The 57671-nt window shown below is 54.1% G+C and carries 54 protein-coding genes (2 of these 54 cut by a window edge); 18 read left to right on the top strand and 36 right to left on the bottom strand.

Annotated elements, in window-relative coordinates; translation table 11 throughout:
- Together IPM59_10735 and IPM59_10730 are read left to right on the top strand one after the other, a co-directional pair.
- Positions 1-611 carry the 3' portion of a tetratricopeptide repeat protein gene (locus IPM59_10735; protein ID MBK9216056.1) on the top strand. Its footprint begins 130 nt before the window's first position, so only the last 611 of its 741 coding nucleotides appear in the window; its start codon lies beyond the left edge, outside the window; the stop codon is at positions 609-611.
- Positions 612-881 (top strand): hypothetical protein, encoded by a 270-nt coding sequence (locus IPM59_10730; protein ID MBK9216055.1) that lies wholly within the window; start codon positions 612-614, stop codon positions 879-881.
- Here IPM59_10730 and IPM59_10725 read toward each other — a convergent pair.
- Positions 878-1708: a prepilin peptidase gene (locus tag IPM59_10725; protein MBK9216054.1), complete on the bottom strand. Its 831-nt coding sequence runs from the start codon at positions 1706-1708 to the stop codon at positions 878-880. The two genes, IPM59_10730 and IPM59_10725, sit on opposite strands and share 4 nt — an antisense overlap.
- Before the next feature lie 134 nt (positions 1709-1842).
- Between IPM59_10725 and IPM59_10720 the strand changes: the two genes are divergently transcribed.
- The 6 genes from IPM59_10720 to IPM59_10695 all read left to right on the top strand — a co-directional run bounded on the left by IPM59_10720 (position 1843) and on the right by IPM59_10695 (position 6697).
- Positions 1843-3690, top strand: a complete 1848-nt coding sequence (locus tag IPM59_10720; GenBank protein ID MBK9216053.1) for an FAD-dependent oxidoreductase — start codon at positions 1843-1845, stop codon at positions 3688-3690.
- Positions 3687-4136: a PIN domain-containing protein gene (locus tag IPM59_10715; GenBank protein MBK9216052.1), complete on the top strand. Its 450-nt coding sequence runs from the start codon at positions 3687-3689 to the stop codon at positions 4134-4136. Before IPM59_10720 ends, IPM59_10715 begins: the two co-directional genes overlap by 4 nt.
- A complete protein-coding gene (locus IPM59_10710) occupies positions 4133-4300 on the top strand; it encodes a hypothetical protein (GenBank protein MBK9216051.1) in 168 nt (55 codons plus the stop codon). Before IPM59_10715 ends, IPM59_10710 begins: the two co-directional genes overlap by 4 nt.
- Positions 4301-4538: 238 nt before the next feature.
- Entirely contained in the window at positions 4539-5513 is a 975-nt protein-coding gene (locus IPM59_10705; GenBank protein ID MBK9216050.1) for a sel1 repeat family protein, read from the top strand.
- 24 nt (positions 5514-5537) lie between these two features.
- Positions 5538-5906 (top strand): DUF2200 domain-containing protein, encoded by a 369-nt coding sequence (locus IPM59_10700; protein ID MBK9216049.1) that lies wholly within the window; start codon positions 5538-5540, stop codon positions 5904-5906.
- The gene (locus IPM59_10695) at positions 5903-6697 is read left to right on the top strand and encodes a cupin domain-containing protein (GenBank protein MBK9216048.1); all 795 of its coding nucleotides are present in this window, start codon (positions 5903-5905) and stop codon (positions 6695-6697) included. Before IPM59_10700 ends, IPM59_10695 begins: the two co-directional genes overlap by 4 nt.
- A gap of 27 nt (positions 6698-6724) precedes the next feature.
- On the opposite strand, the gene IPM59_10690 is transcribed toward IPM59_10695, so the two are convergent.
- A complete protein-coding gene (locus IPM59_10690) occupies positions 6725-6907 on the bottom strand; it encodes a hypothetical protein (GenBank protein MBK9216047.1) in 183 nt (60 codons plus the stop codon).
- A 74-nt stretch (positions 6908-6981) separates the two neighbouring features.
- Between IPM59_10690 and IPM59_10685 the strand changes: the two genes are divergently transcribed.
- Positions 6982-7338 (top strand): hypothetical protein, encoded by a 357-nt coding sequence (locus tag IPM59_10685; GenBank protein ID MBK9216046.1) that lies wholly within the window; start codon positions 6982-6984, stop codon positions 7336-7338.
- Between the two features lie 59 nt (positions 7339-7397).
- Here IPM59_10685 and IPM59_10680 read toward each other — a convergent pair whose 3' ends face one another.
- Both IPM59_10680 and IPM59_10675 read right to left on the bottom strand, forming a co-directional pair.
- Positions 7398-8678 (bottom strand): adenosylhomocysteinase, encoded by a 1281-nt coding sequence (locus tag IPM59_10680; GenBank protein ID MBK9216045.1) that lies wholly within the window; start codon positions 8676-8678, stop codon positions 7398-7400.
- Between the two features lie 11 nt (positions 8679-8689).
- Positions 8690-9853, bottom strand: coding sequence for a methionine adenosyltransferase (locus IPM59_10675; protein MBK9216044.1), 1164 nt, complete (start codon positions 9851-9853; stop codon positions 8690-8692).
- Between the two features lie 188 nt (positions 9854-10041).
- Here IPM59_10675 and IPM59_10670 point away from each other — a divergent pair, with 188 nt between their 5' ends.
- Positions 10042-12435: a hypothetical protein gene (locus IPM59_10670; protein MBK9216043.1), complete on the top strand. Its 2394-nt coding sequence runs from the start codon at positions 10042-10044 to the stop codon at positions 12433-12435.
- A 78-nt stretch (positions 12436-12513) separates the two neighbouring features.
- Here IPM59_10670 and IPM59_10665 read toward each other — a convergent pair whose 3' ends face one another.
- Together IPM59_10665 and miaB are read right to left on the bottom strand one after the other, a co-directional pair.
- Positions 12514-12993 carry a bifunctional nuclease family protein gene (locus IPM59_10665; GenBank protein MBK9216042.1) on the bottom strand — a complete coding sequence of 160 codons (480 nt, stop codon included), beginning with the start codon at positions 12991-12993 and terminating at the stop codon, positions 12514-12516.
- Positions 12994-12995: 2 nt separating this feature from the next.
- Entirely contained in the window at positions 12996-14375 is a 1380-nt protein-coding gene (gene miaB / locus IPM59_10660) for a tRNA (N6-isopentenyl adenosine(37)-C2)-methylthiotransferase MiaB (GenBank protein MBK9216041.1), read from the bottom strand.
- 18 nt (positions 14376-14393) lie between these two features.
- Here miaB and dnaE point away from each other — a divergent pair, with 18 nt between their 5' ends.
- The 5 genes from dnaE (at position 14394) to IPM59_10635 (ending at position 24660) form a co-directional block, all read left to right on the top strand.
- Positions 14394-17843: a DNA polymerase III subunit alpha gene (gene dnaE / locus IPM59_10655; GenBank protein ID MBK9216040.1), complete on the top strand. Its 3450-nt coding sequence runs from the start codon at positions 14394-14396 to the stop codon at positions 17841-17843.
- A gap of 115 nt (positions 17844-17958) precedes the next feature.
- Positions 17959-20343, top strand: coding sequence for a VCBS repeat-containing protein (locus IPM59_10650; GenBank protein ID MBK9216039.1), 2385 nt, complete (start codon positions 17959-17961; stop codon positions 20341-20343).
- 101 nt (positions 20344-20444) lie between these two features.
- On the top strand, positions 20445-20999 hold the full coding sequence (locus IPM59_10645; GenBank protein MBK9216038.1) for a sigma-70 family RNA polymerase sigma factor: 555 nt from the start codon (positions 20445-20447) through the stop codon (positions 20997-20999).
- 137 nt (positions 21000-21136) lie between these two features.
- A complete protein-coding gene (locus IPM59_10640; protein ID MBK9216037.1) occupies positions 21137-23734 on the top strand; it encodes a tetratricopeptide repeat protein in 2598 nt (865 codons plus the stop codon).
- Between the two features lie 104 nt (positions 23735-23838).
- Entirely contained in the window at positions 23839-24660 is an 822-nt protein-coding gene (locus IPM59_10635; GenBank protein ID MBK9216036.1) for an acetyl-CoA carboxylase carboxyltransferase subunit alpha, read from the top strand.
- Here the strand turns inward: IPM59_10635 and IPM59_10630 are convergent.
- Positions 24657-25136 carry a single-stranded DNA-binding protein gene (locus tag IPM59_10630; GenBank protein ID MBK9216035.1) on the bottom strand — a complete coding sequence of 160 codons (480 nt, stop codon included), beginning with the start codon at positions 25134-25136 and terminating at the stop codon, positions 24657-24659. The genes IPM59_10635 and IPM59_10630 overlap by 4 nt on opposite strands.
- Positions 25137-25256: 120 nt before the next feature.
- On the opposite strand from IPM59_10630, the gene IPM59_10625 reads away from it, so the two are divergent.
- On the top strand, positions 25257-26348 hold the full coding sequence (locus tag IPM59_10625; GenBank protein MBK9216034.1) for a PQQ-binding-like beta-propeller repeat protein: 1092 nt from the start codon (positions 25257-25259) through the stop codon (positions 26346-26348).
- Positions 26349-26416: 68 nt separating this feature from the next.
- On the opposite strand, the gene IPM59_10620 is transcribed toward IPM59_10625, so the two are convergent.
- The 13 genes from IPM59_10620 to IPM59_10560 form a co-directional block, all read right to left on the bottom strand.
- Entirely contained in the window at positions 26417-26647 is a 231-nt protein-coding gene (locus IPM59_10620; protein MBK9216033.1) for a YdcH family protein, read from the bottom strand.
- Positions 26648-26766: 119 nt separating this feature from the next.
- A complete protein-coding gene (rimI, locus tag IPM59_10615) occupies positions 26767-27279 on the bottom strand; it encodes a ribosomal protein S18-alanine N-acetyltransferase (protein ID MBK9216032.1) in 513 nt (170 codons plus the stop codon).
- The gene (tsaB, locus tag IPM59_10610; protein ID MBK9216031.1) at positions 27279-27878 is read right to left on the bottom strand and encodes a tRNA (adenosine(37)-N6)-threonylcarbamoyltransferase complex dimerization subunit type 1 TsaB; all 600 of its coding nucleotides are present in this window, start codon (positions 27876-27878) and stop codon (positions 27279-27281) included. The genes rimI and tsaB overlap by 1 nt, the downstream gene beginning before the upstream one ends.
- Entirely contained in the window at positions 27875-28738 is an 864-nt protein-coding gene (locus tag IPM59_10605; protein ID MBK9216030.1) for a nucleotidyltransferase family protein, read from the bottom strand. Before IPM59_10605 ends, tsaB begins: the two co-directional genes overlap by 4 nt.
- Before the next feature lie 62 nt (positions 28739-28800).
- Positions 28801-29271 (bottom strand): PqqD family protein, encoded by a 471-nt coding sequence (locus IPM59_10600; GenBank protein ID MBK9216029.1) that lies wholly within the window; start codon positions 29269-29271, stop codon positions 28801-28803.
- An 87-nt stretch (positions 29272-29358) separates the two neighbouring features.
- The gene (locus IPM59_10595; GenBank protein MBK9216028.1) at positions 29359-29847 is read right to left on the bottom strand and encodes a PqqD family protein; all 489 of its coding nucleotides are present in this window, start codon (positions 29845-29847) and stop codon (positions 29359-29361) included.
- Between the two features lie 112 nt (positions 29848-29959).
- Positions 29960-30778: a hypothetical protein gene (locus tag IPM59_10590; GenBank protein ID MBK9216027.1), complete on the bottom strand. Its 819-nt coding sequence runs from the start codon at positions 30776-30778 to the stop codon at positions 29960-29962.
- 136 nt (positions 30779-30914) lie between these two features.
- On the bottom strand, positions 30915-31931 hold the full coding sequence (locus IPM59_10585) for a glycosyltransferase family 4 protein (GenBank protein ID MBK9216026.1): 1017 nt from the start codon (positions 31929-31931) through the stop codon (positions 30915-30917).
- 314 nt (positions 31932-32245) lie between these two features.
- Positions 32246-33475 (bottom strand): glycosyltransferase family 4 protein, encoded by a 1230-nt coding sequence (locus IPM59_10580; protein ID MBK9216025.1) that lies wholly within the window; start codon positions 33473-33475, stop codon positions 32246-32248.
- Between the two features lie 4 nt (positions 33476-33479).
- The gene (wecB, locus tag IPM59_10575; protein MBK9216024.1) at positions 33480-34580 is read right to left on the bottom strand and encodes a UDP-N-acetylglucosamine 2-epimerase (non-hydrolyzing); all 1101 of its coding nucleotides are present in this window, start codon (positions 34578-34580) and stop codon (positions 33480-33482) included.
- Positions 34581-34584: 4 nt separating this feature from the next.
- A complete protein-coding gene (locus IPM59_10570; GenBank protein MBK9216023.1) occupies positions 34585-35631 on the bottom strand; it encodes a polysaccharide biosynthesis protein in 1047 nt (348 codons plus the stop codon).
- 62 nt (positions 35632-35693) lie between these two features.
- On the bottom strand, positions 35694-36863 hold the full coding sequence (locus IPM59_10565) for a glycosyltransferase (protein MBK9216022.1): 1170 nt from the start codon (positions 36861-36863) through the stop codon (positions 35694-35696).
- Positions 36863-37741, bottom strand: coding sequence for an SDR family oxidoreductase (locus tag IPM59_10560; protein ID MBK9216021.1), 879 nt, complete (start codon positions 37739-37741; stop codon positions 36863-36865). The genes IPM59_10565 and IPM59_10560 overlap by 1 nt, the downstream gene beginning before the upstream one ends.
- Positions 37742-37841: 100 nt before the next feature.
- Here IPM59_10560 and IPM59_10555 point away from each other — a divergent pair, with 100 nt between their 5' ends.
- Complete coding sequence (locus IPM59_10555; protein ID MBK9216020.1) at positions 37842-38819, top strand: GDP-mannose 4,6-dehydratase; 978 nt, start codon at positions 37842-37844, stop codon at positions 38817-38819.
- Between the two features lie 46 nt (positions 38820-38865).
- On the opposite strand, the gene IPM59_10550 is transcribed toward IPM59_10555, so the two are convergent.
- The 16 genes from IPM59_10550 to IPM59_10475 form a co-directional block, all read right to left on the bottom strand.
- Positions 38866-39264: a hypothetical protein gene (locus IPM59_10550; GenBank protein ID MBK9216019.1), complete on the bottom strand. Its 399-nt coding sequence runs from the start codon at positions 39262-39264 to the stop codon at positions 38866-38868.
- Between the two features lie 480 nt (positions 39265-39744).
- Positions 39745-40740 carry a glycosyltransferase family 4 protein gene (locus IPM59_10545; GenBank protein ID MBK9216018.1) on the bottom strand — a complete coding sequence of 332 codons (996 nt, stop codon included), beginning with the start codon at positions 40738-40740 and terminating at the stop codon, positions 39745-39747.
- The gene (rfaE1, locus tag IPM59_10540; GenBank protein ID MBK9216017.1) at positions 40737-41696 is read right to left on the bottom strand and encodes a D-glycero-beta-D-manno-heptose-7-phosphate kinase; all 960 of its coding nucleotides are present in this window, start codon (positions 41694-41696) and stop codon (positions 40737-40739) included. The genes IPM59_10545 and rfaE1 overlap by 4 nt, the downstream gene beginning before the upstream one ends.
- Positions 41690-42700, bottom strand: a complete 1011-nt coding sequence (rfaE2, locus tag IPM59_10535; GenBank protein ID MBK9216016.1) for a D-glycero-beta-D-manno-heptose 1-phosphate adenylyltransferase — start codon at positions 42698-42700, stop codon at positions 41690-41692. The genes rfaE1 and rfaE2 overlap by 7 nt, the downstream gene beginning before the upstream one ends.
- Before the next feature lie 13 nt (positions 42701-42713).
- The gene (locus IPM59_10530) at positions 42714-44249 is read right to left on the bottom strand and encodes a hypothetical protein (GenBank protein ID MBK9216015.1); all 1536 of its coding nucleotides are present in this window, start codon (positions 44247-44249) and stop codon (positions 42714-42716) included.
- Positions 44250-44909, bottom strand: coding sequence for a methyltransferase domain-containing protein (locus tag IPM59_10525; protein MBK9216014.1), 660 nt, complete (start codon positions 44907-44909; stop codon positions 44250-44252).
- Positions 44906-46420 (bottom strand): oligosaccharide flippase family protein, encoded by a 1515-nt coding sequence (locus IPM59_10520; protein MBK9216013.1) that lies wholly within the window; start codon positions 46418-46420, stop codon positions 44906-44908. The genes IPM59_10525 and IPM59_10520 overlap by 4 nt, the downstream gene beginning before the upstream one ends.
- Positions 46408-47367 carry an NAD(P)-dependent oxidoreductase gene (locus IPM59_10515; protein ID MBK9216012.1) on the bottom strand — a complete coding sequence of 320 codons (960 nt, stop codon included), beginning with the start codon at positions 47365-47367 and terminating at the stop codon, positions 46408-46410. Before IPM59_10515 ends, IPM59_10520 begins: the two co-directional genes overlap by 13 nt.
- Before the next feature lie 4 nt (positions 47368-47371).
- Positions 47372-48367, bottom strand: a complete 996-nt coding sequence (locus tag IPM59_10510) for an NAD-dependent epimerase/dehydratase family protein (GenBank protein MBK9216011.1) — start codon at positions 48365-48367, stop codon at positions 47372-47374.
- 16 nt (positions 48368-48383) lie between these two features.
- Entirely contained in the window at positions 48384-49166 is a 783-nt protein-coding gene (gene rfbF, locus IPM59_10505) for a glucose-1-phosphate cytidylyltransferase (protein ID MBK9216010.1), read from the bottom strand.
- 34 nt (positions 49167-49200) lie between these two features.
- Positions 49201-50328 (bottom strand): glycosyltransferase family 4 protein, encoded by a 1128-nt coding sequence (locus tag IPM59_10500; GenBank protein MBK9216009.1) that lies wholly within the window; start codon positions 50326-50328, stop codon positions 49201-49203.
- Between the two features lie 88 nt (positions 50329-50416).
- Positions 50417-51349 (bottom strand): glycosyltransferase family 2 protein, encoded by a 933-nt coding sequence (locus IPM59_10495; GenBank protein ID MBK9216008.1) that lies wholly within the window; start codon positions 51347-51349, stop codon positions 50417-50419.
- Positions 51350-51354: 5 nt separating this feature from the next.
- Positions 51355-52458 carry a GDP-mannose 4,6-dehydratase gene (gmd, locus tag IPM59_10490; protein ID MBK9216007.1) on the bottom strand — a complete coding sequence of 368 codons (1104 nt, stop codon included), beginning with the start codon at positions 52456-52458 and terminating at the stop codon, positions 51355-51357.
- 8 nt (positions 52459-52466) lie between these two features.
- On the bottom strand, positions 52467-53444 hold the full coding sequence (locus tag IPM59_10485) for a GDP-L-fucose synthase (protein ID MBK9216006.1): 978 nt from the start codon (positions 53442-53444) through the stop codon (positions 52467-52469).
- Positions 53445-53451: 7 nt separating this feature from the next.
- Positions 53452-55914, bottom strand: coding sequence for a polysaccharide biosynthesis tyrosine autokinase (locus IPM59_10480; protein ID MBK9216005.1), 2463 nt, complete (start codon positions 55912-55914; stop codon positions 53452-53454).
- 25 nt (positions 55915-55939) lie between these two features.
- Positions 55940-56935 carry an SLBB domain-containing protein gene (locus IPM59_10475; protein ID MBK9216004.1) on the bottom strand — a complete coding sequence of 332 codons (996 nt, stop codon included), beginning with the start codon at positions 56933-56935 and terminating at the stop codon, positions 55940-55942.
- A gap of 145 nt (positions 56936-57080) precedes the next feature.
- Here IPM59_10475 and mutS point away from each other — a divergent pair, with 145 nt between their 5' ends.
- Positions 57081-57671: the beginning of a DNA mismatch repair protein MutS gene (gene mutS / locus IPM59_10470; protein ID MBK9216003.1), read on the top strand. The gene runs 2070 nt beyond the window's last position; only the first 591 of its 2661 coding nucleotides appear in the window; it begins with the start codon at positions 57081-57083; its stop codon lies beyond the right edge, outside the window.

Genomic DNA, 57671 nt, shown 5'->3' with positions numbered 1-57671 from the left:
GGAATTCAAACTCAGCCGGTCAGGGGAACAGCGAAAGCCTTAGCCCCGAGGAGATCCGGGCAAAGGTAGCCGAGGCGGACGCCAATCCCGATAACTTTGCCTTCCAAAAGAGTCTTGGCGTTGGTCTTTATCGCTACGGTGCCATGAAGCAGGACCTCGGCGTGCTTGAGCAATCGCTACGCATCCTCACGCGGGCTAACGCAATTGATCCTAAGGATTTCGACGTGTTGGTCGCGCTTGGCCACGCCCACTTTGATGTAGGATTTGCCAAGCGTGATCAGAAGGGCTTTGAGACAGCACGCGACATCTATCAAAAAGCCCTAGTGATTCGGCCCGACGATCCCGACGTCCGTGCTGATCTAGGAATATCCTACTTCGTTCAGCCGACACCTGACCTCACTAAGGCGGCCACCGAATTGCAGAAGGTCGCCGACACCAATCCGAAACATGATCGCTCGATGCAGTTCCTCGTTGAGGTCTATGTCAAGCAGAATAAGCTCACGGACGCCGAACGCATCCTCGCAAGGATCCGCGAGATCAATCCTTCCAATCCTGCGATCGCGGACCTGACATCATTGATCGCTGACGCAAAGGGCGGCTTGGCTCGTTAGATGCGCGAGGCCTTATTCATTCTCGCGATTCTCGGGGTCCTGTTGGCACTCACCGCTGTAAAGTATCGTAAGCAGATCGTTGGCATGATCGGGTTTGCGAGGGCACTGAAAGAAGGCCCCCGTCGGCCGGTGACCGATGCAGAACGTTCAGCGGGAAGGCTCGTCGAATGCGCCCGGTGCGGTATTCGCATTCCGGAATCGAAGGCGGTTAGGCTCAGCAGCGGCACGTTTCGGTGCGATCGCGAATGTTCACCATTAACCGGCTGCTAGAAACGGCCCAGATACCACTGAATGATCTGCTCGCCAAAAAGCATCGCTGCGATCGAGCCGATGCCGAGAAAGATGCCAAACGGTATCTGCGTTTGAAGATCGCGATCTTTCTGCCTGAGGACGACGACGATTCCCGCTAACGCCCCGGTGAACGCGCCCAGAAAGATCGTCAGCAACGTCAATCGCCACCCAAGCAGGGCCCCAACCGCAAAGAGGAGCTTTACATCGCCGAGGCCCATCGCATCAACTCCGCGCAAGGCTTTCCAGATCGCTCCTACAAGCCATAGCGAACCGCCGCCTACCATCGCACCGAACAACGCGCCGGCGAGGCTAACGGCCCATGCAGGCCACGTCTGAAGACTGTTGATCGGCGCATACTGTGTGTCGGAGAAGGTATAGCCAAAGGCTAAAGGCAACGCGAGCCTCACGAGCAACGCGATGACGAACATTGGATACGTGATCACATTAGGAAGGATCATGTGCTCGGCGTCGATGAAAACAAGCGAGATCATCGCCGCCGTAAACGCTAATGCGACAGGCAGATATATCGTCAGTCCGACCTGCCAATAGACAAGACAAAAGACCGATGCCGTTAACAGTTCGACCGCCGGATAACGCCACGCGATCGGCACCTTACAGGTCGCACACTTGCCGCCGAGCATCAGCCAGCCGAGGATCGGCACATTATGGTAGGGCTTGATCGCCGCTCCGCAATCCGGGCATTTCGATGATGGAAACAGCGACAATTCGTTTGGCACGCGGTAGATAACGACGTTCAGGAAGCTACCAATACACGCGCCAATTACGAACACGAGGACGTAGATCATTACTTCGGGCATTTAAGTGAAGGGAAGCCACATATCGACTGCGGCAATTCATAATAACTTATGTTGGCCTTGGATAACAGGTTCATTTATCATTGCCTTACCAGTAAAATTATTCACCAAAAGGAATTTTTCTTGTGAAGCCCACCGACATTGCCGATGCCGAATACTTCCACAAAGTTGTTGACTGTCAGTATGCGTGCCCGGCACATACGCCGGTTCCGGAATACATCCGGCTGATCGCCGAGGGCAAATATACCGAGGCGTACATGATCAACTGGGACTCGAACCTGTTCCCGGGAATCTTGGGGCGAACCTGCGACCGCCCGTGCGAGCCGGCATGCCGCCGCGGCCGCATAGACGAAGAACCGGTCGCGATCTGCCGTCTAAAACGCGTCGCCGCCGACAATCGTGATGACGCGCTCCCATACATGCCGCACGGGCCGTTCAAGCCGAATGGCAAAAGGGTCGCTCTGATCGGAGCCGGCCCCGCGTCACTGACCGTTGCGCGCGATCTGGCTCCGCTTGGTTACGAAATTCACCTCTACGACGAGAATCTGAAAGGCGGTGGCTTTATGCGTTCGCAAATTCCGGCTTTTCGTCTGCCTGAATCGGTGCTCGAAGAAGAGGTTGATTACATCTTACGACTCGGTATTCACACACACTTTAAACAATATGTGTCAAGCCTAAAGGAGATCCTTGATCAGGATTACGACGCGGTCTTTGTGGGAACGGGTGCGCCCCGCGGCCGTGATCTGCCAGACCTTCCCGGTCGTCAGGAAGGCGCGTCGAATATCCACATCGGCATTAACTGGCTCGGCTCGGTTGCATTCGAACACACCGACAAGATCGGCAAGACCGTGATCGTCCTCGGCGGCGGAAATACCGCGATGGACTGCTGCCGCACGGCTCGTCGTCTCGGCGGCGAAGACGTGAAAGTCATCGTCCGTTCGCCGTTCGCCACTATGAAAGCCTCTCCGTGGGAAATAGAAGATGCCCAGCACGAAGACATCCCGATCATCGATAACCACGTCCCGAAAAGCTTCGTTGTCGAACGGAGTGCGGACAAGAGTGTCCGCACTCCTCGCCTTGTCGGGATGACCTTCGAGAAGGTTGAAGCCAGGTACGACGAGAATGGCAAACGGACTCTCGTCCCGACAGGCGAGCCCGAGGTATTTTTCCCGGCAGACGATGTTCTGATCGCCGTCGGACAAGAGAATGCATTCCCCTGGATCGAGCGCAATATCGGCCTCGAATTCGACAAATGGGAAATGCCCGTCGTCGACAAAACTACCTTCCAATCGACGCACCCGAAAGTATTTTTCGGCGGCGATGCAGCGTTCGGCCCCGAGAACGTCATCACGGCCGTCGCTCACGGGCACCAGGCGGCGATCTCGATCGATCTTCTTTGCAAAGGCGAAAACCTCCTCACCAACCGTCCGCCGCCGCACGTCAATCTTCATTCGATGAAAATGGGCATCCACGAATGGGCTTACGACAGCGCTATCGACGAATACGACCGCCTCATCGTGCCGCAAGCTCCGAAGTCCAAGACGCTCGTCAACCGCAAACAGGAGGTCGAGCTCGGCTTCGATCCGCTCGCTGGCTACGAAGAAGCCAAACGCTGCCTCAACTGCGACGCTCAGACCGTCTTCGAAGCCCCGAAATGCATCGAATGCGACGCGTGCGTGGATATTTGTCCGACGAGCTGCATCACGTTCACCGCCGATGGCGACGAACAAGACCTGAGACAACGCACCAAAGTCCCGGCTCTCAACCTCACCCAGGACATCTACGTCGCCGACGGCCTCAAGACCGGCCGCGTCATGGTCAAAGACGAAGACGTCTGTCTCCACTGCGGCCTCTGTGCCGAACGCTGCCCCACCGCCGCCTGGGACATGCAAAAATTCTGGTACAACATCACTAAAGCCGGCGAGGTACAGTATGGTCAAATGGTCCAAATTGAGAGGAGTGGCCACGAATGAGGATTTATATCGATACATCAGTGGTTGGCGGCGTTTTCGACGAGGAGTTCGCTAAAGCTACGCAGGCATTCTTCGCTCAAGTGGAAGACGGTGACTTAACGCTTGTGTTGTCGGAACTGCTATACGTCGAACTGGAACGAGCACCCGAGCACGTCCGCACTTATCTTGATAAGTTCGACGACAGCCAGGTTGAAATGGTTAACACTACCGCCGAAGCCGTGGACCTTGCCGCAATGTATGTCGATGAAAAAGTGGTTGGGGCGACGAGCATGGCCGATTGCCAACACATTGCCATCGCGACGATTCAAAGGGTCGATGTCCTCGTCAGTTGGAATTTCAAACACATTGTTAACCTTGCACGCATACGAGGGTATAATTCAATTAACTTACGGAGCGGCTACCCGATGCTGGAAATCAGGACGCCGTTGGAGGTTTTGGAACAATGAATCAACCTATCAAAAAGAAAGAAAAGGGTTTCGACGCGGTTAAGATGATGCGAGAGATCAGGGATCAATTGAGCCGAGAAATGATGCACATGACTCGCGATGAGCAACTTGCTTACATCAGAAAACTCGCCGCCGAGTCAAAACGGGCAAAGGCTCGCTCGTAGGAACATCGCCAACGGCCTAAAAACCGCCGATGTCATGTTCAAAGACGAAGACGTCTGCCTACACTGCGGCCTCTTGCGATAGGCTGCCCCACCGCCGCCTGGGACATGCAAACATTCTGGTACAACGTCACTAAAGCCGGCAGCGTCAAGTACGGCAAAATGGTCCAGATCACGCGGGGCGGTAATGCCAATGGAAATGTCACGACCTAGTTAGACGTCCTATGAGGTTGTGGTTCTTATGAAGTTTCTCTGTAAGGCGATCTTGACGATTAGCTTAATGTCTTTTGGAGTTATAGCAGGGGAACTCGCTCCTGATGAATTCCGAGATCTGGTCAAAAATCTCAGTGCAGTCCAGATTCAGGAGTATGAGGCCCTAGCCAAAGAAAACAATCCAAAAGCACTTGTAATCGTAGGCCTGCTTAGGATCGACGAATCCAACAAAGCGAGAGTCGCAAAGGATTACGAAAAATATCGCAACAAGCAGCGGGAAGGGCTCGCCCTTTATCGAAAAGCCGCTGAGAAAGACTACGCACCGGCGCAATACTTCTTGGCAGAGGCATACGAGAGCGTCGAGTTTGCGGGACTTGATTGCGATGTCGTGAACAAATGGTTGGATAGAGCGGTTATTCTGGAATACGCTCCGGCGTTCTGGTTCAAAGCGTACTTGTACGAGACCAACCGATGCGTCAAACGTGACTATGAAGTAGCTCTAAGCTTGTATAAGAGGGCCAATTCATTAGGTTATCACTCGGCAAGTTTTCGGGTTGGTAAGTTTTACTCAGAGGGTTTAGGCGTTCCAACAGACGAGAAAGAAGCACATTCTTGGTACACAATTGCAGCCAACCGTGGATTTGGAATGGCGCAAAATGAAATGGGGATACGTCTTTCGGAAGGCATCGGTGTCAAAGCCAACAACAAACAAGCTGTAAATTGGTTTAAGAAATCTGCTGAACAAGGGAATGTTTTCGGAGCGTGTAATCTCGCTTTGCATTATGCGCGAGGCCAGGGCGTCGCCAAGAATACTTTGTTAGCTCTAAAGTGGATGTATATATCCCACTCTATAGATGGCTTGAAGTGTTTCCCTAACGATTTCATTGAATATCTGAAACCGACCAAGGCGCTGGATCAGCGTGCGTGGGGACTCGCCGTTGCGTGGCTCAGACAACACCCCGAATTGGATCACAATTTTGGCGAACGACCGTGGATGAAGTAAACCGGACGAGTGCGAGGGTGTGATATGAACGCAAATTGGGAGAGAGTGTTCAACATGAGCTTTGCGAGCGTCTATCCGCATTACGTGACCAAGGTCGAGTCGAAAGGCAGGACGAAGGACGAGCTGCACGCGGTGATTCGGTGGCTGACGGGATATTCGGAGAAAGGTTTGGAGAAGGTGATCGAGAAGAAGACGACGTTTCACGAGTTCTTCGAAAAGGCCCCGAAGCTAAATCCGAACGCCCCGCTCATCAAAGGCGTCGTCTGCGGCGTCCGCGTCGAAGACATTGAAGACCCGCTCATGCAAAAGCTCCGCTGGCTCGACAAACTCGTCGACGAACTCGCCAAAGGCAAAAAAATGGAAAAGATCCTTCGGAATAGGGGAGACTTATGAAAAAGGTACAACTGTTGTTGGCCGTTTGCACTCTGATTTGCGGTGGCTTTGCCGCTCATGCCCAGCAAAATAAAGCGCCCAAATTACCGATTATCAATGATACGGCGACAGAGAAGGAAATTAGAAACTTTTTCGATTCGTATGCCGAAGACCTTCGTCAGCACCGGCGTGAGGCGATCGCTAATCGTTATGATGCGCGCGGTTACTTTCGAATGGGCAATGGCAGCAAGACATTAATTTCGTTTGAAGACACGAAGCAGCGCTATCTAAAGCGCTGGACGGGGCCGAAATCATTTGCGTGGAGAGATCTCTCGATTGAAGTCCTGTCGCAAGATGCGGTGGTGGTCACGGGTCTTTTTGATTGGGAAGGCGGTAGTGGGCAGAAGGCGACTCTTTCCTACACGGGATTGCTGATCAAGCATCAGGGAAGGTGGGGGATTCGGGTTGAGGACGAATCCGTTTCGCCAACGATGTACACGATCAGCAAGATCTCAGGCGATCGTGCGGTTGCCGGACCATTCAAGGAGACGATGACTGCTCAGCCCGGGGCGAGCATTGCAGCCCATCTTCACACGGCTGATATGCATATCAAAGTTCTCAGCGGACGACAATTCATTCTTATGGGCGACCTCTCGACCGCGCGCGTTCAGGTTTACGAGGCGGGTTCTTCGTTCGTAATTCCCGCTGGTATCTGGCACGTCGAATGGTTTGAAACGGAATCCGTTTTCGAGATTTCCGGCATTGGCCCGATGCTCACGAAACGTCCACCGTCCACGCCGCGAAACCACTAAGTTTGTACCGCGTAACGGGAAGAACATTTATGAGAACTGATCGCTGCGATGGATATGACGCTCGACGTTTTCGGACCACGACAAGATGTCGCTGGCATAGGTCTTTACCATTTCGAAGTAATAACTGTCTGATGAAATAGCCTCGAGTGCTATGGTTTCGCCGAGGCTCTCGGCCGTCAGGCGAAAATACTCGTTATCGACGGGCGTCATCTTCCAGTTTTGGCCCGACGTCTTGGCGGCATCACGGTCTTACAAAAAGTGGCATTGAGCTTGAACATAATGAAATGAAACTTTCGATCAAAGAGCTGGTTATTTACACGCCCGCGGCGGACTTCGAGGTGTCAAAGCGGTTCTATAGCGCCCTTGGGTTTGAGTTAACCGAGGGATGGGGCGGAACAATGGATTGTCGGCTTGGCGGTGCTGTGTTTCGCCTTCAAAACTACTATGTCAAGGATTGGGCGGAAAACTTCATGATGAAGTTTGAGGTCGAGGATGTTCAGGCATGGTACGAACACATCAAGCAGCTTCTCGACGCGAACAAATACGGCAACGCCCGAATCGCAGAACCTGAAGTTATAGGCGGCAGCAAAATATGCCACGTGTGGGATCCCTGCGGAGTACTTCTAATATTTATCCAATGAGGGGATCGGATGCACACCTCATATCAGCAAAAACGAGGACTCAGCCCTTGCTACCAACCCTACGTTCCCGTTTCCCAGCTCGACATATATTCGAGCATTTCCGGCGTGAGTTCGTCGATGTTGACACCCATCGCGCGGAGTTTGAGGCTGGCGATCTCCTGATCCACCTCTTTGGGCAGGACGTGGACGCCGGCGGGCAAAGTGCCTTTGTTTTTGACAAGATACTCGGCCGAAAGAGCCTGATTCGCGAATGACATGTCCATAACGCTCGCAGGGTGGCCCTCGGCGGCGGCGAGGTTGATGAGGCGGCCCTCGCCGAGTACGATGACGCTCTTTGTGTCGTCTTTCGAGCGGTATTCCTCGACAAACGGACGCCTCGTGACTGCCGGCTGCGACATATCGCGGAGGGCGTCGAGGTTCAATTCGAGGTCAAAATGGCCGCTGTTGCAGACTATCGCACCATCCTTCATAGCCGCAAAGTGTTCGCGGTCAATAACATGGCGGTTTCCGGTCACGGTTACGAAGAAATCACCAATCTTGGCTGCTTCCTTCATCGGCAGCACGCGCATGCCGTCCATAACGGCTTCTATCGCCTTGATCGGGTCGATCTCGGTGACGACAACGTTCGCCCCCAATCCGCGGGCACGCATCGCAACGCCCTTACCACACCAGCCGTAGCCGACAACGACTAAAGTCTTGCCTGCCAAAAGGATATTGGTCGCTCGGATAATGCCGTCAAGCGTCGATTGGCCCGTCCCGTAGCGATTGTCAAAGAAATGCTTGGTCTGAGCGTCGTTGACCGCGATAGAAGGGAAGGTGAGCACGCCGGCGTTGACCATCGCCTTAAGACGAACGATGCCGGTCGTAGTCTCCTCGGTAGTGCCAATAAGGTTCGCGATCAGTTCGGGCTTTTCCTTGATCATCGTGGCGACAACATCGCTGCCGTCGTCGATAATGAGATTAGGGTGTGTTTCAAGTGCCGCTTTAACGTGGCGAACGTAAGTCTCTGTGGATTCGCCCTTTATCGCCATGACGGGAATGCCCCAGTCGACGACGAGAGAGGCCGCTACATCATCCTGCGTCGACAGCGGATTCGAGGCTATCAATAGTGCCTCCGCACCGCCCGCCTGAAATGTGCGGGCAAGATTCGCCGTTTCCGTCGTGATATGAGCACAGGCGACCATTTTGACCCCCGTAAGCGGCTTTTCAGCCTCAAAACGCTCGCGAATGAGCCGCAGAACAGGCATTTCGCGGTCGGCCCACTCGATGCGCTGCTTACCGTGCGGAGCAAGATTGATGTCCTTGATATCGTACTGCATTGAAATTGCTGATTCGGCCATATGAATGATAGCTAACCGTTAGTCCCGATCCCTTTCTCTGCTGAGGTTCTAAGTGCCTCCGCCTTATCTGTCTTCTCCCAGGAAAATTCATCATTCGCCCGGCCAAAATGCCCAAAACGCGCCGTCGCCTTGTAGATCGGGCGGCGCAGATCGAGCGTTTCAATTATAGCCTTTGGCGTCAGCGTAAAGTTCTCTCGAACAATGTCCGCAATGCGTTCGTCGTCTATCGTCCCTGTGCCGTGACTGTCAACTAAAACTGAAACCGGTTCCGCAACTCCGATGGCGTAAGCTAACTGAACAGTACACTTATCGGCTAGACCCGCCGCGACAACATTCTTCGCAATATAGCGAGCCATATAAGCCGCCGAGCGGTCTACCTTCGTAGGATCCTTACCGGAAAAAGCCCCTCCGCCGTGCGGGGCGTAACCGCCATAAGTGTCGACGATGATCTTTCGTCCCGTAACTCCTGCGTCACCCATCGGTCCGCCGATAACGAACTTTCCGGTCGGATTGATGTGGTACTTGGTGTTATCGTCGATCATCGCGGCGGGAATCACCGGCTTGATGACGTGCTCCATGATGTCAGAACGTATGTCTTCGATGTCGAGATCGGCAGTCTGCGTTGAAATAACGATCGCCTCCACACGAAACGGGCGACCATCACGATACTCGATTGACACCTGCGATTTGCCGTCAGGACGCAAGTAGGGAATTGTGCCGTCGCGACGTACCTCACTAAGCTTGCGCGTCAGATTGTGTGCCATCTGTATCGGCATCGGCATCAACTCAGGTGTCTCATTACAAGCAAATCCAAACATCAGTCCCTGATCACCCGCGCCGCCGGTGTCAACGCCCTGAGCGATGTCCGGCGATTGAGTGCCGATGGCATCGATCACGCTACATGTATTTGAATCGTAGCCAAATTCCGCATCGTTATAGCCGATCTCATGGATCGTGTCGCGTATTATCGTTTTGTAGTTGACCTGTGCCGTTGTCGTTATCTCACCCGCAACGACCGCGAGTCCTGTGGTGACGAGTGTTTCGCACGCCACTCGGGCGGTTGGGTCCTGCTCGATTATTGCGTCAAGGATCGCGTCCGATATATTGTCGGCGATCTTGTCGGGATGTCCTTCGGTGACCGATTCAGAAGTAAATAGAAAATTTCCGCTGCTCAAAATGAAAACTCCTCGTAACAGTTGATGTTCCCGCTATTAGGCGAAATGACAATTCTAGCTATTCGCGGCGTGGGTGTCAAAAGGGAAAATCGGCCAAAACAACGGCGCCGATTTGCAGTCTCGCCGGATTTTTGTCAATCTCACTCTCAACTTTGCTTAAAGATAATAGCTCGTTCCGTTCTCAGACTATGAACGTTTATATCGGTACGTTTCTCATTGCTTTTTCAACGCTCGCCCTCGAGATCACTCTCTCTCGGCTGTTCAGCGTCAGCACCTGGTATTATTTGGCATTCTTCGCGATCTCGACGGCGATGCTTGGGATGACGGCGGGAGCGACGACCGTTTATCTGAGGAAGGATCGATTTGACGAGAGGGAACTCGACGATTCCGTCGCAACTGCCTGCATGGGTTACGCCTTCGTTCTGCCCGTGGTGCTGCTTCTGCTGTGCCTGATCCCGATAAACATGGAGTATTCGCTGATGCCGGCGCTCTCCTTGCTTCTTATCACGGCGCTCTGCACTTTACCTTTTTACTATTCCGGTATCGCCCTATCGATCATCCTGACCAAGTATGATCTGCCTATAGGGAAGTTGTATGCGATCGACCTCCTCGGAGCGGCATTGGGTTGTCTTTTCGTCCTTGCCGGACTGGAAGTCTTCAGCGCTCCCAGCATTGTATTGCTATGCGCGATCATCGCCGCTGTCTCAGCGTTAGTATTTGCCTATGGGAGTAAGACTTTCTTATATCGACGTCTTTTGCTGTCGGTCTCCATAGTGCTCGCGGGCATCGTCGTGGTTACAACGACCACGTCGTTTGGGCTTTATCAGTTGACCACCAAGGGCAAGGTCGTGCCGGCAGACTGGATGCTGCTCGAGAGATGGAACTCATTTTCGCGTGTCGTGGTATTTAACGGCGGGTGGGGAACGCCGCTCTATTGGGGGCCAAGCCCAACTCTACCTGAGGAGCAGGTCTTTCAGTATTGGATGAACATCGACGGCGACGCGGGAACGGCTGTGAGGCAATTTCGCACGCCGGCGGACCTAAAGGGCTTGCGGTATGATGTCACGAACATCGGCTATCATCTAAGGCCTTCGGGCGGAGCGGCGATCATCGGTGTCGGTGGTGGACGAGATCTTCAGAGTGCCTTGCTTTTCGGGCACGAATACGTACTTGGAATCGACGTAAATCCCGTATTCATTGGATTGCAGAAGGATCAGTTCAAAGACTTTGCAGGGCTTGGCAACAATGAGAAGGTGCGATTGGTCGCTGATGAGGCGCGAAGCTACCTGACGCGATCCGACGAAAGATTTTCCGTCCTGCAGATGTCGATGATAGACACATGGGCTGCAACGGGAGCCGGAGCATTTTCGCTTTCGGAGAATGGGCTTTACACGGTAGAGGCATGGAATGTCTTCTACGGCCGACTTAAGGACGATGGCATTTTCACTGTCTCTCGTTGGTACAATCCAAAGAATTCGGGCGAGGCCGGCCGACTGCTGAGTGTTACGGTCGCGTCGCTTCTGCAGAATCGCGTCCCGGATCCTGCGCGGCACATTGCTCTCATCAATTCCGGCCAGGTATCCACGCTACTGCTAAGCAAGCAGCCCTTTACTGAGCAGGATGTCGAAACGCTAAAGCGGGTCTGTGCAGAAATGCAATTCAATCTGCTTACGGCCCCTGGAATCGATGCCGAAAATGCGACCTTGCGAAGCATCGTTAACGCAAAGTCGACCTCAGAACTCGACAGCTCGATCAAAGACGCAGTTGTCAACTACGAGCCGGCGACGGACGAGAGCCCTTATTTCTTTAACATGCTTCGGCTCGATCACTTGGGATTTGCCTTCAACACTGAGGCGGGCGTCTTGAAAGGGAACTTGATCGCCACAGTGACCCTCGCGGGCCTTATCTTGTGTCTCGGCATTCTCGCCCTTATCACGATCATAGTCCCGTTGCGGATCGGGTTGAGGGCAAAAGGCACTGACTCAGCGTCAAAAAGGGCGATGCGGATCGGCGTCGTCTATTTCTGCCTGATAGGCGCCGGCTTCATGTTCGCTGAGATCGCAATGATCCAGAAGCTCTCTGTCTTTCTCGGGCATCCCGTCTATGCTCTAGGTATCCTCTTATTTACGATCATCGCGAGCACTGGGGTCGGCAGCTTGTTGAGTGATCGATTGCCCATTACCAGATCACGGTTCTGGAAACTTGCTCCTGTTCTGACGGCTGTCATGATCGTCACCCAAAAGTTCATACTCTCGGCCCTCGTCGAGCGGATGATCACAGAACCGATAACGACTAAAGCTCTGTTGTGCGTTCTCGTTATCTTTCCCTTGGGGATGATGATGGGATGCTTCTTTCCGACAGGAATGCGAATCTTCAGGCCCTTGGTCGCTGACGATACACCATGGTTCTGGGCTTTGAACGGGATATTCGGGGTCCTCAGCTCAGCCTTGGCGGTTTTCGTATCGATCTACTTTGGTATCTCCGTAAATTTCTTTATTGCCGCGGCCTGTTATATCGCGTTACTAATACCGATCTACAGCGTGGAGCTGAAAGACAGGGCTCCGACCGCGAGTCTGCCGTGAGTTAGGGAACAACTACGCTCACCGGATCTTGGCATCCTAGCAGATCCTGTGCGTCCGATAATAGAGATTATGTACTCCTCAGCCAATCAGTTCCGGCCAATCATCCGGAACCTGGTCACCGCCTGGCGAAATATCAGGATCCGGACTAGATGCAGATGAGAGATCGATCACCTTCTTTTCGACAAAGATCGGACAGTCCAGGCGTAATGCAAGAGCGATCGCATCCGACGGACGCGCATCTATTGAGACCGGATCACCTTTTCGGTCGACCAGTTCGATTCGAGCATAGAACGTATTCTCCTGCAGGTCTGTGATTATTACGCTCGTAGCTGTGAGTTGGCATTCAACGATGACGTTGCGAAGTAGGTCATGCGTCATAGGCCGTTGAGGGACGACCTTTTCGATCTCGAGGGCTATTGCGTTCGCCTCGAACGCTCCAACCCAAATAGGTAGAACCGTTTCACCCTCGATGCTCTTTAGGACAACGATAGGTGTGTTCGTATTAGGATCCATTATCAATGCACCGATCTTGACTTCGATCAAACTGCTGGCTTTCATGACTATATGACCTCGCCAAATAATGAGTTCGCCTTCACCTCGGTCACTCTGATGTTGACGATCTTGCCCAAGAGGTCGCTCGGTCCACGGAAATTTACGGTCCTATGACAGGTCGAATGGCCCGTGAGGCCGTCAGCCGTGCGAACGGATCTTGCCTCGACCAAAACATTAAGCACTCGTTTAAGATAGCTCCGTAACTTCTTGGCCTGTATGCGTTTCTGGGTTCTTTCCAGTTCAAGAAAGCGCAGCGTTTTCTCCGCCGGCGAAACACTATCGTTCATCGCAAATGCCGGTGTCCCGGGACGCGGTGAGTACTTAAAGATATAAGCGCTGTCGAACTCGCAGTACTCGAAAAGATCAACGGTATCGAGGAAATCAGCCTCTGTTTCACCCGGAAATCCCACGATAATATCCGTTGTCAGTGAAATATCGCGGGATGAGGCTCTGATCCGGTCGATCTTCGCCTTGTAGTTATCAATGGTGTGGCCCCGCTTCATCGATCGCAGGACACGATCGCTGCCTGACTGAACCGGCAGATGCACCCAGTTACACAGGTTTTCGTGTTCCTCGATAGCATCGACGATATCGTCGCGAAAATCTCGGGGAAATGACGTCGTGAACTTGATCCGCTCCATACCGGTCATTGCGACGGCCCGGATGAGCCGTGAGAATGGATACTTCCCTCTTATAGACTCTAGGCCCGTGTCGCGATCAGGACGATAACTATTAACATTTTGACCAATTAGATGCACTTCTTTAATGCCGCTTCTACGCATTTCCAGAACCTGCCGAATGATCTCAGAGGCGGGCCGGCTCTGTTCCCTTCCGCGTGAAAACGGCACGATGCAGTAGGTGCAGAACTTGTTGCAACCCTCGATGATCGGTAAAAAGCCGACAAAGGGCGAATGGCGATGAGTATCGGCGACCGTCCAGTCGTATTCGTCTTCCCTTTCGCCAATATCAAGATAATGCCGCTCGCCTGTAAGCGTTGCATTTACGGCGTTTGAGATGCGTCCAACAGCTCTGGTGCCTAGAACGAAGTCAACGCCGCTGATCTTACGGAAGAGCGTTTCGCCCTCCAATTGGGCCACACAGCCCATGACGCCCACGACAGGTTTTTTGTCAGTCCGGTGGCGAACCTGGCCAACTCGCGTATAGAGCTTGTGTTCCGCACGTTCTCGCACAGAGCATGTGTTAAAGACGACCACATCGGCTGACTCTTCATTCGCGGTCATCTCAAAGCCATCTCGGGCCAATTCCGTCGATACGCGTTCCGAATCGGAGACGTTCATTTGACAGCCAAAGGTTTCGAGATACACTTTCTTCATATGGAGGCGAGCGAACCGGTCAAATTCGGTGAAAAAGACTTTGTTCACCTGCATTTGCATACCGATTATAGCTTGTTGCAAAGTACAATCCAACTAAAGCCCCTTGCGGCCCGCCTCAAAGAACTCGACCTCAAAGCGTGTGCGATAACGGATTATGGCAACCTGTACGGGGCCTTGGGCTTTTATAATGCGCTCAAGGCGGTAAACGTGAAGCCGATCATTGGCTATGAGGCGAATTTCGTCTTGGAGAGCTGTCGCGAGAGGTCGAGTTCTGTGCGCGCGGGCGAGAGGCCTTACTACAGCGTTATACTGCTCGCAGAGAACAATCGAGGTTATCAAAATCTTGTATCCCTTGCATCTAAAGCGTTTACAGATGGATATTATCATCGCCCTCGCGTTGATCTTGAGATGCTATCGGCCCATCATGAGGGGCTGATAGGCTTGTCGGGCGGCCTCACGGGCGTAGTGGGACATTTCCTCGCCGCCGGTGATGAAGAACGGGCTTTCGAGAATGCCAAAATGCTCGAAGAGGCGCTCGGCCGAGACAATTTCTTTCTCGAAATATGCGAAGCTACGGATGACACGCGGCGTCACCTGCTCGATCGGACCGTAGAACTCTCCACCCGCGCAGAGATCGACCTTGTAGCGACAAACGACGTTCATTATCTGCATGCGGACGATGCACGGGCTCACGAACTGCTGCAATGTCTAAAGGATGGCCGGACATTGGTTGATACCGGCCGTCCGCCGGACGCAACCTGGTTCCTCAGGTCGGCCGCGGAAATGTGGGAGATCTTTGGTAATGAGCTCCCTTCAGCGCTTCAGAATACCGTCCGGATCGCAGAACGATGTGAGATCGATATACCGCAAGGCGAGTTGGTTCGGCAACTTCCCGATTATCCGACGCCGATCCCGGGCCTCTCGATGGACGACTATCTTGTACAGGTCCTTAACGAGAGTTTTGCGGAGCGAGAAGCAGAGGAATGGCGGCCAAAACTAGCAGACGGAACGCTCGTCCGCACGCTTGATGAGTATCGGGAACGCCTTGACTCCGAGATACGGACGATCCAGAAGATGGGATTCTCGGGCTATTTCCTGATCGTATGGGATTTCATTCGATTCGCTCGTGAGAAAGGAATACCTGTTGGCCCGGGTCGCGGTTCGGCGGCCGGTTCGCTTGCCGCCTATTGCCTGAGGATAACGGACGTAGATCCGCTTCAGTACGACCTCCTTTTTGAACGGTTCCTCAATCCTCACCGCATCTCAATGCCCGATATTGACATCGATTTTTGTATCCGCGGCCGCGGCGATGTCATCCGCTATGTGACCGACCTGTACGGACAGGAATCAGTGTGTCAGATCATTACTTTTGGAACTATGGCATCGCGTGCGGCAATTAAGGATGTCGGACGGACCCTCGGGATGGACTTTGGCTCTGTCGAGCGAATTGCCAAAATGATCCCGAAGCCGGTGCGCGGCCGTAACGTAAGCATCCCGGAAGCTCTAGAGACCGTTCCCGAACTGAAAAGCGCCTATAACGCCGAGACATCAACACAGAACGTTATCGATCTGGCCTTAAAGCTTGAAGGCTGCTCCCGGCATACATCAGTTCATGCGGCCGGCGTTGTGATCAGTCCGAAACCGCTGCACGAACTTGTTCCGGTTAAAAGGACTGACAAGGATGAGTTCACAAGCCAGTTTCCGATGGGCGATCTGGAAAAGGTCGGAATGCTCAAGATGGATTTTCTTGGGCTAACGACGCTGACCATCATTGCCGATACTCTGGCCTCGATACGGGAACGACATGGTATTGAGATCGACTGGGCAAAGGTTCCAACAACTGACGAGCAGGCGATGCAGCTCTTTGCTGACGGTCGGACCGAGGCTATCTTTCAGTTTGAATCTTCGGGGATGCAGGAACTCTGTCGGCGGCTCAAGCCTAAGGTGCTGGAGGACCTTTCGGCGCTGAATGCCCTCTATCGCCCCGGACCGATAGATGGCGGCATGGTCGACGATTTTATTGATCGGCACAAGGGGACCAAGCCAGTCGAGTACATCTTGCCTGAGATGGAAGGCATCCTTGGAAATACTTTTGGCGTTCTTGTTTATCAGGAACAGATAATGCAGCTCGCCCAGAAGCTCGCAGGCTACTCCCTCGGCCAGGCAGATCTGATGCGACGGGCGATGGGGAAAAAGAACGTCCAAGAGATGAGCGTTCATGAGCAGACCTTCATTAGCGGCGCAGTTGAGAACAAGATCCCGCGTAAGGTGGCGAAAGAGATATTTGACCTCATGGCGAAATTCGCGGATTACGGGTTCAATCGCAGCCATTCTATGGCTTACGCAGTTCTGGCATTCCGAACCGCCTATCTGAAGGCCCATTATCCGGCCGACTTTTATGCCGCCGTTCTATCGCACGAATCGGACGACAGCGAAAAGGTATATAAATATACGACCGAACTCAAGTCACTCGGCCTAAGCCTGCTGCCTCCGGATATTAACGAGAGCGGAGACGGCTTTACTCCTGTCGATGAAACGGTACGTTACGGCCTGATGGCGATCAAAGGCCTCGGTGCGTCGAGTGTTGAGGCGATAGTCTCAGCCCGAAGTGATGGAAAATTCAGTTCGCTTTTCGACTTTTGCGGGCGCCTGTCAACGGGTGCCGTGAACCGGCGAGGGCTCGAAAGCCTGATCTGTGCCGGAGCATTTGACTCTCTGATGGCGCAGGGCGACGACATAGCCCGATGGCGGGCGAGCAACTTTGCAGCTGTCGATCTGGCACTGGCACAAGGGCAGCGGCTTGCGGAGGATCGGATGCGCGGGCAGACAGGCCTCTTTGCCTCGTCTGACAGTGCTGAGGTCACTGTCGAGTTGCCCGACGTTGAGCCGTGGCGTCGTGACGAACTGGGCAGCAGAGAGAAGGCGGCAGTCGGCTTTTATATCTCGACACATCCGATCGACTCTTATCAGAGGCTGCTTGAGGGCCGCTTCAGGCCGATAGCGGAATTCAGCACACCTAGTTCGGGCGACAAGGTCCGACTTGCCGGCATGCTGAGCATGACGCAGGTCAAGCTGAGCAAGCGCGGCGGCCGCTACTGCACGTTTCGCCTTGAAGATCGGTCGGGCGGAATTAAGGGCATCGTCTTCGCTCGAGATCTTCCGGGCCTGCTGTCGTATCTTAAGGATGACGAGCTGGTGATCGCTGAGGGCACTATTGAGGTCGCCGAGGGTCAGGAACCCTCGTTGCGAGTTGACAAGATACAAAACCTCGTCGACGAGGCCGTAACCCGTGCACGCGAGGTTTGCATCTCGCTTCCCCCGCTCAATGGCGACACCGTCTCTTTCCTCGAAACACTCTACATCCTTCTCGAACGCGAGCGAGGCCAGTGCGGCGTCGTGCTCGAGGTGACTGCGGGCGAGACGCTCGTTCAACTCCGGACAAAAGTCCCCTCTGTTGCCGGCAGCCGTGAACTGCAGCGACAGCTTGAAGAACGTGGCTGCTCGGTCGAGTGGTTACAATAGACTCGCAGTCGGAATCATTTTTCCAAAATAAAACTTGTACCCACTGAGCGATTTCGGGCCCTTTCGTCGCTTTTGTTTGTGAGGCGTATTTTCTCACATTAAAGGAGGGCAGAAAATGCTTGGAAAGAAATTGAGTTTTGCGGTTATCGTGATAATTTCATCGCTTTTACTGGTGAGCCAGACGGCGGCTCAATCGGTTTATAACGTGATAGTTCCGTCCACAAACGGAAAACCTGCCGGTTATTACACAATTCCGCGAGTCTTACTTCAACCGAACGATACGGTAACTATTCAATACACGGGCGGCATCGTTGATTTTACAGCCGTTGGCAAAAGTTGTGCTGTAGAAGAAGCCTATCTGGTGGATGCAAACGGGATGTCTCAGGATTTCCTTTGGGACTGGGGAAACATTCTGTGTTACATCAACGAATTACGTCATGAGGTTCCGTCCGACCCGTTACCAACACAGCCGCACGCCGGATTGTTTCTTCCGGCACAGCCCGGTGCGCCGCTTCAATTTATTGGGAGAAATACGAAAACTTTTACTTTCACGGGAACGAGTCCGGCGTATTTGAGACTCGGCGTTAATGATGTGGTTTGGCTGAACAATGGCGGGCAGTTTGATGTCAGGGTTACGGTTACGCGAAGATCGTTTGAATTCTCCACAGCAACTTCAAGCATTGACGAGAACGGCGGAAACGCCGTAATTACCGTTACCCGAAGCGATTCGGCAGCGGCTTCGAGCGTTCATTATGCGACCTCCAACGGCACGGCAACGGCCGGACAGGATTATACGGCGGTGAGCGGAACTTTGAACTTTGCCATCGGTGAAACAAGCAAAACGTTCAATGTTCCGATCACTAACGACGCGGCGGCTGAATCAAACGAAACGGTTAATCTGACGCTTTCCGCACCAAGCAACGGCTTCATTTTGGGTGTCAATAAGACGGCCGTTTTGACTATCAACGACAGTGACACGCTCAACAATAACTCGGCCTTTGTGTCGCAGAACGTCCCGGGTCAGATGTATGCAGGGATCCATTACCATGTGATGACGGCTTTCAAGAATACCGGCACCACAACCTGGGCCGCGGGAACATACGGACTTTCATCGCAAAATCCGCTCGACAATACGACTTGGGGATTTAACCGCGTCAATCTGCAAAGCGCGGTCGCACCCGGTGCAACGGCATTCATCGGCTTTGATATTACCGCGCCAAGCACGCCGGGAACTTACAATTTTCAATGGCGGACGTGGCAGCTCGGAGTGGAACATTTTGGGGCATTTTCACAGAATCTGCAGATTGAGGTCGTGCCGCGACCGATCGCTACCATCACCGATTCTTCGATCATCGAAGGCGATTCCGGGCAGAAAGACCTTTCGTTTATTATCTCGCTCGATACGCCGATGATCGAGCAAGGCTGGGTTGATGTGGCCACCGCTAACGGCACGGCAATCGCCGGTCAAGACTATGTCACCCGAAGCGGGAGATGGCTCTTTGAACGCGACCAGCAGTCCGTCAACATCAAAATTCCGATCATCGGGGACACCGCCTTTGAGCCGACTGAAAGTTTCTTTTTGAACCTGACCCCGGGCTACGCGATCCTACTCGGCAACGATCAGGGCAAAGCGGTGATCCGGGACAACGAGCCGACGAAGATCGCCGATCTGGATCGCGACGGGAAAAGCGATTTTTGGTTGTTTCGCCCGTCAAACGGCATTTGGTATGGCTTGTCGAGCCGAAACAATTATTCATTTACCGCCGTTCAATTCGGTGCAAACGGCGACATTCCGGTGAGCGGCGATTACGATGGCGACGGCTATCCCGATTATGCCGTTTGGCGGCCTTCAACGGGCGTTTGGTATGTCTATCGGACATCGGACGGGCAAGTTACGTCGTTTCAATTTGGGATATCAACCGACATACCCGTTCAGGGCGATTTTGACGGCGACGGCAAATGCGATTTCGCAGTGTTTCGCCGTTCAACAGGCATTTGGTATATACGTTACAGCCTTTTGAACGATTTCCAGATTCAGCAATTCGGTCTGAACGGGGATGTTCCCGTCAAAGGTGATTTTGACGGCGACGGCCGCACCGATCTGGCGGTTTTTCGACCTTCAAACGGCACTTGGTATATTCTGCAGAGTTCGAACGATCAACTCATTGCCATGCCATTCGGGAGTAGCGGTGACCAAGCCGTTCCCGCCGATTTTGACCATGATGGCAAAGCGGACATTGCCGTTTGGCGGCCTTCGACAGGCGTTTGGTATTACTTGAAAAGCAGTCTGAACAACACCGGATTTGTTGAGTTTAAGTTTGGCTTGAATAACGATATTCCCACACCGGGCGACTTTGACGGCGATGGCAAGAACGATTTTTCCGTCTTTCGTCCATCAGCCGGCATGTGGTACAGCTGGCAAAGCCTGACCAATTCACTTGCGGCAAGGCAATTTGGCATAAACGGCGATATTCCGATCGCAAATCGTTGGGTGCACTAGAAGGGCTTATTGCCTCCTCAAAAACAAAAGCGGTCGATCCCTAGGGACCGACCGCTTTTTTTGATTCCTTGAAGGAATCGTGCTAAAAAAAAGCATAACTGATGTCCGAGGATGTTACGCAACTTCTTTTCGATTGGAGCAACGGCGACAAAGATGCGATAGACAAACTCTTGCCGATTGTTTATGGGGAATTGCGCCAGGTCGCGGCAAATTTGATTAAAAATGAACGTGCCGACCACACGCTTCAGCCGACCGCGCTCGTTCACGAAGCCTATCTCAAACTCATCAGCCAAAGCGATGTACACTGGGACAGTCGCGTTCAGTTTTTTGCGTTTTCGGCACGGATCATGCGAAATATTTTGGTTGACCACGCCCGTTCGAAACTACGCGAAAAACGCGGCGGTCAGCAGCAAAAGATCGCTCTGGACGAACTCGTTTTCGCCTCGAAAGAAAAGTCGAATGAATTGATTGAGTTAGATGAAGCCTTGCTGGAACTTGCCAAATTTGACGAGCGTAAATGCCGCATCATTGAACTCAGATATTTTGGCGGTTTGAGTCTCGAAGAGATCGGAAAAGTGTTGAAGATAGCCGTTGCGACCATTCGCCGCGATATGCGCTTCGCCGAAGCCTGGCTCTACAATGAAATGAGCGAATAAGGTTCGCGTTCATCCAAGCGATGCGCGAGTTCTCCACGAGAGCCCCAGCCAGTTGTTCGTCGCATCGGTTATTCTTTCCGCAGTGTGAGCGATTTGTGTGCAAAAAAACGCTTTTGGGTTGAGAGGTGATCTATCCGATGAATCTCGATCAATGGTTCAGAGTCGAAGAGCTTTTCAATCAGGTGATCGAAATGCCTTCGGCTGAACGCGAGGAATTTTTGGCGACACTTGACGGCGGCGATGAAATACTCGTCGGGAAAGTCAAAGATTTGGTCTGCGCCGAAGCGTCGCACAACGGAAGTTTTCTCGAAGCGGTGCAGAACGCCGCAGAAGAATTTTTGGACGCCCCCGAGCTAACCGAAGATCCTCCGCAAAATATTGGCGTTTACAAGATCACGCGCTTGCTCGGCAAGGGCGGAATGGGCGCGGTTTATCTCGCCGTCCGTAATGATGAAATTAAACGCCGCGTTGCCGTCAAGATCATCAAACGCGGAATGGATACGGATGACATCTTGCGCCGTTTTCGCAATGAACGCCAAATTCTGGCGGCTCTTGAACACGCGAACATCACCAAACTGATTGACGGCGGCACAACCGACAACGGATTGCCGTATCTCGTGATGGAATACGTTGACGGCTTGCCTCTGCTCGAATATTGCGAGAGTCAACAACTCGATGCCAAACAACGTCTGAAACTTTTCCAACAGATCTGCTCGGCGGTTTCCTATGCCCATCGAAATCTGATTGTGCATCGCGACTTGAAGCCTTCAAACATCATCGTAACTGCGGACGGTGTGCCGAAACTGCTTGATTTCGGTATCGCCAAAATACTCAATCGCGAACTTTCGGGGCACACTTTGGATCCGACTTTGACGGCAATGCGGATGATGACCCCCGATTACGCTTCGCCCGAACAAGTGCGCGGCGAACAAATAACAACCGCTTCCGACATCTACAGTTTGGGCGTCTTGCTCTACGAACTTTTGACCGGACAGCGTCCGTATCAAACTAAAAACATCACACAAGCCGAGATGTTTCACGCCATTTGCGATACTGAGCCGCCACTGCCAAGCTCAATGATCACGGGAGCTCTGGGCATTTCGACCAACCGAAACACCTCCGAAAATCGACATGCCGCAATCCGCAATCCCCAATCTCTCCGCGGTGATATTGATAACATTGTGCTGATGTCTCTGCGAAAAGAAGCTTCGCGGCGATATGCTTCGGTTGACCAATTTTCTGAAGATATACAGCGTCATCTCGACGGCTTGCCCGTTCTGGCGCGTCCGAATACTTTTTCGTATCGAGTCGGTAAATTCATCAAGCGTCAAAAGGTTGCGCTTGGCTCCGTCGTTTTTTTGGTAACGCTTTTGGCGGGTTTCGGCATTACCGAATCCATCCAAACCCGCAAACTTGCCAAAGAGCGCGACCAAGTTCAAATCGAAAAGATCCGTGCTGAAAAGATCGCGGCCTTTATGACTGAGCTTTTCAAAAGTTCCAATCCGAATGAAACGAATGGTGCGGACTTGACCGCTCGCCAACTTTTGGACAAAGGCTACAACCGACTGAAAAATGAATTGAACGATCAGCCGGAAGTCAAGGCCAAATTACTTCTAACAATGGCGCAGTCGTATCAAGCCCTCAGCGTTTTTGACAAAGCCGAAGAACTCGCCGAAGAATCCGTTCGTCTGAATCGTCAACTTTACGGCAATGAAAATCTGGAAACACTCGCCGCTTTGGAGTTCCTCGGCAACGTCACATTTTGGGCAAAAAAGAGCGATGAAGCCGCCCAAATTATGCAGGAAGCCGTCAATATTCGCCGCAAGATCGGCGGTGAAACGATTGAATTAGCCGACAGCCTCGACCAACTTGCCGTCTTGCAAAAAGATAGTTTGAAAGTTCCGAAAGACGAAATCGAGCGAAATTATCTGGAGGCCGTTTCGATCGCCCGCCGCGTTTTGCCGCCCGACGATAGTCGCTTGGAAGAATATCTGACCGACACAGCGGCATTTCTTCTGGAAATTCGCGGAAAGTTCAAAGAAAGTGAAAATCTGTGTCGTGAAGCACTTTTGATTGCCGAAAGAAATGCGTCCGACAACCCGCAAGATTTGGCTTCTGCTCACTCTTGTCTGGGCAGAAGTTTGGTTATGCAAGCCCGTTTTGACGAGGCCGCCCAAAGTTTAGAGACCGCCTTGACAATTAGAAAAGATTTCTACAAAGCGGTTGAAAATCAATCACTTTCCAACGCTTATCACAATCTCGGCTACTGCTATCTCGTTGCCAATCAGTTGGATAAAGCCGAACCCTTGCTTCAGAAAGCATTGCAAATCCGCACTAAGATCAACTCGCCGCTCCGCTCACATTCCGCGATGGAATTGGCGATAATTTACAGCAAACAAGGCAAACACGCCGAAGCCGAAGAACTGTTAAAAATCAACTTTATCGAGAATTCTAAAGCAAAACAGACACTTTATCTGGCGAACATTTTGATCAACGGCGGAAAGTTTGCCGAAGCCGAAGCAGTTTCCCGCAAAAATATCCCGGAAATGGCAAAAAGTTACGGCGATGACCATTATCGTTACGCCGAAAATCTTTTTGTTTTGGGCAAAGCCTTACAATCTCAAAACAAAGCCGCCGATGCTGCTGAATTTTTGCGGCAAAGCTACGAGATTTTTCAAAAAACCTATGGCGAAACGCATCCGCTGACTATTGAAGCCCGAAATCGTTTGAAATAAGATCGATCTTCGAATAGATCCGTCGTGTACGGCAGCGACAGATTGAGGAACGTGGCTGTTCGGTCGAGTGGTTACAATAGGCCACAGGCGGTATCATATTTCTTATGGCGACCACCGCATTCGAACGCGTGCAACTCGCACGCCATCCTGAGCGGCCCTATGCAATGGACCTGATCGGCCCCATGTTCTCGGATTTCATTGAGATCCACGGTGACCGGCGCTTTGCTGACGATCCGGCAATCATCGCCGGCTTCGCGCGCCTTGATGGATCGGAGATCTGTATTATCGGTCAGCAGAAGGGGCGTGACATCAACGAGCGGCGGCATCGGAATTTCGCGATGTCAAAGCCGGAAGGTTATCGCAAGGCACTTCGCGTAATGCATCTGGCCGAGAAATTTGGCCGACCGATTGTGACGATTATCGATACGCCCGGAGCCTATCCCGGCATCGATGCCGAAGAACGCGGCCAGGCCGAGGCGATCGCCTTCAATCTGCGCGAGATGGCGGGACTGGAAGTCCCAATTGTCGTCATAGTGATCGGCGAGGGCGGCTCGGGAGGCGCTCTTGCGATCGGTATCGGCGACCGCGTTCTGATGATGGAAAACGCCGTTTACAGCGTTATCACACCCGAGGGCTGTGCGGCGATCCTGTGGAAGGACGCAGCGCGGGCTCCCGACGCGGCCGAAGGGCTGAGGCTCACAGCCTCGGAACTGGCAAAGTTCCAGATCGTTGACGAGATCATCTCCGAACCGGAAGCGTGGACCATGCCCGGCGAAGAAAAATCGTCGCAAAGGGCCTTTTCGGCCATTTGCGACGATCTAAAGAGGGCCCTCACCCACAGCTTGAATGACCTTTCGCGTCTCGACAACCGAACGCTGCTCGAAAACCGCTACCAGAAATTTCGCAAAATGGGCGTCTGGGTCTAGAACGGTATGTCGTCGTCCGCCGGGGCCGGAGCTGCAGCCGGCGCCGGAGCTGCCGCTGAAGCAGACGTCGAAGTATCCGCAGCCGGAGCACCACTGTATGCGGGTTCGTCATGCGACGGCCCTCCACCGCTGTAATCGCCCGCGTCCTGACGCGAGCCGATAAACTGCATGTCGGTAGCGTTTACCTCAAGCGTGTATCGGTTATTGTTGTCGCGATCCGTCCATTCCTCGACCCGGAGACGGCCCTCGATATAGACGGGCCTTCCTTTCGCCAGATATTTCGATGCTGTTTCGGCCTGATTGCCCCACAGCGTGACGCGAAACCAGGTGGTGATATCCTGAAACTCACCCGATTTGTCGCGACGCCTCTCATTTGTAGCCAACGTAAAGCTGCAAACTGCAGTTCCCTGCGGCGTGTAGCGGAGTTCCGGATCGCGGCCCAGATTGCCGACGATAATGATTTTGTTGAATGACATATTGGTTCCTCTCTTGTGTTAATTTGCCTAAAACGAATTGTGTTGCGTAGGCATCAATATATCACGATATTCTCGTGTGCTAAAATCCATAGTTTCGCGGTCGGTCGTGTCATTGATTGAATGCTCCGCACAACGCTTCCCAAAGCTCTCATATCCTGGCTCGTTATCGCCCTGGCGGCGGTATCTATTGTTGCGCAGGTGGATAACAATAGCGGGGCTGACGTCACGCGCTGTTGGGCGATACCGATAACGGCTGCGGTTCGGCGTCTGACGGCCGATGGCTCGCGTGCATATGCTGCCCTTGATGGAGGCCGATTGATCTCATTTTCGCCTGACGGAAAAACGACATGGTCTACAGAACTTGGCGGCGACATTTCATCGACTTTGCTGGTCACGGATACGGGGCTGCTTCTGAGCACAAGCTCGGTCGGCGAGAATGAAATGGGTATTCTCCGCGCGATCAGCCGCGATACAGGAATAGTTGCGGCCACTGCCCCGCTTCCAGAAGGTGCGCGGTATTACACTTTCGCATTGAACGGATCGGTGCTTGTCGTTTCAGGCAACGGGATTGTCCAAATGATTGACCGGCAGGGCGTGGTAAAATGGCGTCGCGAGATCGCAGAGGCCTTTGCTGCTGTGCCCGTCTTGGGGGCCGACCGCCTCTTTTTGGCGTCAACCGGAAAGCAGCTGTTTGCCATCGATCCGACAAGCGGCGAGATCGACTCGGTTCGAAAGGTAAAGTATGACATTACTGCCCTGGGCGTCACGCAAGCCGGGATGCTGCTGGTCGGTGACGCGAGGGGCGGCCTGACGGCTTTCGATAGGAGCGGTGCGACGGCTTGGCGGTTTCGCACCGGTGGCCGCGTCTCCGGGCTCTTCGCTGCAAATGGCCACATCTTTGCGATGTCGCACGACAATTTTGTTTACTGCATCGACGCGAGCAACGGCAGCGTCGCCTGGAAGCGACGCCTCGCCGGCCGAGTTTCGCACGCCGCACCGATCAACGGCACCTATCTCTTTACGACGTCGCTGGACGAACATGGCGCGGCGATAACCGCCATCGCCAAAGGTAGAACAGCCGGCCATATCGGCCTAGCCGACGACGAGTTTGTCACGGCCGATCCTGTGATCTCTGGCGGCATCCTGGCAATAGGCACGAACGATGCCGTTTACGGTTACAGCCTCGTCGGCCCCGCGGGCTGCCCCAAATAGCAAAAATGCGGCCTGCGGACCGCCAAGGTCCGTGGCCGCAATCCAAAATTAAACCAGCAGTATGGCTTCTAATGCGAAACCGCGTGCTGGCTGATCATCGCGTAAATTTCGTCTTTGATCGCGAGTTTCTTCTTCTTGAGGGTTGTCTCCTCTACTTGTTCTTCGTCGCTTGGATACGATAGGTGAACCAGTTCGTTCAGCCTTTTTTCCAGATCGTCATGCTGATGTACCAGATCTCTGAAAACTTGATTGCTCTTTAGCAAGTCGTCCCTCACCGGATCAGCAGTTGACATGTCCATAGCGTTATAGTCCTCACTTTGTCAAAGTTTTCTTGGGCCCGGAGGCCGAAATGGTCTATGAGCCGGGCTTAAGTTTGATTCTAGTCCTCTCGGGATAAATTATCAAGAGGCCCGCAGTTTCAGGATCTAGCTAATTGAATGTCAGCCGTTTCGAGGCTCAAGCGCATCAGCAGGGCATTCTCACGCGGTTCGCTGTAAAAATTATTCCGTGTCTGCATCCTTTCAAACCCATTCCGCTGGTAGAATCTGATCGCGGCAGCGTTCGATTCCCTTACCTCTAGCCACACGTTTGTTGCCGATCTCTGTCGGCTGGCATCGAGAAAACTATCCAGAAGGAGTTGCCCGAGGCCACGGCCCTGCAGCGGCCTTATCACGGCAATGTTGTAGATCTCAGCATCAGTTTGTGCCTCGATCATCCCGCCAAGGATTATCCGGCCAACGACAAAGCCGACCGTGCGATTATCGTCGGCTTCTAGATGCAACAGCACGGCGTCGGGATTCTTTATCTCGTCGAGATAGCTCTGCGCTGTCCACGGGCTGAGGTTGGTTTCCTCGGCAATACGGATCAGGTCGGCAATGTGCGAGCTGTCCACCCGACGAACACGGAAATTGCCACAACCAGATTCGCTCATCAGGAACTGTGCTTGCTAACGAATAACGGTTTGGCCACCGTTCGCCGCACGGCCGCAAGCCGGCCCACGGCATTAGCGAAGTTAAAGCCGGCATCAAAAACGTCCGGCCGGTTGGACATCGGCTCTGCAAGCGATCCGTGAATGACCAATTTCCCGGTAATGTTGGCTAAAGCGTCGAGAGCGACCATGTGTGGCAAACCCGAAGGCTCGCCGATCTCAAACTCCTGCACACAAACCGATCCTCGGCCCATCGGAACCGCGGCGGTGACGCGTTCCTGAATTCCCGAGACGAATACGACCGCCTCCAACGCCGAAACACTTGCCATCTCGACGCCGAGCCCGGCCTTTAGGCCCAACGCCGTTGCGATGCCGATGCGAATGCCGGTAAAACTTCCCGGCCCGCCGGAAACAGCGATCAGGCGAATTTGTGACCGACCTATCTCGCGCTCACAAAGAAGCCGATCGATATCACCGAGCAGGTTCTCAGCCTTTGACACATTGCCGGTGCCGATCCAGTGCGCGATCTCGCCGCCGTCGCGGATCAGCGAAATACTGCCGCCTGCAATGGCTGCCTCGATGGATACGATCACATCGCTCATTTGCCGAAAATGCGCCGATACGACGCCGGGATGCGTGCAAAGAAGCTCGCGAACTGGTAAAAGAACCTCGTTCTCGCATCAAAACTACCGTTCATCTGTATCGTCGCCCAGATCGGATCGGGTCGCAGGCGGCGTGGCATCTGACGCAGCAGGCCGCCTTTATGTACGGCCTCCTCAAGAGGGACGAATTTTGTCTCACTTGCCCATTCACGCTCGACCGCCTTGATCAACCACGGCGGCAAATGAGCGGCTTCGTCGGCGAGAGGTGTATCGCTGAGGTCGAGGCCGAGGTATCTGTGAGCAAGCCCTATCGTGCAGGCTATCCAACGGCGGCGATGCGGCTTGACCGTATCGAGGGCTCGGTGCCAGTCAAAGCCGGGCGGACGATTGGCGACCGCGTAACATATGTCCCACAGCCTCTCTTTCTGGCTCGCACCGTCCGTTAGCCAGTGGACGCACAGCACACGCAAATGGTCCTCGGGCCGCAGGATGCGTATCGGGCCGTCGTCCAACGGCCACTCGGCCGAGTTAGCAAACAAGTCGTCCCACGCAACTGTGTCCAGATGCCGCAGCTCGCGGTGCAGATCGATCGCAAGGCCTTCCTGCGCATGCTTAACGACGATAGCGTCCGCTCGGTCAAACTCTGCCGACGATACAGCCAGGTCGATATCAATTGCAACGCGCGGCTCGGTCTCGGGATAGCTACGTCCCGCTGCGATGCCCTTTATCAGTATCGGCTCGATACCCTGTTCACGGAACAACTGAAATGCCCTTACGGCGCGCTTCTCAGCCGCTCTCACCTGAAGCAGTTTCCAGCGAAATTCGTCAGTCGTCGCAAAATTAGTCACTGATGCCGACACAAGGAGAGAGTAGCAGAGATGACAGTTCTTAACTACTTAGCTTGGTCATCTGCTGCAGCCCTTCAGATGCAGATGCCATTGGGGCCGCAGTTCGGAGGGCTCGGGCATCCCACTCTTACGCAGTCGCCGCTGCCGACGCAAACGCAGACCGAGAGTGAGCCCCGATTGTCTGTGGGCGTCGCTATTGTCGAGACGACCGGGACTGTCACGAATGCGGTGGTAGCGAGGGCCTTGATAGCGTTGCGTCTCGAGCTCCCGTCGTAGCGGCGCGGCTGCGGATTTGCGAGCAGGTCGAATGAGTTCAACTGATCTATCGCAAGCCAAACGACGTCAAGAGCCGCTCGGTCTGTTGTGAACTCCTCCGCGATCTCGGCAACCGTGGTCACGCCGTCGCATTTCTGCCAGATAAGGGCGGCAGTTGAGTTTAGGCAATAGGCTCGATGTTTCGCCATATCATAGAGGAGTACCTCATCCGAAACATGCTGCATCACCAGATTGCTGGCCTTGGCCTTGGGCTTATACAATGCGGGCATTTTCACCTATAGCTGAACAATACCAAAAAAAAAGAAGCAGTCAAGACCTGATGTCTTGACTGCTTCCGAATGATAGAAAATGAAAAACTACGTTCGGGGCGCGGCACCCGGTGCACAAATGCCCTGGGGGTTGCAGTTCTGTTGGCTCTGACATCCTACACGCGTGGTGCAGTCGCCGTTGCCGACACATGAGCACGACATATTCGCCATCGCATTCTGCGGGGCGACTAGAGAAGAGATGAGCGGGATCGCGACCATTGATGCGAGGCCGATCGTCTTGAGGACCTGACGGCGAGACTGGCCGGCGAAGCGCGGCGTCATGCCGGCCTCGAGCAGGTTGTTCTCGTTGAGCTGGTCGATAGCGAGCCAGACGAAATCTTCGGTAACCTTGCCATCAAATTCGCGAACGATGTCGGCCACAGAGTTATTGCCGTCGCACGATTTCCAAACCATTGCCGCCGAGCGATTCAGGCAGTGTGCCTTGTTGCTCTGCATGTCATATACGAGCACTTCGTCGGGCATTTCCTGAACAACGAGCCCGCTCTGCCGGGCGACCGGATTTTTCGAATTATTCATCTTCTCCTCCAAGCAAATTGATTATGCAAACAAGCAGTGCGTTAGTCAAACCTCTCCGATAGGCGAAAACACCGAAACCACGAGAGATGCAAAACTTTTATGTCATTCTATCTCAATCTTCGCATTTGTCAACGAAATTGAGCAGAGTTCGAGCGAATTTTTCTGCGTTACCTCTAAGACTTGCAGCAATTATGGCACGACTCACAGCCAAATTCAAGAGGCGAAGCGAGAATTCGGGCCTCGCATGCAATGATAGCGTAAACGGCAACGCCTGCATAGCCCCTTCGCCCGCCGTGAGCACCTTTGGCCGCCATCGGCCGTTCTCAGCAAACCGCGTAAAGATCATCGCGCCGACAGGGATCGCGCGTTTCCCCTCGATGCCGCCCAGTTCCTCGGCAGAATGGTCATAGACGGTCATCCGGCCGCGGGCGTCCTTACCTCGCATCGATATCCGGCGGGCAAAGGGATGCACGCGCCCCTCGACGTCGAGTATCGCGAAATCATCCGAATAATACTCGGCCCCGCAGCGGACAAGCTCGGTCACAAGGGTCGATTTGCCCTGAAAGCTGTCCGCCGGCATCACTATGGCCTTGCCCCGCCAGCCGACAACGCCCGCGTGGAGAAAGACATATTCAGGAGCCGTCTCGCCTATGGCGACGCGCACGAGCGTATCAAAGAATTTAATGAACTTGAACCGGGACCGCCCCGACGCAATGCCAACGCCATCCCTCGCAATTGTAAAGTAACGTCCGCTCGGCGACATCGTAAGCTCGAACATCGTGTCCGTCCGGCCGCCTCTCACGAGCTTGAAATTGCCGAGCAGCGAACGCCTTGCCGTCTCAGCGGCCTCAGCGATCAGCCCCTTGTCGTTACCTGCGATCTCGACACAAACGCCGTATGAGATGAATCTTGTCGAGTATGGGTGTCTCATCCGGATATCGTTTGGCGTAACCGATTCTCCTTCTCTGCGATCTCTCCGAGAATCTCAGCGTTCTCTGCATGGAGCCCGAACTCCCCGCAGAGGACGCTGAGCGGAGACGCAGATAACGCAGAATAAATCCCTGCCATCAATTCAGAACGCTCCGCCGATAGCAGATAAACAACAGCGCGCTCGTCAGCACGACGACGACCGGCGCTATTGCGAAGCTGATATCCTCGCGATACTGAACCGAGAGCAGCACCGTGATAGACAGCAGCGTCGCCAGAATGCCGTAGATCATCGTCACCTCGCGATGCGAATAGCCGGATTTGACCAGGCGTTGGAACAGGTGCTCGCGGTGAGCCACCCAGATCTTTTCGCCGCGAACGGCACGCCGCAGGATCGTCACTATCGAATCAAATAGGAAGAACCATACAAACAGAACGGCTGCGATCGGCAGCAGATCGGGATATTTATTAGCAAGGTTTCGCCCAAGCAGCGGCAATGCGGCAAAAGTAAACCCGAGGAACGCGCTGCCAACGTCGCCCATAAATATCTTTGACTTGCTCAGGTTCTGGATCAGGAACCCGAGGCTCGCCCCGCCTATGACGCAGCCGAAATAGTAGATCGACTGCATGTCGAGAATGCGGCATAGCACCAGCCAGCCCACGGCTGCGATCACCGCCTGCAGGCCCGCCAGCCCGTCGATCCCATCCATAAAGTTGTATGAATTTACCATCCACACGATCCACATGAACGTCAGCAAATAGCCAAACCATCCCAACTGCAGCCCGCCCAGCATCGTGATGCCGTGCCAGGTGTCCAGATCGGCCATCAGCAGCACGGCCGCAACGCCGTGGATAAACAACCTGAAAAAGAACGGCACGGTCTTGATGTCGTCAATAAAACTGATGCCGGCGATCAGCACTGCGCCAATAAAATAGCCCCACGAAAAGGGCCCGACCACATAAAGTGAGATCGGGACATAGGCCAGAAGGCACAGCACGACGATCACAACTCCGGCCCCGTGCGGCGTCGGCTCGCTGTGCGAGCTCCGTTCATTCGGGATGGCGAGGATCTGCCCTTTTAGGCCGATGCGCCGATACAGGCCGACACCGATAAACGAGATGGCCAGGACCGAGATAAAGATGATAAGTCCGATCATTCAAGCGAAGCGGAAAATCACAATTGAATCAAGAAGTGCGCGCGGCTGTCAATCCGGCGCATGACCTGTTAGCGATACGCTGTCGGGCAGTCAGCATTCCGCCGCTGTTCCGCCTCTGTTCCGCCGTGTTCCACCCTCCCGTGGAACACTCTAAGTGTTGAAACTACTGGAGGTTACCGTCCGATTTTTACCGTGTTCCACAAATTTCGCGCAAAAACGGGATTTGTGCGACGCGTGTCCTACAAATTGCCGGACGCAGCGATATCAAGCACTCTGACATGATGTTGCAACGATAGCACAGCCATGCACACAAATCAAGTATTTTTTGCAGGGGGCAGTTCCATTACTCGACGATAAGTTTCGCACGCGAGGGCAAGCGAATATTTTTCCTCGGCAGCCTGGCGGGAGCGGCTACCCATATCCGCGAGGTCCGAGCGAGCATCATACGCGGTGAGGATCGCCGTCTCAAGCTGCCCGGCATTGTCGGGCTCAATATGCCACCCGATGCCGTCCTCGTCGATCACGCGGGCAAGCTCGCTTCCCTCGTCCGTGAGGGCGATCATCGGTTTCCCCGCCGCCATGATGTTATACGTCCGGCTCGGCATCGCCGTACCCCACATACCCTTAACAAGCGCCACAAGGCCGACATCGCATGCGTTCAGAAAGACCGTCTGCTCGGACCGTGGCCGATAGTCGAGCACGGTGACGTTGCTGAGCTTAGCGGCAGTTTCGGCTAGCCATTTCTTCTTAACGCCGGCGCCGATAAAGAGAAAATGGATGTCTTCCCTGTTCTGAAGCCCCTCGGCCGCCTCGATGATCGTCTCGACATCAGTTGGATGGCCAATATTTCCGGCGTAGAGCAGAACGAACTTGTCGGCTATGCCGAGTTCCGTCAGCAGGGCGTTATCACCTCTTGGCAGAGGCGCGACCGTTTCAAGGTCGGCCCAGTTTGGGATCGTCACGATCGGGAGGTCAAGGCCCTCGGTCTTGTTTTGGAAGAGTTCGTTCATATCACGCCCCATGACGATGATCTTGGCCGCGTGCTTGTAAACCCATCGATTTACGTAATGAACGAACCGGACAAACGACGAATCGGCCCTTGCGGAGCCGACCGCGACGAGTATCTCAGGGTAGCTGTCCTGAACAAGCAGTGTATATGATGCCCCCTTGATCAGCGACGCGAGTGCCGTCGTCACGGGCAGCGACGGCGGCGCGGTGACGACCAGCACCTGATCACCCTTTCGAAAATGTCGCAGCGAGTGCAGAAAGACCGACAGCCCGATGGTGAGCATGTTCAGCAGCCTAAAGGCCATCACGTTCTTGTCGAGCGTGGTGCCCCAGGCGCGGAAGATATCAACTCCGTTATGCGTCTCTTTTTTCGGTGCCCGAAGGCCGCGTGCCATATGCTTTGGCTGGCCGGTAATAACGTTGACCTTTCGCGTTTTGGCCAGATGCTCGGCTATCGACGTGAGGTAGTAGCCCGTGGACATCTCCTCGGGATAATAAACCTCGGTCAGTACCCAAAGCGTGTTGTCGGCGGACATTATTCTAGGAAAAATGGCGGCGCTGGCTTACATAGCCGAGGACGATCTTGCTGACCGTCTGCGACACGTTGGCGGCCATATATTCACGCGGCGGCGTCCACGCTGCGGGCTGCGCGATAGCGAGCTCGACCGCTCGGACTATTGAATCGGCATCTGCACCGCTGAGGATGTTGCTGCCGCATTCCTGCGTCTCAGGCCGCTCCGTTACGTCACGAAGCGTAATGTTTGGAATGCCGAAAATAGCACATTCCTCCTGCACGGTGCCGCTGTCGGTGAGGACGGCGAGCGAGTTCTTTTCGAGCTTGACGAAATCGAAAAAGCCCAACGCCTTGAGCAATCTTATCTCTTTCGGATCAGGGCGCAGGCCGCCTTGCTCGAGGCGTTCGGCAGTTCGCGGATGCACCGAAACGAGGACTTGCTTCCCAAACTTCTTCGAGACCTCGCTAAGGCCTGCAAAGATCCTCGCGAGCCGCTCCGGCAGATCGACATTCTCCGACCGGTGCAAAGTGACGAGGAAATACTCGAACGGTTTTACCGAAAGGCCCTTCAGGACGTCGCTGTTCTCGATGTTGTCGCCAAAAGTGTCAAGGACCTCCTTGATCGGGTTGCCGGTTACAAAAATGCGGTCGCGATCGACCCCTTCGCGAACAAGGTTCTCCTTGCTCCGCTCGGTGTATGGCATAAGGACGGTGCTCGAATGGTCGATGATACGGCGGTTTATCTCCTCCGGCACACGGTCGTCGAAGCACCGGTTCCCTGCCTCCATATGGAATACAGCTATCTGCCGTCGGGCCGCCGCGATCGCCGTCAGAGCGCTGTTAGTGTCGCCGAGCAGTAAAACTCGGTCGGGTTTATGCTGATCGAGCACCTCATCGATCTTTGACAATATCTGACCTATCTGCTCGCCAAAGGTCTTTGACTTTATGCCGAGATGCACGTCGGGCGTTCGGATATCCAGTTCACGGATAAACACATCGCTCAGACTCTCGTCGTAATTCTGGCCCGTGTGGACGGTAATGTGCTCGGCGTGCTGATCGAGAACGCGCATCACGAGGCTGAGCCTGATGATCTCCGGCCGCGTGCCGAAAATGGTCATTATCTTCATACGCTTAGCGGCCTAGGAACCGTTTTATCTCATCGCTTGCATCGCCCAGCAACTCCGCAAGCGGTTCGCCGGTGAGGTTGTTATCTTTTGACGAATACTCGCTCTGCAGGGCCGGTGTCTGGCCTGCGGCGTCACGCAGTTCGGGCAAGACCGGCAGGATGACATAGTAATTGCCGCGTTCGACCGTGCGGAAGCATTCTTCCTCCGAGACCATGATCTCGTGGACCTTTTCACCGGGGCGAATGCCTGTAAAGGTGGTGGGCAATTGTTTGTCGCCCATCAGAACCGCGGCGACATCGGTTATCTTTGCCGAGCCGACCTTTGGCACGAACGTCTCGCCTCGGCCGTCACTATTGACTGCCTCAAAGACCGTATCAACAGCACGGTCGAGACTCAGCAAAAACCGCGTCATCTCAGGCAGCGTGATGGTTATCGGCTGATCGTTCGTTATCTGCTCGACAAAGAGCGGAATGATCGACCCGCGCGACGCGATCACGTTGCCATAGCGGACACAGTTGAACTGAACCTCCGGGCAATCACGGTTCGCCTCGATCAGGATCCGTTCCTGAAGGGCCTTTGTCATTCCCATCACGTTGATAGGTTTACATGCCTTGTCAGTCGAGATGCCGATTATCTTTTTGACCGGCAGGTTGTTTTCGCGGATGGCTCGGATGATGTTCGCGGCCCCGTTGATGTTGGTCTGAACGGCCTCGAACGGGAAATATTCGCACGACGGCACCTGCTTCAGGGCTGCCGCATTGAATACGATGTCGGCCTCGCGCATCGCGGTCACCAGCGACGGATAATCGCGGACGTCGCCGATGCGGAAATTCAACAAGTCACGTGAGTTTTGATAAATAACGTCGTCGGTGGCCGTCTCGCGGTTGAGGAAATCGAGCCGCATGTAATGCTGCTTTGCCTCGTCCCTCGAAAAGACCGTGATGCGTGCCGGCGTGCCGGCCTCGCCCGTCAGGATGCGTTTTACGAGCGTCTGCCCAAGCGAACCTGTGCCGCCGGTGACCAGGACCCTCTTACCTTCAAGAATGCTCATGGATCAGTAGAAAACGAACCAACGAAAGAGTTTAACACTAAGCAAAGGTTGTGAAAAATGCATTAGTCGGCGACTGCGGCCTCGAGCACGGCGAGATTGGTGCTCTCGACGCTTGGGTCGCCAAGCCATTGCTCGGCGTAGCCTCGCGCTGTCTGCGACATCGTCGAGTATTCATCCGGACCCATATCGATGCATCTCTGGATAACATTCGTCCACGCTTCTAGACTGTCAAGTGAAAGGTCCCAGCCGATACCGTCGGCTTCCAGCCCTCGCCACGGCGTTTGGTCGCTGATCACCAGCGGGCAGCCGGCGGCGAGCGATTCGATGCAGACGTGGCCAAAGTTCTCGCCTATGGTCGGCAGAATAAAGAAATCGTAGGTAAAGAGGGTGCCGGCAACCTTTTCCGGCGAAACAAGGCCTTTGGCCTCTACCTTGATATTCGACGGCAGCAAAGCCACGATCTTCTGTGTCTCTTCCCAGTAGTCCTGCTCCTCGATCGGCCCGTAGATGTCGATCGTCAGATCGCCCTTCATCGATTTAAGATGCGAGAGCACCCAGTTCAAGTTCTTCTTTCGCATGAACCGCGAAAGAAAGACAAAACGCGCACGGCCCTCATTCTTCCGCGGCTTGTCACCCACAGCGTATTGGTCAAAGATCGTTCGCGGAGGCATGTTCGGCGCAACAAACATTTGACCGTTGTCGCCCAGGACGCGCAGCACATCGTCCTTTTCGGTATCCGCTGCGGCTTTCCAGATCAAACCGCGATACAGACCAATCGTTCTTGCCCCGGCAAGGAAGATGGCCTTTCGCATCGGATTAAGCGTTAGGGCTCCGACACAGAGTTCACCTTCGGGCGCCAGGATAACAGGAACATCGAAGTTTCCAAGTCGCCGTAGGAAGAGCGTCCTGATCGTAAGCGGACTGAAAACGCTATTTAGGTAAACTGCGTCGGGCTTCACTTCATCGATCAATTTCCTGATAGTACTGCTGCGAACGTCCAAGCGCGAAAGGTAGTACGCTTGGCAATTCCCAAGATCGTTCCATTCGCCGATGTTGATGCTCTCGTAGGGCTTAAGATTATGCGGTCCGTCGTGGTTCCGCGTGACGACGCGAAAATCGAACCGGCCGCTAAACCGGTCGATCATATTGACCAAGGTGCGCATCGCACCGCCGCTTTCGAATCCCGGCAGGAAATAGTCGCAAATAACGAGTATCTTTGGGCGTTCGGCCATTATGCGTGAAACATGTCGTAAGGTGTCGGGTCGTCGGCCATCGCCGAAACCATCTCAGGCCACGCTGGCGGCTGGTAACCCGTCACATCTCGGAACCTTGTTGAGTCCAGACTGCGGTCAATGGTTACTCTCTCGGACGGGGTGATCTTGATATTGGCATCGTAGGCGTCATTGAGCAGCTCCAATAGATCGAATTTGCTGAACGGCTCGCTCGATACGTGATAAAGGCCGCGAAGGTCGGGATGAAATTCGATAACATCGCCGATTATCTTTACCATCTCAATGCTGGGAAATCCCGAATAGATCGCTCTCGTCCATCCCTCGACCTCTCCGTTCCGTTTGCTCAGAAACCACTCGACCAGGCTCGCAGTGCTCTCCAATTCCCTGCCTATTATCGAGGTTCGCAGCGTCAAACAGTCTCCGGCGCTTACCTCACCAAGCCGTTTACTCAAGCCGTAAAGGTCGCGAGCATCAGGTTCGTCGGCCTCCGAATAATCCCCTTTCGAGCCGCTGAACACACAGTCGGTACTGATCGTGATGAGTCGAAACCCTCGGGTTTCGCTCAGGGCTGCGAGTTTCAATGGGAAAAGAGTATTGATGCCGAGCGTCGTCATCTCGTCCTTTGCCTCGGGCCGCTGCTTGATAATGCCGACGGCATTGATGACCGCGTCAGGTTTGGCGACGTCGATGGCTCGCCTCACTGATCCCTCATCCATGACGTCGACCTGGTCGATGCAACGTGCGCCGTCAAAAATGCCAAATCTCTCGACTTCGGCAAAAGGCCGTCGAACCGCGGCCCACACATCGAACCGCCGCCCAAGGACCTGGACGAGCTTGTGGCCGAGCATTCCTGTTCCGCCAAATACGAGAATTCTCATAGCGTTATCGACCGTTCTGGCGTGTGGATTCGAGGTTTCAGAGTTGGAGTGCACTCAACAGAGACTCTATAATCGAGCCTTTACTACGATACCTAAAAACGTGAAAAAAGTCCTAATTACAGGTATAAACGGCCAGGACGGAAGTTATCTGGCAGAACTTTTGCTTGAAAAGGGCTATCAGGTCTTTGGCCTCGCTCGACAAGGTTCGAGCTCTTCACGGATAGAGCCGATCCGTGACCGGATCGAATTAGTAGAGGGCGATATCTCGGATCTTTCCGGCCTTTCGCAGATATTTGCTGATATCCGGCCGGATGAGGTCTACAATCTCGCTGCCCAATCCCACGTTGGCCACTCTTTTCAGGAGCCGGTCATAACGGCGAAGATCACCGGCGTCGGGGCCGTCAATGTGTTTGAGGCGGCACGTCTCAATGCGCCGCTCGCTCGCATATATCAGGCGTCGTCGTCCGAGATGTTCGGTGATTCGGTTGACGATGACGGCTGCCAGCGCGAAACGACAAGAATGGATCCCGGTTCGCCCTATGCATGCTCTAAAGTGTTTGCCTACATGATGGCGAGAAATTATCGGGCCGCATATGGAATGTTCATTGCGAACGGCATCCTCTTTAATCATGAAAGTCCGCGACGCGGTATCAACTTCGTCACGAATAAGGTCTGTCGCGAGGCCGTCCGCATTAAGCTCGGCCTCGCCGATACAATGCCAATCGGCAACCTCGATGTTCAACGCGACTGGGGCCATGCAAAGGACTACGTTAGGGCGATGTGGCTAATGCTGCAGCAAGAACGATCCGACGATTATGTTTGCGCAACCGGCTCTGCGCATACCGTCAGTGAACTCGTCGAGTATGTATTCGGCAGCCTCGGCCTCGACTGGAATAAGCTCGTCGAGATCGAACCGAGCTTAGTCCGCACCGAAGACCGCCGCCAACTGAAGGTAGACAGCATGAAACTCCGCACCGCCACCGGCTGGTCGCCAACCTATACCTTCGAATCAATGCTCGACGAGATGATCGAATACTGGCTGACCCGGTTTAACGATGCCGAGACCGCGACCGCCTGACCGCAAATGCTTGCATCCGGCTTGCCTATCCTCACCACGTCCTCGATCATTTCGAATGGACCGGCGTTCTCACTCGATTTGATACCTTGGCTGTTCGCAGGTCAAGGACCAGGATGCCGTGTTCGTCGATCCGGGCGTCCTGGAATTGGATCGCGGTGGTGAGGGTTATATTGTGCTGGCGCATCAGGCGGCAGGCGCGAATGACCTTGGCCCCCTGTTGACGTTTGCCCACGGGATAGGCGTTGCGCCGGTTATGCTCGGACGGTTTTAAGCCGATGCGACAGTTTGCCCGATCGTACAGCAGTAGAACTGCCGTCGGTTCCCCAAGCACTTGATATGTGAACCGGCTGATCGCGATCAGCCCTTTTGGATTGAGTGTTACGTGTATGCCGGCGGCACCCGGAGCGATATCGCCGCGTGGTATTTCTTCCCAGTTTGTCATCATAGCGTGCCATTTATAACACGGCCTTGCTCCTTCGACAATACGAAAATACGCAAAATGACGCAGAATGCACAAAATGACGCAGATCTCTCAAAACTGCACAGATTGCGTAGAATGAGCGGCGTTACAAATGTCCGTTTTCCGCCATCAGTACCGCGAGGAGCAGCGAGTCAGACCGACGGGACAAGGGCGGCGTTTAACGGAAGGATAAGGGTGGTCGATGATCAGATCCCCACAACATGATCAACGGCCGGACAAGTCGGGCCGACTTTCTTGGAAATTCGTCGATACAACTGGCAAAAATGTCGATACAAAACGGCCTGATGCACGGGTATTGTATCGACTTCGGCAACTCGCAGTCAGGAACGGGCCTTGGCCCCGCTGACATGAGAGATGAGTCAAGCTGGACGGGGCCGAGGTCCTTCCTGACCTGAAGATAGCGAAAGCCAAGAATTTCTGCAAAGTTTGGTTCGTCGCGACCTTTTACTTCGCGTCGAGAAGCTTTCTATAAAGCGCAGCGTAGCCGAGGGCGACTTGTTCGGGCCGGAAACGCTCGACATTGACAAGTCCCGCGGCGTGGAGCCGGCTGCGTAATTCTCCGTCCGCGATCAGACGGTCGACCCCTTCTCTGATGCTGTGAGGGCTGGTCGGATCGACAAAAACGGCGCCGTCGGGGCCGGCCGTCTCGCTCATCGGGCTGCGGTTGCTGGTGACGACAGGCTTACCGAATGACTGGGCTTCGACTATTGGCAGGCCAAAGCCCTCGTAGAGCGAACAAAATGTGACGATGTCGGCGTTTTCGTATTCGTCCCAGACCTGTTCCTCGGTCAGGTCGATGAGGGTTTCGTAATTGAGGTTGTTCTCATCGAGGACGCGGACCTGTTCGCCGGAGAGACGGCCGATGATACGCAGTCGGCACTTCAGCCCGTTCAATGCTCTTGCGAGATTGGGGATATTCTTATTCTCCATCGTGCCAACCTGGAGGATGGACGGCTCAGCCGCATTGAATTCGCTTTCCGCAGGTGGCCGGCCCGACGGTGTTACCGGAAGGTCAAGAACATGGACCTTCTCCGGCTTACAGCCCGTGTATTTGACGATCTCTCGCTTCGTTTCCTCGGAGATGGCCGTGATAACGTCCAGACGGCTGACGGGCCAGTCCAGGTATAGCTTCTTCAGCAGCCAGCGGCGAAAGCCGGGTTCTCGGTAGAGAAATCGCACATCCATGATCGACAAGATCGTGTCGTGCCGCGAGAGTCGCAAGCCGATATAGTGCACCTGCCCGGTAATGTGATAGATATCGGCCCTCCGCCCGCGAAAAAGGAGCAGGTTTCTCAGAGTGTCAAGAAAGCGATTTCCATACGGCAGTTGGATGAACTCAGGTTCCATCTCGGTCGGTAGGGCACCGGCGATGTCGCGAAATGCCCTTTCGATGCTGAACGAATCAAACGGCTTACGTTCGATGAATAGGATCTTGGTCATCGTCGGCCCTTGATTGTCTGATCGAGAGCTTCAGCAGTGATCGCGCTGGTTCCCACCTGCTGCACGACGATCCCCGCTGCTGTATTGGCAAGCTCGGCGGCCTCCCTGATACTGAGGCCGGAAGCAAACGCTGTCGCAAGTGAGGCAATTACGGTGTCGCCCGCCCCGGTAACGTCAAACACTTCTTGGGCTGTAGCCTCGAAATGATAAGCAGTGGCTCCTCCCTCAAAGACGGTCATACCGTTCTCTCCCTGAGTTATCAGGACAGCGTCGCACTCAAGGTCATTCAATAGACTTGTGCCTGCCAGCTTGACAAGGTCCGGATGGTCCAAGGGAAGGTTGCACGCCTCGGCCGCCTCACGTTTATTCGGAGTGATGACGGTGGCATTCCTATATCGCCCGTAATCGCGGCCTTTCGGGTCAACAAATACGGGCGTATTTGCTGCCCGAGCGGCCGAGATCAGCCAGGCCGCGAATTCGGATGAGAGTAGGCCTTTAGCATAATCAGACACAATTACTGCCTCGACCTCCGGCATCGCTGCTTCGACACCTTCTGTTATCCTCGCCAGATCCCCGTCGGAAAGATGGGCCTTATGATCGCGGTCGATACGAACAACCTGCTGGCTATGGGCAATCACACGTGTTTTGTGCGTGGTTCGCGTCCCCGGGCTGGCGACAATGCCATCGACGTTAATTCCGCCTTTAGAAAGCAGATCAAGTAGTGTGTCACCCTCGCGGTCCAACCCGATAGTTCCGATCAAGTGAACACTCGCCCCAAGGCCAACCGCATTCAGCGCTACGTTGGCGGCTCCTCCTGGAACTGAACGTGTCTCCTCAAGATTCACGACCGGGACCGGTGCTTCCGGAGATATTCGCTCGACGCGCCCTAGAAGGTACGTGTCCAGCATCACATCGCCGACAACCATGATCGTTGTGTTCTTGAATGAATCTAGCATTGCGGTACCTGTCGATTAGGGAGATCGGCCGCCCGCGCGTCAATTAGCTCGCACCAGATATGTGCAACCGTAATATGAGCTTCCTGTATCCGGGCCGTCCGTTCGGACGGGACCATCACAACGGCATCGCAGAGCCCCGCAAGTTTCTTACCTGTCGCCCCTGTCAAGCCGACTACCGAACAGCCGAGGCGGCGTGCTTCCATCACCGCGGCAATGATATTTGGCGAATTTCCGCTTGTGCTGATAGCCAGGACGCAGTCTCCTTCGCTTGCGAGGGCCTCAACCTGCCGTGCAAAGACCCGCTCGAACCCAAAATCATTCGAGACGGCCGTCAACGCTGATGTGTCGGTCGTCAGGGCTATCGCCGGCAGCGCCTGTCGATCCCTCTCAAAGCGGCCCGAAAATTCGGCCGCGATGTGCTGGGCGTCCGCCGCGCTGCCCCCGTTGCCGAAAACGAGCAGCTTCCCTCCTTTTTCAAAAGCTCCTAGTATCAGATCGGCACACTCGCTAATGGCAGGTCGATATTGACTCGCGAGCGTCTGCAATACCTCAGTATGTTCGAGCAATGATGCGTCGATCCCAGGTGTCGTTTCCGGTTTCGACCCATTCTCCGACCTCTGGATTATCTTGCTCGTAGAGTAGTCGCCCTTAAGCGCCAGCGACAAAACGGTTCCGCCATAAGACGTAACGAAGTCGCCCCCGACGATCTCCCCGATCTGCCAGTCGCCGCCTTTCACGAGCACATCGGGCCTAAGCTCAGAGATCAGGCGTTCAGGTGTAAGCTCGTCGAAGATGACGACCTCATCGACCGAACGCAGTCCAAGCAGCACAGCTTTTCGAGCGTCCTGATCCTGAAGCGGCCGACCGGCCCCTTTTATTGCCCTTACCGATCGGTCGCTGTTAATACCAACGACTAATCGGTCGCCAAGGGCACGAGCACGATCGAGAAGGTCAACATGTCCCGGATGGATCAGATCAAAACATCCATTTGTAAAAACAAGCATTTGTCCTTAAGGATCAAGCAGGTAGTTTTCGGGAAGCGTCGGCCTTCTTGGCGATCAATGTCACGATCACAATACCGACCACCGAGGTCAGGCCGATCTTGAACAGCGTTGGAATGATCGTTCCGTAAAATCCCTCATACGAAACCGTTATCAGCAGCATAAAATAGACCGTCTGCCGCCAGATGATCATCGGATGCCCATGGATCAGCGCATCGTATAGGACACGCAAGATCAGCCCCAAAACCAACATTCCCAACGGAATCCCAATTATGCCAAAGTTGCGAAGCAGGTCGCCGACAACCGTGATTCCAAAGGATGATTCGTCGAAGTTAAAATACAGATCGCTAAAGCGTCGAGCGTCCGAAACCGACGGTTTCTCCGTCCAGATCACTCGTGGAATGAAGAACGTCGTTGTTTCGATCCAGATGTTGTTGTCGATGCCGTAGGCCTCCTCATACGGGGCAAGCTGTTCATAGTTTGAAACGACGACCGCGAGCGTGCTAAGGACATCGACACGCTCCGTCAGGCTAGCAAAACCGAACTGAATACTTGCCCAAGTATCGCTCCGGCCTACCTGATCGAAGGTGTGTAGCACGTTTTCGGCATACTGGCCCGCGCTCTGTTGTGCCTCGGTTCCCTTGACGTTGCGAAACGTTGTTCCGTAGATCATCCCGATCATAAGACCGACCGACAGAATGATCCCTGCGACTGCTCCCTGTTTGAAGCTAAATCTCCGTCCTGACAGAATATATGCGAGGGCGACCACTGCAAAGATCTGAACGATACTCCCGCGATTTCCGGCGAAAATCGCTTTACTAAGACTTGTTAACGCCAACAATGCCACTATCGGCACGTAGGCCAGCTTGATCGACTTTTGACGAAAGATCACAAGCCACAGAAGGAAGCTTGCCTGCATCCAGAAGAGCGTTGTCAGATATACAAGGCCGTCGTAAGAGTTGATCTCGTCCCCCTTTTGATATCCGAACAAGCCCAAGCCGAAAGCTATGACGGTATTGAGCACGCCCAAACTCAGAAGAATAAGGCCGGGTATTACAAAGGAACGCGGCGAGTAATCGGCGAGCGGCAGTCTCTCGCTGATAAATGCTCCTACTTTACCACCAAGCGGCACCAGGTAGCCGACGGACAGACCGGCAAAGGCGAGGCCGACGAATACGATCGTGAGCGGTAGATTATAGCTCGAATCCTGGATCAGCTGAACAAAGTATGGCTGCGACCAGCCGCCGGCGAAAAATACGCCTCCGACCACAAATGCAGGAAAAAAGTATGAGCACGTCGCAAAAACTAGTGGATTAGCGAAGCTGAACCGGCCCTGGTAGTAGAGGATCGCATTTGGGATGACCATGACGACAGCCAAACCCAGCAACCACGGCATCAGGTACAGGTACGGATAGGCTTCGAAAGCTCCGCCAAACGCAAGCAAAAGAAGCACGGCAACGATGGTTGCGGTCACCATTACGATCACTCCGGGTATCGGAGACGGTTCTGGGCGGCTGCGGAAGCGGTGTTTGATCTGTTCGGCTGCCTGCATCTATCTCTGAATCGAGCAAACGGCGATAACGCCGTCAGACCATTGCGGAGCTATCCGCACGCACACATCGTTCATCAGATTGAGGAACCAGCGATTATGCGGCCTGTGCTCCACGCCTATATCATAAAATAAAAACTCGTCGACTTTTAAGCCGTGCCGTCCTAACAATACTGTCAGCGTTGCATAGGAGTAATATGCAACGTGATCCGGATGCACCGGCTCCTGCTTGCCGCCTTTTCCACGAAGTCCGTATTGTATAAAGCGCATGCCGCAGAATGCATTGATCGTGGTTAGCAGAAGCGCCGAGTCCGGGGCCATAAATCGCTGAATTCCGCGGAGGAAAAGGCCTGGATTGTAGAGGTGCTCGATCATTTCCCCGGCCACGATGACATCAAACGTCGTATTGAGCTCGACCTCGTCGAGCTTCTCGAGATCCGCACGGTAGAGATTCTTGGATCCGTTCGCGGCAAGTATGTCGAGGCCCGGTTGATCGAAATCGAATCCATAAAGGCCGGAGGCTATTCGCTCGAGCTCGAAGTGCAACAGCATCTTCTTATCGATCGAGTCCTGAGTGTAGGGATAGTTGGCACACCCGAGGTGAAGCACCTTCTTACCGGCGCACCTCGAACGGATGAAATCCAGTCGCTGAACACTCTTCATCGTTTGCGTTTTGCGATCTCCCTGATTAGAAGTTTCTCATCGACCGTTACGAAATCCAATAGCCATAAGAGCACAACGTATGCTGCTGCTCCGGCTCCCCCTATCGCAATAAGCGACATCCAGCCGAGAGGCAGGAACCTTGCCAGTGCGTACTCGCAAATGCCAGCAACGATCGCGGCCGGAATCACCCGCCTGAGATGCGTTAGCCAGAAGTCCGCCTGGACAGCACCAAATAGCCATTTCTCTGCAAAGAGAATGGAAAAAAAGATCGTTGCAAAGCCGATCAGGCGGGCTACGGCAACGCCGAGGAGCCCATAAGGGACGATCAAGGCGAGCATCAAAGAAATGCAGATCACAGACGATATCCCCGTAAGGATCGCATTAAAGTGCGGACGGCCAAGCCCCTCGGACATTTGCCACGACACAGTCAAGATCGCGACCAAACCAAAGCAAATGATATGCGCCACCAGCAATGGTGCCGCAATCACGGCAAAGTCCGCCCCCATCCATAGAGTGAGAAACCGCTCATTAACCACCAGGACGCTCAAAACTAAGAAAACGACCAGCGCACTCACAAGCTTGGTCGCTTTAGTGTAGAGCTTTTGCAGACGATGTCGATCCCGTTCCAGTTCGCTCGCGAGCGGAAAAACGACCATTACAAGGCTCGAAATAAAGCCATGTAGATAAATACCCAAAGACATCGGAACCACATAATAGGTCAGGCTCTCACTTCCGAGCCGCTGTGTGATCCAGCCGCGTTCGAACAGGAGAACGACGTTGCCTAGTACTTGATAAACGACGATGGCTCCACTGTAGGCTAAGATCCTGCCAAGGATCCCGGCGGCGAAACCTATTCGAGCTCTTGGAGCCGGTAGCAAGCGAACCGCAGCGATAGCGTAAATAAAGGAAAATACAACAAGGAGCGCCAGATTCCATTTCAACAATCCTAGAAGGTCGAAATTCAACAGGGCCAATAAGATATTACCGCTTACGAGTAATATGCTGTGGACCGAGAATATCTTCGAATAGACATCAAATCGCTGCAGGCCGTGAAGGACCGAACTGAAGACCTGGCTTAGCATCGTAAAGAAGATGATCGCCGATGCAAGGTATATCGCGCGGATCGTGAGTTGCTGTTCGGCTTCAGGTATCGCAAACACATCACGGACGAGCCACTCCGCCAGCAGGCATAACAGGATCGAACCTGCCAAACCAATTGTGATGTTCAGGGCCAGGCTTGATGAGATGATACCGGCGATCTCTTCCGTCCGTCCGGTTGCACGAAATTCTGCAACGTATTTGGTTATCGCTCGGCCGAAATTAAAGGTAAACGAGTAACCGACAAGCCCGAGGATCAGTGCATACAACCCATATTCCGCATGACCTAATGAGCCGACAAGGATGGGGGTTGCAACTAGACCCAGACACAGCGGCAGAATCCATGTCACGAGGCCAAACAGCACATTGCGTACAACGCTTTGGGACGTTTGCCGCTCAATCAGTTCGGGCACATTGCCTCCCGGATGTACTCGATCATTTCAGTGAGGGCCTCGGCCGGTTCATTGTTGGAAATAAACTCCCGCGCCGGTCGCCAGCCGAGAATATCTAGGGCGAGACTAATATCGGCGTGGGTATCAAAAGCATCATCGCCGTGGGCGTCAAAAGCACCGATGTGTAATAGAGATTCGTCGGTTCCGCAGTAGCCCCAGACGACCTTGGCGACTGACGACAGGCTGTGGCCTACGCCACCCGCGAGATTGATGATCCTGCCGTTTGCCTCGCTCGATGTCGCTGCCTGCAGAATTCCTGATGCGACATCCTCAACGTGCACAAAATCTCGCAACTGCCGCCCATTCGTCATCCAGAAGTCCTGTGCCGAAACAGCGTGCGTGATCAATTGCGGAAGGAACATGTGCATCGGCTGCCCGATGCCGTAAACGGAAAAGAGTCGAAGGATGGTTATTGGCAAATTAGCGGTAGAGCCAAGTGAAAGCGCGTGTCGTGTCGCGCGTGCACGCGATCGGGCATAGGCAGAGGCCGGACGCTCAGGCATGCCTTCGCGGAAGGGTGTCTGCTGCTGTCCGTATTCAGCCGCGCTGCCGATCATCACGACCTTCGCAACCTTATTTTCAATGAGCCGTTCGAGTAGGTAGCCGGTGGCCCTGTGATTTATCTCGTCGCACAGCCGACCGTCGGGATCAGAGTGGCCCGTTACGCCCGCCAGGTGCAGCACAAGTTCCGGTTGAAGGTCATCGATCAGCCGACCAACCGATTCGAAGTCCCGAAGATCGAGGTCGACCAGTTCAACATCAGCGGCGAGGCTGAAACTGTCCGGTAGCGGGCCAAGTTGCGTGACGACGGGCCGATGTCCCTCAGCGACTAGCCGGGCCGTAACCTTGCGGCCAATAAAACCCGTTCCGCCCGTCACAAGGATCCTCTCGAAAGCCCCTCCTTTCATTGCTCTACTTGATCGTTGAGAGAAAGTTTCGGTACCAGTCGATCGTCCGCGCAAGGCCGTCTTCGATAGAAAAGGCCGAGCGCCAGCCCAGCACGTTGCGGGCTTTCTCGGCGCTGAGATACTGATGCGGAATTTCGTTCTGAGCTTCTCCGAGGATAATTGGTTCAATATCGCCGCGGCCCAATAGGTTCAGGATCTTGACCGTCATTTCGAGGACGGTCAACTGGACCTCGTTGCTGAAGTTGAACGCGTGACCGGTAATCGAACCGTCGGCCGCCATTTTTTCCGCAAGACTAACATACGCCGACGCTGCATCCTCTACATAAAAATAATCCCGGATATAGGTTCCGTCGCTCCGGATTATCGGAGCCTCACCGCGAATTACTGATCGAATCGTGCCCGGGATCAATCTGTTCCAATTGAGATCGCCACCACCGAAAAGATTGCCGCACCGAGTTATACAGACCGGCGTATGAAATGTGTGAGCATAACTCTGTGCGACAAGGTCCGCACATGATTTGCTGACGTCGTAAGGGTGTCGGCCCTGTAACGGCGCTTCTTCCGAATATGGGAGCACGTCGTGAGCCCCATAGGCCTTGTCGGACGATGCAACGATGACCTGTTCGATCAACGTAGATCGGCGAGCCGCCTCCAGTAAGCACCATGTACCCTTGATGTTCGATTCGAAAGTCGAGATAGGGCCTCGGTTCGCCGTCCCAACAATTGTCTGCGCGGCGGCATGAAATACTGTCCGAATCTCGTACTCGTTAAGAACTCGTTCCAGTAGTTCCAGATCCGTGAGCTCCCCACGTATCACGGTGGAGCTCTTGCTTGTGCCGCTCTGGAGCAACTCAGACTCAGGGACCCAGTCACGGATCAGGACGACAGACTTCGCGCCGAGATCATTTAGCCTGCGTGTCAACCAACTACCGAGCAACCCTGTGGCTCCGGTTACGAACACGGGGCGGTCAAGCCAAAATCGGTTATCGGATATGGTCATAAAGAGATTGAATTGTCTAGCTCCAAAGTTTCCACTCGGCTGAACCGTTCTGCCACATCTCGTCAAGCATCTTCCACTCGCGGTAGGTATCCATGGGCTGCCAAAAGTCCGTGTGCGGGTACATCATTAGCTCGCCGTCGGCGGCGACTTGCTGAAGCGGTTGACGCTCCAGTATCAGGTCCTCATCATCATTAAGATATCGCTCGATAAATGCTGGCTCCATAACAAAAAAGCCGCCGTTAATAAAGCTTTGTGTGACCTGCGGCTTCTCTGCAAAGGCGACAACCTGATCGCCGTCCAATTCCAATTCGCCGAAACGGCCCGGCGGCCGAACGCCGGTTACGGTTGCGATCTTGCCGTGCCGTTTATGGAACTCCACGAGTGCTCGGATATCTACACTGCCAAGGCCGTCGCCATATGTCAGACAAAATGTCTGATTGCCGAGGTGTTTCCTGACCCGAAACACTCTCGCACCGGTTTGAGCTCTCTCACCCGTTTCTATGAGTGAAATGGTCCAGTCTTGTTCGTTGGTCTCGCCCAGAGTTCGGACGGACGACTCCGCACCGAGCCGAACCTCGAGATCGTTGTTCCGGAGCCGATAGTTGCGAAAATAATCCTTAATAATCGAGCCCTTGTAGCCCAGGCACAAAACGAACTCGCGCAGGCCAAAATGCGAATAGATCTGCATTATATGCCAAAGCATAGGCCGTCCGCCGATCTCGACCATTGGTTTGGGCAGAGTTTCGGTATGTTCCCTTAATCTAGTACCTTGTCCGCCGCAGAGGATTGCAACTTTCATATCGAGATCAAACGAGGATTCTACATTGCCGCCTTCAGGTTTGCCATACCGAATCGTAAATATCTACGACCTCTTCAGCGGCGCGTGCGGCATTAAAACTGGCTCGCACTGTTTCCGCCCCGGCCGCGCCGAGCCTCTCGCGCTTCGCCTTGTCATTGATCAGGTCAATGATAGCGGCGGCCAGTTCGTCAGGATCACTTGGTGCGATCAAGATGCCATTTTTCCCGTCCGTGATTGCCTCCGGGATGGCTCCGATGCGTGTGGCGACAGAGGGTCGGCCGAGCTCCATCGCCTCGATCAGCGATATTGGCAGGCCTTCCTGCAGACTCGCAAGGACAAAAATGTCGGCAGCAGCAACGAGTGTCAAGAGATCATGCCGAGTTGGGCCGATGTCGTCGGGCGTGAGCAGCCGAAATAACTCGCCGAGGCCGTATTCTGCGATCCGTGCCATGGCCGCCGCGTCGGGTATTGATGTCGCGAGCCAGAGAAAAACGTATGCCTGTCCGCTCGCCCGAAGATGCTTTAGACTCTCAAGTACCGTCCAACATCCCTTTCGTTCAATGAATTGTCCGCTCGTCACGATCAGAGGGACAGCGGGTCTGATACCGTACCTGTCACGTGTCGATTGAACCTCCGCGTCTATCTTTCCGACCTCGTCCGGATCGTAGCCAGAATAGGCAACCTCGATCTTGTCAAACATCGCCGAAGTGATGTACGGCCTGACGCCTTTCCTGGCCTCCTCGTTCGACGCGAGCAGTCGGAAACGCGGCCGCCTGCTGAGCAGGTTTCCCTTGACCCACCATACCAGCGACCGTATCTTCCCAACGGGCGGCAGTGCCGTGTGGACCGTCATGAATACGTTCGCCCTCCCCGACAATCGGTAAAGTGAGCGGAACGACTGCCAGAATCCCATGTCGATGTGAACGATCGTGTCCGACAGATCTGGCCGGGCAAGAATTCGATCTGTCAACGCGGTTTCCGAGCGAAACAGAGCCACTCGGCGTCGAAGCCTATCCAAGATGCCGAGCGCATCGACGGCTGAGGGCGCGGGATCGAGGAATTCTAATTCTATCTCGAGATCGTCGAGATAATCGAGCAGCTTACGGTCCGAGTCCGACGGCAGCATTGCCGAGACGGCATACTTTCCTCTTGCCGCTTTCATTAGCGACCGGAAATATATCTGAGCTCCACCCCATTCTCGGTAGTTCCAGACGTATAGTATATTTCGTGCAGAGGAAGCCAAGGTGAGATTATCGCACAGGAAGGATTACGTCCGCGGCGTACGTTTCTGAAAGCGGTGGTTCAGACTGGTTTCGGCCCCATTGTCGCTCGAAATTTCGACCCACGAGATACCTTGCAAAAAAAACAACGAACGCAAGGTAACCCTGAAACATGGATGGTGCACACGCCACCGTTGTATTCAATCTCCGCCGAAGACTGTGCGGATGAAACGGATCGATAAACAATGCACGGAATGCCGCCGCAAAGGATAGCTCTGAAATGTGTTCCGGCTCGTCATTCGGCTTGCAAAAAACTCGTGCCCTTGGCTCGATAAGCAGGGTCCAGCCACGTTTTCGCATTCTGGAAGTGTATTCGGCATCTCCATATTGCGGGAACCTGTCCGCGTCCATCAGTCCTACTTGCCGAATCACCTCGGCGGGAAATAGGGCGCAGTTGCCGACTATCAACTCTACACGAAATGCAGACTGCGGTAGCGTGTCGATCGTCTGTTTCACCCAGTGCCGCAGTCCTCCCCAAGAAAGCTTCCATTTCGGTGCGACCTGAAAAACGCGCTTGCCATCTTCCCAGTCGACTAGGACCGCCCCGACAACGGATCGAGTAACAGACTGCGCTGTTTCCAGAAGGTTCTTTAGAAACGCTGGGTCGAATTCAGAATCGTTATTGATCGCGAGGACAAAATCGGGTTGGTGCCTCATGGCGGCAGCCAAGCCGAGATTCATTCCACCTGTGTACCAAAGACTACCGTTGCCACGCAAAATTTCGACGTGCGGGAACTGTGCCTGGACCGACTCGGCGGTACCGTCTGTCGAGCCGTCATCGACGATGATGATGTGTAGGTCGATCCCTGATAGCTCCGCCTTGGCTAAGCTCCTCAGACAGCCCAAAGTGAGTTCCTTTCGGTTGTGGACGGGTGTGACGACCTCGATGTGGACATTCGCCATGACGTTCAGTGATCGAGTTCCGGGTGCTTTACTAGTTCAACGTCAGCCTGAACCATGAGCCGCACCAGGTCGGTAAATGTGGTAGTCGGTTTCCAGCCAAGGTCATTCTCGGCTTTTGACGCGTCGCCAACAAGGATATCGACCTCGGTTGGGCGGAAGTATGTCGGGTCGACCTCGACAACCTTTGTGCCCGGCGCGAGTTGGCCGGCGGCCATACCGACCGTTGCCTCAAATACCGTCTTATCGATCGCAGCGATCATTCCAACCTCATCAACGCCGGTTCCCGACCAATCGAGCGTAACACCTATGAATGCAAACGATTGGTTAACGAATTCCCTTACGGAATGTGTCTCGCCGGTGGCGAAAACGAAATCATCGGGAACGTCGCTTTGCAGAATCCGCCACATTCCCTCGCAGTACTCGGGTGCGAAGCCCCAATCGCGTTTTGCGTCAAGACAACCGAGGGATACTGACTTTGCCTTACCGAGGGCGATCCGGGCGACCTCGCGAGTGATCTTTCGGGTGACAAACGTCTTTCCGCGGCGAGGCGATTCGTGATTAAAGAGGATGCCGTTCGCCGCAAATGTCCCGTATGCCTCGCGGTGATTGACGATGGTCCAGTAGGCGAAGAGCTTTGCGACTCCGTAGGGCGAACGCGGATAGAACGGCGTCTTTTCGTTTTGTGGTATTTCCTGCACCTTACCGAAAAGCTCGGATGTCGAGGCCTGATAGAAACGGACGTGCCGAAGCCCGGTCTCGCGGATCGCATCTAGAAACCTGAGTGTGCCTAGCCCGTCTACCTGTGCCGTATAATCCGGCAGGTCAAACGAGACTTTCACGTGGCTTTGGGCAGCGAGGTTATAGATCTCGTCGGGGACGATCTTCTCAAGCAGGCGGTTCAGGCTGCTCGTATCGATCAGATCGCCAAAGTGCAGAAAGAGTCTTTTGTTGAGGATCTCAGGATTTCCGTAAAGATGATCGATGCGACCGGTGTTGAACGAGCTCGACCGGCGGATGACGCCGTGGACCTCATAGCCTTTTTCGAGCAAGATCTCGGTCAGATAGCTACCGTCCTGCCCTGTGATGCCGGTGATCAAAGCCTTTCTCATAATAGAAACTAATCGGCCGTTACGCCTAAATCGTCGGCCGCACCCGGATGTTTGCGGTACCAAGCGTAAACGGCGGCCAAGCCGTCTTGGAGTTGAATGTTGTGCGTCCAACCAAGCGAGTGGATACGCCTTACGTCCAGCAGTTTTTGCGGTGTGCCGTCGGGCAGTGTTTCGTCGGTGAGGATGTCGCCTGCAAAGCCGACGATCCTGCCCATCAAATGGGCCAACTCGATGATCCGCACATCGCTGCCTGTCCCGACGTTGAGGTGCGAGATGCCTTTGTTGTAAACATCGAAAGACTCCACCCGTTCGATCGAAAATCGAATCGCGGCTGCCATGTCATCTACGTGCATAAACTCGCGTCGAGGCTGCCCGCTACCCCAGATCGTTACCGTGCCCGCCCCGCCCACTCTTGCCTCATGAAATTTGCGCATGAGCGCCGGTATCACGTGCGATGTCTCAAGATCAAAGTTGTCGTGCGGACCATAAAGATTGGTCGGCATTAGCGAGAAGAAGTTACAGCCATGTTGACGATAATAACTCTCGCATAAGCTGATCCCAGCGATCTTTGCAATAGCATAAGGCTCATTTGTCGGTTCCAGCGGCCCAGAGAGGAGCGCTTCTTCCGGTATCGGCTGCGGAGCAAATTTTGGATAGATACACGAGCTTCCGAGAAGTATGAGTTTCTCAACCTTGTATTCGAACGCTGCGTGGATAACATTCGTCTGGATCATGAGGTTCTGATAGACGAAGTCCGCGCGATACGTATCATTCGCAAGAATGCCGCCGACCTTGGCGGCGGCCAGAACGACGACGTCGGGCCTAGCTTGTTGGAAGAAGTCTCTAACCTGGTTCGGGTCGATGAGGTCGACATCCCCGGACGAAGGCGTCAGCAATTGTGTGTACCCCGTCTTCGTCAAATCGCGCACGACCGCGCTGCCTACGAGGCCGCTGGCCCCGGCAACGAAGATCCTCCGATTCAACATTTTGCCGCTATTGTTCGTCGCCAGAATGATATGTGCTTCGATGATAATAGCTCTGGTAGTAGTAGTAATTGTCCTTGGTGTTGAGGTTGACGTTATTGAGAACAACACCGAAGACCTTTGCCCCTATCTCCTGCAGCAGTTGTCTTGAGCGTTTCACGACTTGCCGCGAGCTCTTGCCTGAGTGGACCACGAGGATCACGCCGTCCACCATGGACGCGACCAGAACGCCATCAGTAAAGGACGCGATCGGCGGTGAATCAACGACTACATGTGTGAACTTCTTCTGCAGCAGCTTGAGCAGCGTCGCCATCTGTTCCGAACCGATAAGCTCGGCCGGATTCGGCGGGATCGGTCCGGACGTGAGCAGATAAAGCTTTGTCCGCTCATCCTGTCGAACCGCATTATCGATCTCCGTATCGCTTAGTTCGCTTGCAAGTAGTGTGCTGAGCCCGATTCCATTCTCAATATTAAAGACATTGTGCAGCCTCGGCCGCCTCATATCTGCGTCAATGATCAGAACCTTTGCACCGGTTTGTGCAAGACTGATGGCCGTATTGGTCGCCGTCGTTGTTTTACCTTCGGAGGGCAGGCTCGACGTGATCAGCAGTGATTTTGGTGCGTGGCCCGCGGTTGAGAGGAGGATCGACGTCCTGAGATGGCGATACGCCTCCGCCAGCGATGAGCGCGGATCGGCTGAGATTAGCAAAGGTGACGTCGGCACATCGTCCTCAGGCTCATTGGCACCGACCAGCAGCAATTTTCGCTTCGGGATCGAATCAATGGTCGGGATCGCCGCCAGTGCCGGCAACTGCAGATAGTTTTCGATCTCTTCAGTCGTCCGAATCGTATCGTCGAGGTATTCGAGAAAAAGGGCGAGCCCCATTCCGAAGAGCGTTGAAAGCAGCAGAGCCGCGGTCACTGTCATTAGTCGACGCGGACCGACGGGAATATCCGACGGTATCGCGATCTCAATCACGCTGATGTTGTTGTCCGAACCCTGAGCAGCGATATCGTTACCGCTCACCTGCTTACGCAAATTGTCGAGAAAGCCCTTATTGGTATCAATATTCTGTTGCAGTAACTTAAGGTTCACCGCCCCGCTGTTCTGACTTTGGGCCTCTTCGTACTGCTTATTAAAGTCAACGCGAAGCTTGTCCTCCTTGTCCTTGGCGCTGAGGTACTTGGTTCGGAGATTATCGAGAAGACTCTTCGTTGTTCGCTGCCGATAGGATTCAAGCTGACCGTTGAACTTTGCGACAGCCTTATCGATCGAATCCTCGTAACTCTTGATCTGGGCATCGATCTCGCGGATCTCCGGCGCCCCTTCCTGAAACTCCTGCAGCTTTTGTGCACGAGTCTGACGTAGGTCAGCGATCTTCTTTAGCGTGTCAGATTGGTAGGCGCGGATGTTGTTCTCCTGCTCCGTTATGAAGCGGGCCATCTGTTCCTCGACCATCGACTTGACCTTGTCAGGCGAGCTGTTCACCGTAAGGAACTGGGCCTCGGCTGTCTTTCGATCATTCTCGGCAACAAGGAGATCCTTGTTGAGCCCGGCGAGCCGCTCGATGACGATGGTTTGTTCGCCGGTTGTCTTGAGAATGCCTTCGCTTTCCGTCAATTCGACGAGTTTCTGCTCATCGTTCTTGATCTCAGACTGTAGCGACGCAATGCGTTCCTGCAGGAAGTCATTCGTCTTACGGCTCGTACCAGAACGCTTTTCCTGATTCTGGTTGGTAAACGTTTCCGCGATACTGTTGACAACATACGCCGCAAGCTCGGGATCGTTGTTCTGGAACGATATCTGGATCAAGCGAGTGTCTTTGACCGTGGCCCGCGATTCGCGGATCGGGTCAAGACCGAGATTCTTCTTGATAACCTCAACAAACGGAGCGATCTTGACCGCGTCTGCGATCTCCTCGGATGTAGCGAGATTCGATTCAGAAAGCTCAGGAGCGTCTGCTTTTGGCTTGTCCTCTGTTGCTAGGCCCAGCGAGCGCAAGGCCGAGTGCCACGCAGAGGTTGTCCCTTCAGCCTTAAGTTTCTGAAATTCCGGGTTCTCGTCGAGGCTGTGCTCCTTTATTACCCGACGCAGCAGACCGTCACTATAAAGGAGCTGCAGCTGCGTATTGAAGTAAGCCGGGTCCGATGTCAGCACCGGTCGCTGACGGTCACTGGTAAGCAATTCCGGATTGGTCTGTTCGAGATCAACCTGCACGACCGCCCTCGCGGAATAGACATTTGGCTTTCGGGCCATATAGATCGCTGTCAGCGTCGTGATCAGTACCGCGATGCCGACAACGAGCCATAGTCTTTTTCTAATTGCCCTCCAGTATTCGAGCAACTGAAGTCCCTCGCCTGGTGCCTCGCGATATGACGGATATCGACCCGTCTGAACAGACGAATCGAGAACCCGCTCCAGTTCAGCAGTGTCATTCAGCGACGGTCGAATTAACTCGCGAGATTCCTTCATCTTAGAGCGTTATGGCAAAAACAAACTACGGGATTCGATAGGCGGCAGATGGAAGGGCCGTCTTTATCGATCTGGCGATTCCATTGAGGATCGCCCGGGCCTTATCCTGAGAGATCGCGACAATATCGTTCGGCTCAAGGTAAGGATCCCTAGCCTTTCCTTTATCGATATCGTTCAGGTCGAATACCAGTTCCTTTCTCTCCAGGTCTCCCGGAGACTGCCGGAGGATCCTGATCTTGTCCTTCTGTGCCGCTGGTTTCAACCCTTCCGCCGAAACGATGGCCTGAGTCAGCGTGATAGGTTCACGGACTCGGTATGAGCCTTGCTTATTCACGTTCCCGTAAACGTAGATCACGTCCGCGTCGAGGATCGAGACAACGTCGCCAGGCTGCATCCAGAATGTCTGTCGCCCTTCCTGAACGTCCCGGATCTTAAAATCAACGACGGCGATCTGTTCATTCTCACCGGCTGTGCCGGAGGCCTTACAACTCGAATTGCTGCCTGTGCGAGCAACGAGCAATCGCGTGCCGGCCTCCTTATTGGGCCCGCCCGCCTGGGCCAATATCTCAAGGAGGTGCACACGCCGGTTGACGTAATAGGTGCCGGGCCGCTCTACCGCGCCAATGACCGAGATCGATTGCGATCGTTGTTCAGCGACGCCAACCTTCACGCGCGGCTCCCGCAAATACTTCTCTTTGTATGCGTTCTCGATGTCCATCGCGAGTTCTGTCTCGGTTTTACAAACCGCGACGATTGGCTTTTCGAGGCGGAAGAGCAAGATCGTGCCGTTTGGGCTGACGGGAAAGCGACCGCTAAGGTCGGCATGGCGGAATACCTGAATATCTAAAATGTCTTGCAGTCCGATCCGGTACCTCTCGTCACGCCCGTTCATCGAGGTTGTATCCTGCTGCTCGGAGGATTCGGGTTGCGAAACCGGAGTAGTCACCGTCTGAGCGTCAACGATCACGACGCTGCTCGACGTGGCACATGCGATAAGGAAGATAAGTAATGCTCTCTTCATAAAAACGATCGGACCAAACCTTCCAAGCCGGTCTTTGATGGCACTGTCGCTCAGCAAACGAATATATTACCAGATGGTCGTGTGCTTTGAAACAGTAAGTTTTGAAAGTTCGGGCCTTTTGGCTAAACTTGCTTGTATAAGCTAAATGGATAATGCCACGCCGATGCTTCGGCAGTATCTCGAGATCAAAAAGCTGTATCCCGGAACGATCCTGTTCTTCCGGCTTGGCGATTTTTATGAGATGTTCAATGAGGACGCCATCGTTGGCTCCCGTGAGCTTGAGATAACCCTCACGGCCCGGCAAAAGGACTCTCCGAATCCAATACCCATGTGCGGGGTTCCGCACCACGCCGCCGCCTCGTATATTGCCCGCCTCGTAAAGAAAGGGTACCGAGTCGCGATCTGTGACCAGACGGAAACGCCCGGGAAAGGTACAAAACTCGTAAAACGCGAGGTCGTCCGCGTGGTCACTCCGGGGACTGCGATCGATCCGCAGCTTGTCGGATCCAAGGAACCTGTCTATCTTGCCGGGATCACCGGCCGTGGCGAGACATATGGCGTGGCCTTTCTCGAAACGTCGTCCGGGCAGTTCACGGCAACCGAACACTCTGGGAACGGTGCCTGGCAGAAGGCCTGTGAGGAATTAGACGCTTTCGGTCCCCGGGAATTGCTATTTCCAACATCGCTCCATCAACAGGTCACAGAAGTCTATGACGAATTGGGTAGTGGCCGTGGG

It is taken from the genome of Chloracidobacterium sp., from assembly GCA_016715795.1.
GTDB lineage: Bacteria > Acidobacteriota > Blastocatellia > Pyrinomonadales > Pyrinomonadaceae > OLB17.
This window is presented reverse-complemented; position numbering and strand designations above follow the sequence as displayed.

Excerpts from the sequence above, each read along its gene's own strand:
- IPM59_10620 (MBK9216033.1), bottom strand. The coding sequence starts at position 26,647 with ATGGACATGTCAACTGCTGATCCGGTGAGGGACGACTTGCTAAAGAGC.
- IPM59_10550 (MBK9216019.1), bottom strand. The coding sequence starts at position 39,264 with ATGATGACAAACTGGGAAGAAATACCACGCGGCGATATCGCTCCGGGT.
- tsaB (MBK9216031.1), bottom strand. The coding sequence starts at position 27,878 with ATGAGCGATGTGATCGTATCCATCGAGGCAGCCATTGCAGGCGGCAGT.
- IPM59_10710 (MBK9216051.1), top strand. The coding sequence starts at position 4,133 with ATGAATCAACCTATCAAAAAGAAAGAAAAGGGTTTCGACGCGGTTAAG.
- IPM59_10680 (MBK9216045.1), bottom strand. The coding sequence starts at position 8,678 with ATGGCCGAATCAGCAATTTCAATGCAGTACGATATCAAGGACATCAAT.
- IPM59_10545 (MBK9216018.1), bottom strand. The coding sequence starts at position 40,740 with ATGACCAAGATCCTATTCATCGAACGTAAGCCGTTTGATTCGTTCAGC.
- IPM59_10665 (MBK9216042.1), bottom strand. The coding sequence starts at position 12,993 with ATGAAAGCCAGCAGTTTGATCGAAGTCAAGATCGGTGCATTGATAATG.
- IPM59_10485 (MBK9216006.1), bottom strand. The coding sequence starts at position 53,444 with ATGTTGAATCGGAGGATCTTCGTTGCCGGGGCCAGCGGCCTCGTAGGC.
- IPM59_10685 (MBK9216046.1), top strand. The coding sequence starts at position 6,982 with ATGAAACTTTCGATCAAAGAGCTGGTTATTTACACGCCCGCGGCGGAC.
- IPM59_10700 (MBK9216049.1), top strand. The coding sequence starts at position 5,538 with ATGAACGCAAATTGGGAGAGAGTGTTCAACATGAGCTTTGCGAGCGTC.
- IPM59_10690 (MBK9216047.1), bottom strand. The coding sequence starts at position 6,907 with ATGACGCCCGTCGATAACGAGTATTTTCGCCTGACGGCCGAGAGCCTC.
- IPM59_10670 (MBK9216043.1), top strand. The coding sequence starts at position 10,042 with ATGAACGTTTATATCGGTACGTTTCTCATTGCTTTTTCAACGCTCGCC.
- IPM59_10515 (MBK9216012.1), bottom strand. The coding sequence starts at position 47,367 with ATGAAAGGAGGGGCTTTCGAGAGGATCCTTGTGACGGGCGGAACGGGT.
- IPM59_10705 (MBK9216050.1), top strand. The coding sequence starts at position 4,539 with ATGAAGTTTCTCTGTAAGGCGATCTTGACGATTAGCTTAATGTCTTTT.
- IPM59_10580 (MBK9216025.1), bottom strand. The coding sequence starts at position 33,475 with ATGTCCGCCGACAACACGCTTTGGGTACTGACCGAGGTTTATTATCCC.
- IPM59_10560 (MBK9216021.1), bottom strand. The coding sequence starts at position 37,741 with ATGAGAATTCTCGTATTTGGCGGAACAGGAATGCTCGGCCACAAGCTC.
- IPM59_10635 (MBK9216036.1), top strand. The coding sequence starts at position 23,839 with ATGGCGACCACCGCATTCGAACGCGTGCAACTCGCACGCCATCCTGAG.
- wecB (MBK9216024.1), bottom strand. The coding sequence starts at position 34,580 with ATGAAGATAATGACCATTTTCGGCACGCGGCCGGAGATCATCAGGCTC.
- IPM59_10630 (MBK9216035.1), bottom strand. The coding sequence starts at position 25,136 with ATGTCATTCAACAAAATCATTATCGTCGGCAATCTGGGCCGCGATCCG.
- IPM59_10530 (MBK9216015.1), bottom strand. The coding sequence starts at position 44,249 with ATGCAGGCAGCCGAACAGATCAAACACCGCTTCCGCAGCCGCCCAGAA.
- IPM59_10525 (MBK9216014.1), bottom strand. The coding sequence starts at position 44,909 with ATGAAGAGTGTTCAGCGACTGGATTTCATCCGTTCGAGGTGCGCCGGT.
- IPM59_10600 (MBK9216029.1), bottom strand. The coding sequence starts at position 29,271 with ATGCCCGCATTGTATAAGCCCAAGGCCAAGGCCAGCAATCTGGTGATG.
- rfbF (MBK9216010.1), bottom strand. The coding sequence starts at position 49,166 with ATGAAAGTTGCAATCCTCTGCGGCGGACAAGGTACTAGATTAAGGGAA.
- IPM59_10510 (MBK9216011.1), bottom strand. The coding sequence starts at position 48,367 with ATGACCATATCCGATAACCGATTTTGGCTTGACCGCCCCGTGTTCGTA.
- IPM59_10645 (MBK9216038.1), top strand. The coding sequence starts at position 20,445 with ATGTCCGAGGATGTTACGCAACTTCTTTTCGATTGGAGCAACGGCGAC.
- IPM59_10625 (MBK9216034.1), top strand. The coding sequence starts at position 25,257 with ATGCTCCGCACAACGCTTCCCAAAGCTCTCATATCCTGGCTCGTTATC.
- miaB (MBK9216041.1), bottom strand. The coding sequence starts at position 14,375 with ATGCAGGTGAACAAAGTCTTTTTCACCGAATTTGACCGGTTCGCTCGC.
- rfaE2 (MBK9216016.1), bottom strand. The coding sequence starts at position 42,700 with ATGCTTGTTTTTACAAATGGATGTTTTGATCTGATCCATCCGGGACAT.
- IPM59_10725 (MBK9216054.1), bottom strand. The coding sequence starts at position 1,708 with ATGATCTACGTCCTCGTGTTCGTAATTGGCGCGTGTATTGGTAGCTTC.
- IPM59_10595 (MBK9216028.1), bottom strand. The coding sequence starts at position 29,847 with ATGAATAATTCGAAAAATCCGGTCGCCCGGCAGAGCGGGCTCGTTGTT.
- rimI (MBK9216032.1), bottom strand. The coding sequence starts at position 27,279 with ATGAGCGAATCTGGTTGTGGCAATTTCCGTGTTCGTCGGGTGGACAGC.
- IPM59_10640 (MBK9216037.1), top strand. The coding sequence starts at position 21,137 with ATGAATCTCGATCAATGGTTCAGAGTCGAAGAGCTTTTCAATCAGGTG.
- IPM59_10650 (MBK9216039.1), top strand. The coding sequence starts at position 17,959 with ATGCTTGGAAAGAAATTGAGTTTTGCGGTTATCGTGATAATTTCATCG.
- IPM59_10590 (MBK9216027.1), bottom strand. The coding sequence starts at position 30,778 with ATGAGACACCCATACTCGACAAGATTCATCTCATACGGCGTTTGTGTC.
- rfaE1 (MBK9216017.1), bottom strand. The coding sequence starts at position 41,696 with ATGCTAGATTCATTCAAGAACACAACGATCATGGTTGTCGGCGATGTG.
- IPM59_10570 (MBK9216023.1), bottom strand. The coding sequence starts at position 35,631 with ATGAGCATTCTTGAAGGTAAGAGGGTCCTGGTCACCGGCGGCACAGGT.
- IPM59_10475 (MBK9216004.1), bottom strand. The coding sequence starts at position 56,935 with ATGAAGAGAGCATTACTTATCTTCCTTATCGCATGTGCCACGTCGAGC.
- IPM59_10500 (MBK9216009.1), bottom strand. The coding sequence starts at position 50,328 with ATGAAAGCGGCAAGAGGAAAGTATGCCGTCTCGGCAATGCTGCCGTCG.
- IPM59_10565 (MBK9216022.1), bottom strand. The coding sequence starts at position 36,863 with ATGGCCGAACGCCCAAAGATACTCGTTATTTGCGACTATTTCCTGCCG.
- IPM59_10715 (MBK9216052.1), top strand. The coding sequence starts at position 3,687 with ATGAGGATTTATATCGATACATCAGTGGTTGGCGGCGTTTTCGACGAG.
- gmd (MBK9216007.1), bottom strand. The coding sequence starts at position 52,458 with ATGAGAAAGGCTTTGATCACCGGCATCACAGGGCAGGACGGTAGCTAT.
- IPM59_10695 (MBK9216048.1), top strand. The coding sequence starts at position 5,903 with ATGAAAAAGGTACAACTGTTGTTGGCCGTTTGCACTCTGATTTGCGGT.
- IPM59_10495 (MBK9216008.1), bottom strand. The coding sequence starts at position 51,349 with ATGGCGAATGTCCACATCGAGGTCGTCACACCCGTCCACAACCGAAAG.
- IPM59_10585 (MBK9216026.1), bottom strand. The coding sequence starts at position 31,931 with ATGATCGGACTTATCATCTTTATCTCGGTCCTGGCCATCTCGTTTATC.
- IPM59_10480 (MBK9216005.1), bottom strand. The coding sequence starts at position 55,914 with ATGAAGGAATCTCGCGAGTTAATTCGACCGTCGCTGAATGACACTGCT.
- IPM59_10730 (MBK9216055.1), top strand. The coding sequence starts at position 612 with ATGCGCGAGGCCTTATTCATTCTCGCGATTCTCGGGGTCCTGTTGGCA.